Below are 55,719 nucleotides of genomic sequence, written 5' to 3'. Positions count from 1 at the left end.
ATAATCACAAGATCATCACCTTTGGCAATCCAAGCCCCGCCTATTTGGGCGATGTGAATTATCTTGAGACCATCGGCCGACCAGAGAACAACCCGCGCATTCCTGCGCTTCGCGTCAACGCGATTTATGGCATGATGCAGGCCTGCCGCGAAGGCATTGGCATTGCGATGCTGCCCGACTACATCACCGAAGATGAAAGCTCACTTGTGCGCATTCTCGATACGGTTGAAATGCCGGAATTCGAAACCTATTTCGTCTACCCACCAGCGTTGAAGAATTCAAAGCGCGTCGGCGTTTTTCGAGACTTCTTGGTGTCCAAAGCCCGCGGCTGGGAATTCTAGTCGTTGGGTTTCTTAGTCGGCACTATCCGGCGGGTAATGTCTGCCAATATCTCAGTTTCGAAATCTTTTGCCCCCATTATTTCGCCATACCCATCCCATTGCCGCTCGATATTTAGATGCGCAAACCCATGCACCACGCTCCAATAAAGCGTGATGTCTGAATACAACTCTTTGGGCAGTTTGCCTTCACGAAACTCTGCCAAAGTGCCAGCTTCTTCGCCACGCACCGCATGAACGATGTTCACAAATGTTGTGTAGGCTCGCTCTTCTGCGTCGCACAAACCTTGATCGTCAATGTCGAGCAGGTCACGGCGAAACATCAATCGAAATCGCTCAGGTTTGTTTTTTGCAAAGCTTGAGTAAGCCACAGCAAAGTCGCGCAACAGAATTGCCGCATTGCCATCATTTTGCGCGAACACTTTTTCAGCCAACGCCGCGATCATATGAAAGCTTTCCGCAGCAATTGCCGTGCGCAAACCGGTCAAACCTTTGAAATGGTGTGCCGGAGCAGCGTGTGACACCCCCGCCTTTCGCGCACAAGCGCGCAACGTCAGACCTTGAAGTCCATCTTCCGCCAATATCGCGGCCGCAGCATCCAACATCGCTTGGCGTAGATTCCCGTGATGATAATTGTCGGCCTTCTTCGTCAATTCTAAAATCCAAGCTGACTTTTGAGATATCCAGATGTTTACATTGTCTAGACTTGTGTCGCAAGCAGAACACCTCGCGCCCTAATCCGCTTAAAATTTCCTGAACCACCGGCGCAAATACTGCGAATTCGCAACATTTCCATCGTCATCTGCCTAAATCACGGCCAACAATATGCACATAATCAAATATTTTTTCTGGCGTTCCTTTTTGGCTAACGCACTGGAATACATGCAAAATGCAACAGCCATGCGACAAACGCATACCCGGCATGCGCTCAGCATGGTTGTCAAAAAGTAAAACACCCATCATATACGCCGCAAGAAAAACGAGACGAGTTGTTCCTCCTCCCTCAACTCATTCGTTGTTCCCTCCTTGTTAGAGTTTTCCTCTAATTTTTTCTGGCTCTATCCTTTTGGGTAGAGCCTTTTTTTTGCCCATCGCACACCATGCATTCTGTGCATGGCTAGTATGCGGTTTCGCCGCTTGTGGTTCGGCAGTTGAGAAGGCATATAAGTCACATAACGAGTTGATGACGTATCCTCCTCCCTCGAAGTCAACTCGTAGTACGGCAGACACCGTCCCTCCTCCCTCGATGTCTGCCACACTTATTCAAAGGCTCCGTCCCCCTCGACGGAGCCTTTATTTGTTTCAGCATTACGCATCGATCTTGCAAACATTGCAGCATGTTCAATTAGGGCCCGCGCCTGTCTTGGCATATGCCGGCGACCATTGTGGGCAAGATACAAACCAACCTCTGGAAATCGCCAGTCTTCCAACACTTCAACTAACGTACCTGATCGTATCTTTTCGGCAGCAACAATGTATGGAAGATAACCGCGCAGGTGGCAAAATCGTCGTGACAACTTGAAGGACATACCAATAAAGACGAGCTATGCAGTTTTTCAAAATCTAGCGCCCTATCCGCCACAAAACTGGGCATCCAACTACACGCCATGCACAAAACGCATACCATATATGCAAAGGCTGCGCTTGTTAAACCGCCTCGGGTGCCCCATATACATCACATAACGAGTTGACGACGTATCCTCCTCCCTCGAAGTTAACTCGTATTACGGCAGACACCGTCCCTCCTCCCTCGATGTCTGCCCACTTATTCAAAGGTCCTGCCACACAAGCTGGCGGGACCTTTTTTTTGCGCGCTTGAAATCTCGCGTTTTGCCAAACGTCAACACAGAAGCCTCGCGACACAATTTGCGTCCGAGTTGATGATTGTTAGGATGCGGGCACGAGGCGATTATGGTCTCGATGCTTATTTTTTGTGTGTTGAGGCCACAACCTGCCCCGTGCAACAAAGTTTTTTCGCAAATGAAATTCATGCTCCCGGAGTGCTCACCCTTCTATCTCCTTGCCTGCACCCCATCACATCTGAATTTGCCTATTGCTAGACATGTAATGGCCGCTTCAAAAAGCGATGACGGATCAGACCCATCAAGTGGCTTATGGCTGCCTTCGGTGTCGGACTGGACCATAAATCAAATGCGTATCGACGGGCGTCCCCCATCGACCTTCATCTCTTCAAAAGGTTTGCTGCCCAACACACGCACATTGCGCAAATAGCGCGAATTGAGTTTACCAACAAACCAGCTCCACCAATCGTCATTGGCCGCAGGAGCGAAGATGAAACAATAATAAGGGAAGGCCAAAGGGCGGGGATAACTTTTTTTGCGCGCCCTTTGCTTCCATCATCCATAGGCAAGAAAACAGACGATTTAACTATCCCTGCGGCGCAGGCACTGGGACTGAAAGTAGTTGTTCTGGCAACCGTGCTGAGAGCGTGCGTCGCACCAATTCATCTCTTTGTCACCCTCGTGCTCGACACGAGGGTCCATTATGAGTGAACAATCTGCAATGCAGCAGCAAAAACACATCGGCTTCACCAAGTTGCATTGCTAGATGGATATTCGGGTCAAGCCCGAGTTTGACGAGCGGAATAAAGTTGAGGTGACATCGCCAAGGCGGAGAGACAATAAGTTTGCACATTCGCCACTGCCATCAGCGCTACATGTGCAGCCGACATGACCTTGCTGCTAACACAAACACCGAGTTGGCGACTAGATAGCGAAGAAAACTGCACGTGGCCTTGCCTCGATTGCCTAGCGGCGCGCAAACATCACAATATTGCCCAGCATCGTAAGCGCAATCCCAACAATCGCTGTTGCATGCCATTGGTAACCCTCAAATAGGGTTGAAGCAAAAAGAGCGACGATTGGGAACAAAACAGTAGCATACCCGGCCTTGGCAGACCCCATTCGGGCGACCAGCAACAAATAGGTCGTAAACCCAACGACGGAACCGATCACTGCCAAATAAACGAGCGCGCCAACATATTTCACGTCACTTGAAAAAGTGAGTGGGGTTTTGGTGAGCCAGATCACAATCAACAAAATAAGCGCACCAATGCACATACCCCAAGCATTTGCTGTTATTGGAGTTGTACCCTCCCCAGAATTTCGACGAGAAGCCATATTCCCCAACGAGAATAGCAAAGTGCCTCCTGCCGCCCAAGCGATGCCCATTACGACCTCCCAATTTAGCTCGCCCGCAATGTCTCGCCAAAACAAAAGGATCAAACCCAACGCTCCGATAGCGCCGGCCAGCACGGTTCGGATCTCCACGCGATCGCCAAAAAACAAACGCGCATTGATCGCATTAAAGATCGTCGCGAGCGAGAACACCACCGAAACTAAGCCTGACGGCATAAGCGCCGTCGCATTGTAAAACGCAATGAAATTGAAGCTGAACAAGCAAATAGCTTGTACAAAAACAAAGCGCCATTTTGCCGGGCGTTTCAATTTCCCCAACACCACCAACGCGGCAACAAAAACCACACCAGCGAGCGCGAAGCGATAAAAGACGGACGTGATAAGTGCGACATCACCCATTTGGAACGCAATGGCGATCCAAGTTGTCCCCCAAATTAAAACAGTGGCAGCGAACAGAACAAAGTTGGTCAAGGCACTTCCTTTTTTGCCGACCTCAATAAATGCAGACCGCAAATTGGGATTGCACAATCTTGCTGTTAAATATCAACAGCGCTTGGCCAATGGTGATTGAATACGATATGTAAGCGGCTCAACAGGATGGGCCCATGCCACAAACAGTTCACGCCTTTTTGGACAAATCAGACAAAGCGAAACAGTTGCTCAATATGGATTTTGGCGCAGGTCGTCACATCTCCATTTGGGAAAATGCTTTTGATCGCGTACATTATGATGCGCCTATCGGGCATGCATTCAGCCGCTACTTGGCTGGCGGCCAAGGCACGCGCAGAATCGACATTGAGGAGCGCGTGGGTTGGCCCGGCGCGGTTTGCGTGCTGCCTGAAGGGCACCAATCAAAATGGGAGATTAACGACCCATTTCGCTTCGTTCACCTATATGTGCCTGACGACCAGCTGCGTGGGCATTTTGCGCGAACCCACGACTGCGACAGCCGTCTGCTTGAAGTACATGAGCTGACATTGGAAGACGTGCCGTTGCTTTCAGCACCGCTTGCTGCAATGGCACGAGCCGCGATAAACGACAATATATTGCAAGCCGACACCGCATTTGCCGAACTGATCGCAAAGCTGAAACCCAGCAAACTGTCGGTAAATGGTGGATTAGCGCCTCATCACTTGCGACGCATAGACGAATGGATTGAAGCGCATATAGAAGGCACAATCCGGCTCAAGGAACTAGCTGCTTTGATTGACCTGTCTGAGTTTCATTTTCATCGCATGTTCCGCGCCAGCCGCGGAATATCACCGCATACATGGATTATGGCTCGCCGCATTGCCCGCGCCAAAGACATGCTTCAAGACCATGCCATTGCAAGAATTGCAGCAGCGTGCGGCTTTTCAAGCCAAAGCCATTTCACGCGTGCCTTTAAAGCTGAAACAGGAATGACGCCCGCCGCCTATCGCCAGAAGTTGACATAAAAAAACGCCGGCAGCGGAGCCACCGGCGAGATATTGGAGGGTGGTTAGTATAGTTACGAACCTAACGGTAAAGCAGATCACCTAAATCTTGCTTATCTGCATAAAGTCCGGCCACCTGCTCTTCATATCCGTTGAACAAAAGCGTCGGCACGCGTTCGCCGGTGTGCAGAACCCGTTCCGTGGCTTGGCTCCAACGTGGGTGAGAGACTTCAGGGTTCACATTGGCCCAAAACGCATATTCACGCGATTGCAATTGCTCCCAGAAGCTCACGGGGCGTTGATCGGTAAAAGTAAACTTCACAATAGATTTGATCGATTTAAAGCCATATTTCCAAGGCACAGCCAAGCGAAGTGGCGCGCCCATTTGGTCAGCAACCTGCTTGCCATAAGCGCCGACAACCAAGAAGGCCAAATCATTTTGCGCTTCTTCAATGGTCAAGCCTTCCACATAAGGCCACGGATACCAAGGCTGAGTTTTGATGCCGCGCGCAACGCCGGGATCATTGAAGGTCTCCATGCGGATATATTTCGCACCTGATTGCGGACCTGCCATTTCAACAAGTTTTGAAAAAGCAAAACCAATCCACGGCACGGTCATTGACCATGCTTCAACGCAGCGATGTCGATAAAGCCGCTCTTCGACGCCCACTTTTGATATCAAATCATCAATGTCGATTTTTGTTGGATTATCCACCATGCCATCAATTGTGACTTCCCATGGCCGCGCTTCGAGCGCTTGTGCATCTTCGGCGATCGATTTGTGCGAACCGAATTCATAAAAATTGTTGTATGTGAGATTTACATCTTCAGGCGTGAGGTCACGATCAAGCTGATAAGCTTCATTGCGTACCGCTGACATGGGTGCACCATCATCACCAGGGGCCGCAAGCGCACTGTGGGCTGATCCAAAAACACTGGCCAATCCAACAGCACCCGCACCAGCCATTATTTGACGGCGGTTCAAGTAGACACTTTCCGGCGTCGCTTCGCGCTCCGCAATTTCCCAGCTTTTCTTATGTTTAATCAGCATCGGCTCTCTCTTCTTGCGCACTTATCTTCAATTGCAGCAGACAAAACTTCTCGATCACAGGCAACTGAGCAATTGTCAAATCACCGTGAGTACGTAACAAGATGTGTAACTGTTCAATTTAATTTTTGACCATTTGATAAAATATCTGTAGAAAGCCGAAACTTTTTATCCAGCGCGGGGGCAATCATGGCTGTCATCAACATCGGGTCGATCAATATTGATTATGTGCACCGCGTGCCGCATTTCCCACAAGCTGGCGAAACGCTGCGCAATCTCAGCTATGCCGCCGGGCTTGGTGGCAAAGGTGCAAACCAGTCGATCGCACTCGCGCTTGCCGGTGGGCAAGTCGCCCATGTGGGCCGCGTTGGCGAAGATGGGTTATGGGCAAAAGCCAAACTCGCCGATGCTGGCTTGAACACAGACAATGTGGTCACCGACGAAGGCGCTTCGGGCCATGCCGTTATCTATGTGGATGATGAGGGTGAAAACACAATCGTCATTCACGGTGGGGCCAACGAAACCCTGACCAGCGAGCAAATCACCACAGCACTTGAACTGGCCCAACCCAGCGACTGGCTGCTGTTGCAAAACGAAACAAATATGATTTTGCAGGCCGCGCAATTGGCAAAATCAAAAGGCTTAAAAGTAGCTTATGCTGCCGCGCCGTTTGATGCAGCCATTGCGGCGAAAATGATTCCCCATGTGGATCTGATTGCGGTGAATGAGATTGAAGCCGCACAATTGGCTGACACCATGAATATGCCGGTGAATGACCTACCGGTTGATAAAATCCTGATCACCAAAGGATCAAAAGGCGCAACTTTTACCGATGGCGATCAAAGCTTTGGCATTGAAGCCTTTAAAGTCGACCCCGTTGACACGACGGGCGCGGGCGACACGTTCACAGGCTATTTCCTTGCCCGTTTAGACTTAGGCGACGATCCCGCAACTGCCCTAAAAATCGCAAGCGCTGCTGCAGCCATTCAGGTCACACGCCCGGGCGCAGCAGACGCAATTCCGCACATTTCTGAAGTTTTCGAGTTCTTGGAGAGACATAAATGACCGTGCACAAAATCATCATCGACACCGATCCAGGCATTGACGACGCAATGGCGTTGCACCACGCCTTTGCCGATGAACGACTTGACGTTGTTGGACTTACAACCGTGTTCGGCAACGTGCCGGTGAAAACCGCCACCCGCAACGCCATCCACCTCACCGATCTAGCTGGATTGAAGATCCCGGTAGCCGAAGGCGCAGCAACGCCAATGACCATCACGCCAAACCCACATGCTGATTTTGTGCATGGTGTTGAAGGTTTTGGCGACTATCCGCCACAAGTGCCAAGCCGCGAAAAAGACACACGGTCAGCCGCTGAATTTTTGTGTGAAGTGACCAAAGCCAACCCCGGCGAAATCACCATTTGTGCAGTGGGTCCTTTGACCAACCTTGCGCTTGCGCTCGAGCATGACCCGGAGATCGCTAAGAACGCCAAAAAGGTTGTGATTATGGGCGGCGCGGTGGAAGCACCTGGCAACGTCACGCCTTTTGCTGAAGCCAATATCTGGAACGACCCGCACGCCGCGCAAGTGGTGTTTGACGCAGATTGGGACGTCACCCTTGTGGGTCTTGATGTGACCCACTCCGTGAGCTGCAACATGGACGATTTCCGCGACGTTACCAAACATTCACCAGACATTGGCAAATTCTTGGAGCAAGTGTCAGAATATTACATCAAATTCTACACGGAAAATGTCGGTGTAGATGGTTGTTACTTGCACGATCCAGCAGCTGTGATCGCCATCACCGACCCGGAATTCTTTGAAGTGAAAGAAGCACCGCTTAACACCATTTTGGAAGGCGACGAGGTGGGCAACACCATTGCTGACCCCGCCAAAAATGGTCGCCCGGTAAAAATCTGCCTTGAGGTCAACGACCAAGGCGTGAAGGACACATTCCTCTCAACGCTTAAAAAAGCAGATGCTCGCCGCGACGCCCGCAGCGCATAAGGCATTTGAAACTTGGTGGCCCCGGAATAAGTCCGGGGCGGCTATCAAGACTTTGTCTATTTCACAAACAGACTTGAATAAGCGCCCAGCGCCTGCGCGCCGCCTGTGTGCAAAAACACAACGCTCTCGTCGTTTGTGTATCGCCTTGCTTTGATATCAGCAACAAGCCCAGCAAAGGCTTTGCCGGTATAGACGGGATCGAGCAATATGCCCTCTTGCTCGGCCATCAATTTGATCGCCGCGTTGCCATCATCATTTGGAATGCCATAGGACGGACCGCCAACACCCGTTCGGATGCTCAACATATTCCGGTCAAATTTGGGGGCCAAACCAAGGAGAGCGAGCGTTTCTTCAGCAATCTTCCCGACAGTTTTTCCAATTTGAAATGGCTCACCCTCATTCTCCACGCCGATAATCGGAAATGGCCGGCCTGAAGCAACAGCGCCAGCGATTAGTCCGGCATGGGTACCACCGCTTGAGGTGCAATGATATAGCGCTGAAGGCGAGACATCCATCTCATCCAATTGCGTGAGCATTTCGCCAAACGCAGCCACATAGCCCAATGCGCCGATGGCATTTGAACCACCCAAAGGAATGAAATATGGCGATTTGCCGTCAGCCTTTGCATCGTCAACCATCTGCGCGCAAACCACATCGCGATCCGCCTTGGCATCAAAAACGAAGACCTTTGCACCCAAAACATGATCCAGTGTGACATTGCCTGCGGACCGATATGCTGGCTCCTGCCAGTCCACCTTGTCGATCAAAGCAAGCCGACATTCTAGCCCCAGCCGCGCTGCTGCAGCAGCAGTTTGCCGACAATGGTTAGATTGCATCCCGCCCGTGGTGATCACACAATCAGCGCCCTTGGCGATGGCGTCGGCCATCAAAAACTCCAGCTTGCGAGTTTTGTTGCCGCCACCAGCAAGCCCGGTGCAATCATCGCGTTTGATAAAGATTTTCGGCCCACCAAGAGCGGTGCTGATCCGCTCTAAATGATGCAGCGGCGTTGGAAGATGCGCCAGACTTTTGCACGCAAAAGGCGCAAGCAAGCTTTCAAACTTTGTCATAACGCATCCCCTCTTTCTTATTTCAAGCCAGCGACAAACGCTTCCAAACGATCACAAGCCCGTCCAATATCTTCCAGCGACACGGCATATGAAATGCGGAAATGTGGCGACACACCATATGCGCCGCCATGCACGGTGGCCACATCCTGCTCTTCCAAAAGCGCCATCACCACATCCTCATCATTATTGAGTTTGCGCCCGCCTTTTGTGACCTTGCCAATAAGGTCCGCACAAGATGGATAGACATAGAAAGCACCATCCGGCGTCAAACAGTCTAGTCCCTCAATTTCATTTAGTCGTGACACCAGATAATCCCGGCGTTCAACAAACGCAGCGCGCCAATCATCCAAAAATGTCTGTTCGCCATTTAGCGCTTCGACCGCCGCCCATTGGGCAATCGAACAAGGGTTGGATGTTGACTGGCCTTGCAGCTTTCGCATCGCCTTGATCAACCAATCCGGCCCTGTGCAATAACCAATGCGCCACCCGGTCATCGAATAGGCTTTCGACACACCATTCATGGTCAGCGTGCGATCCGCAAGATCAGGTGCAATCTGCGCCATTGTGAAAAACCTCTGCCCATAAGTCAGATGTTCGTAAATATCATCCATCAGGATGTGAACCTGTGGATGGCCACGCAACACCTCGGCCAGTGCTTCCAGCTCTTCTTTAGAAAAAACCGCGCCAGATGGATTGCCCGGCGAGTTGATCAACAACCATTTGGTGTTGGGCGTAATTGCCGCCGCCAATTCGTCTGCCGTGATCTTGAAGCCGCTGGCGGCACTTGTTTCCATGATCACCGGCGTTGCGCCAGTGAGATTGACCATTTCTGGGTATGAAACCCAAAACGGTGCGGGAATAAGTGCTTCATCGCCCGGGTTCAACGTTGCCACCAGCGCGTTGAAAATGATCTGTTTGCCGCCGGTTGCCACAAAACAACTTGATGGCGCAACGTCCAAATCATTCTCGCGCTTAAACTTGTCAGCAATCGCTTGTTTAAGCTCAGGAATACCATCAACCGCCGTATATTTCGTCTTACCTGCGTCCAGCGCCCGCTTTGCGGCGTCTTTGATATTATCCGGTGTGTCAAAGTCAGGTTCGCCTGCACTCATGGGGATAATGTCGACACCCGCCGCACGCTTTTCCAAAGCGATGGCAGAGATGCTCATGCTGGCAGAAGGTTTCACGCGCTGCAGCGCATCCGAAATCATAGTCATGTTGAAAGTTTCTTTGGTTGGGTCCTATCAGAAGCGATCAAAACAAGTTCGCCACCATTTGGCAAGCCGCAATTGGCATTAATCCTTTGCCACAAACTTGCCGCACAATTGAACGCAAATCTCCTAAGTTTGATCCAACTCTGACCGCAACTACGTATCATCTTGGCAACAACAAAAATGACGTGAAAAAGCAAGGATGAAGCAATGAATCGGTTCAAAAAGCAAAATGCACGCTTAGCCAAAATCACAGGGGCACTCGCTGCTCTGTTTGCTCTTCTGCTTGTCGTCAGCCCAGCCTTCGCAGCCAACGCACATCAATCCAACACATTGGCATTTGGCGTAATTTTGCCAGCGCTCGGCCTTTGCTCTGCCATCATCTTTGGCGTATGGCGCCAAATGGCGCAGACCAAACGCCAAGCGGTACCAGTGCGAAACTCAAAGCGTTCGCGCTAACAATATTCAATACGACCTCCATTCGCCCCCCGCTTTCTAAGCGAAGTCCATAGCGACAAATTGGAAAGCACCCCCCAAAAACTAAACTTGACCGATGCCTTACCCGCATCGGTCTTTTTTTTGTGTCGATTTTCAATCCTTTCCAACCTTACGGTTTTTTCATTCCGCGGAAAACTTCACGCAATGCTGGGTGCCCTATCTTCAATCTCGATCAGACGCCAAACATCAAGCGCCCACAACAGAACCGGGCAAAGGAAGAAGACAAAATGAAGAAGCTCTCAACACTCGCACTTGCAGCAACGCTAGTTGGTACAATGTCAATCAGCGCGTTCGCCCCGGCAGCTTTTGCGCAAGACAATTCAAACCAGTCGCCAAAAGCTGAACAAAAGCAAGAGCGCAAAGGCAAAGGTCAATTCCGCGCTGTTCGCGGCGGCCACGGTTTCCTTGGTGCCATTTGCTCAGAGGAAGGCGCTGATCGCCTAGACAAAATGCTCGAAATCATGGCGATCCGCATCGATCTAACTGACGAGCAACGCCCAGCATTTGACGATTTGAAAACTGCCGCACTTACAGCACAAACTGAGTTCGCTGAAAGCTGCGCCCCGCTGAAAGAAGACAAGCCTGAAGGCGCGGCTGAAAAACTGGCTCATCGCACGGCTATGATGGAGTTGCAGCTTGAAAGCATGAACACCGTGCTACCAGCATTTGAGACGTTTTACGAAACGCTAAGCGACGAACAAAAGAGCCAAATAAACAAAGCCGGTGGCAAAAAAGGACCACGTGGCGAACACGGCAAGGGCAAGCAAGGTAAAGGTCCACGCGGCCAACAAAACCAAGGTACGCCCGCCCCTTCAAATGGCTAGATTCAACTAGCCACAAGGTTTGGCGGCATGCCCTCGCTGCCAAACCTTTTCCCTTTCAAGTTTGTTCCCCCAAAGAAGCACCAATTGGCCTCCCAACCAATTGGTGTTTTTTGACTTGCCGATCAAACAATCCCGCGCTACCAATGTTGGTACAACCAATTTCTGGGAACATTCGATCATGACATTGCCACTAGATACCGAGGCGGTTCGCGCCAACTTTCCTGCGTTCAAACAAGCCAACCTTCAGGGCTGGGGATTCTTTGAAAATGCTGGCGGCGCCTACATGGCAAAGCAAGTCATCGAGCACTATAATCACTATTACACCTCCCATAAGCTGCAGCCCTATGGTGCCTACCCTGCTTCTCAAGAAGCTGGCAAGGAGATGGATTTAGCGCATGAACGTTTGGCCAAAGCGCTAAATTGTTCAGTGGACGCCATCCACATTGGCCCTTCAACCACGGCCAACACCTACACACTTGGCAAAGCTTTAGAGGAAATGCTCTCAGCAGGTGATGCAATTATCGTCACCAACCAGTGTCACGAAGCAAATACAGGTGCGTTCCGCAAGCTTGCAAAAATCGGCGTGGAAGTGCGCGAATGGCAGGTCAACACCCAAACGGCTGAACTCGACTTGGATGAGTTGGCCAACTTGCTAGATGACAAAGTGAAACTGGTGGCTTTTCCACATTGCTCCAACATTGTCGGGCACATCAATCCAGTGAAGAAGATCTGCGAAATCGCGCATTCCGTGGGCGCGATCACAGTTGTCGACGGGGTTGCATATGCGCCGCACTCCTTGCCTGACATCACCGATTTAGGTGTCGATATCTATTTGTTCTCAACCTACAAAACATATGGCCCACACCAAGGGGTGATGGTGGTTGACCCAGACCTAGCGTGGAAATTGCCAAACCAAGGACACTTCTTCAATAAAGACATTTTGCGAAAGCGTTTGGTCCCTGCAGGGCCAGACCATGCGCAAATCGCGGCTTGCAACGGCATTGTCGACTATTTCGATGAGTTGGCCAAAATTGCAGGTACGCAGGGTGCGTCCGACCCTTATCGGGCCACCTCCCTAATTATGCGCGAGCAAGAAACCGCGCTTATCGAGCCATTGCTTGCATATCTTCGTGGCCGCAACGATGTCCGCATCATTGGCCCGTCAACGGCTGAAGATCGTGTACCAACCATTGCCATCCATTGCCAAAAGCCTGGCCAGGAATTGGCGGAAGAATTGGCAAAACACAAGATCATGGCAGCGGGCGGGCATTTCTATGCTTACCGCCTAATCGACGCCCTTGATCTTGGTATTGACCATGGCGTTTTGCGCATGTCATTTGTGCATTACACCAGCCAAAGTGAAATCGAGCAGTTGATCAACGCCCTCGATAAGGTCCTATAGTATTTATCTGGCATCGCCTCATTTGGGCGAAATGCCCATTTGATGTGAAAGTTGTCGCTTATGACACGCGCCACCGCCACTGCCCTATTGATCGTTGCCACCATTATTTGGGGCTCGGCCTTCATCGCCCAAAAATCGGCCATGGGGGCAATGGAGCCGTTCACGTTCCTCGCCGCGCGCTATCTACTTGGTGGACTATTGATCTTGCCGCTCGCGATTTGGGAAAGCCGTCGGGTCAATAAACCAATCAGCAAAAAGGGCTGGACCTATATTGGCGTTTTGGTATTCGCGTTCTTTTTCGGATCGTGGTTGCAGCAAATTGGTTTGCTGACCGCATCGGTCACCAACACCGGATTCTTAACCGGTTTCTACGTGTTCTTTGTGCCTGTGTTCATGGTTCTGTTCGCAAAAGCAAAACTGCACAATCTAATTTGGGTTGCTGCCGCTCTCGCGTTTTCCGGCCTATTCCTTCTAAGCGGCGGCAAAATCGAAAACTTTGTTGAAGGCGACTACTACGTTTTAGGCAGTTCGTTCTTCTGGGCGCTATATGTGTTCTTTTTGGGCACCACTGCCAAAGAAACCCAGCGCCCGATTACCGTTTCAGCCTGCATCTTTTTGATCGGCGGCAGCATTTGCGCAGCTGGCGCGTTTGGCACCGAATCCGTAACTGTTTCAGCACTGCAAGTTGGATGGGTTGAAATTCTCTATACTGGCGTTCTATCAACGGCCATTGGCTTCACCCTGCACACCATCAGCCAGCAACATGTGCCAACAGCAAATGCGGCGCTTATTCTTTCAATGGAAAGCTTATTCGCCGCCATTGGCGCGGCCCTCATTCTGGGCGAACGCCTAACGCTAAACGGCTATTTGGGGATTGTGCTGATCTTTTCAGCCATTGTGTTGGCAGAAGCGGGCCCTGTGTTCTTTGAAAAGGCCCGTCGCCGAAAATCAATGGTGGGCTAAGCTATTTGCTGGCCACGCGATCAAGCATCACTTCTTCGCACAAAAACAACAAACAAGCTTTCACTGAAAGTTTGTTGCCGCCCAATTGTTTGACGGTGCCGTTGACCTTGTGACCTTGGAAGTGAATAGTGCCGCGCCACTTATTCAGGCCGCGCATTGGAATTTCTTCGAACAAATAGGTGCCCAACAATTTCTTGTTGTCATTATTGACGAATTTTGGATCAATCCACGCGACTTTGGCGCACAAATCGGTGCCTTTTTTGCCGCAATAGCTGATCTCATAGCGCGATTCTTTGTTGCCCGGGGTCCACATACCCTCAGGGTTCAACATCTCGGCCATAGCCGGTGCGCTCATTGACAACATTAGTGCAACTGCACCACCAATTTTGGCAAACTTGTTCATTTTATCTCCAAACAAAACAATTGCCGCCCGCATCTATCTGCTAACCACACAGTGTGGCGTCAATGTGAACATGAGCGCAATCAAACCCATTATTATACCCAAACGTGATCCACCAAATACCTATTTAATGGCGACATTTTTTCACAAATGCCAACTATCAGATTGGCAGCATCATCAAGGTTTTCAAGTGCCTTGGGGTAAGGAGCATTACCGCTTTTCACGACAAGCGCCTTTTGCCTCAACCAATCAGCATAATCAGCATCTTTATCATAGCCACGGGGCACGCGCGCTAAAGCAGGCGGATCAAGTTTGACACCGTGCTGGCAAACCGCCTCTACAGCCCCTGAAACGGCATTACCCTCATCAGACACAATTTGCTGCCGCATGCGATCAAGTTGCTCCTTATCGAGCGCCCAATGTCCCGCGCCATATCCATAACTATCTGCGTTAAATACGATGTGCGTCGCCGGTGACTTGTTCGGGTGGCCGCCAGTCCAAAATATCAGATGTACATGGGTGTGATAGGGCGTTTTGTCTTTGGAGAAACGCGTATCGCGATAAATGCGCCTGAGCGATCCATTTATCTTCGGCTCCGCCCGCAATGGCGGATTAAGCTGAGAAACGGCACCGTCCACAGTCCCGATAAGCTCCAAGCAAGGTCTAACCACTTCATTCTGAAAGCGCGGCTTGTTGGCTTCGAACCATGCGCGATCATTGTTTTCATTGAGTTCGCGTAAAAACGCGCGAAATTCTTCACCGATCATTTTGCTCTCCTTGCGCCCAAGTGCAATCAGTTTGCACTTTCTTATTTGCATGTCGATTGGCAACTCACGCGTTCGACAGCTAAACCTAGTATGCACATAACTAAAGATTTCATCTCACCGACATCAAACTGTCAAAAAACCAAATTAGGTTTGTAACTGTTCAAAACGCATGCCCCGCGAATTGGACGAAGCAGCATGCATAGCTGCGCACTACTGACGTGTCCCCCACCCCAACGAGACACGCGATGGCCGCTACGTCAGCGGCCATTTTTTTGTGCCCTTAAGCCACGATTATCGAACGAAACTGGGGGAATTTGTTCAATTCGACGCCGCACCGCTTCAATTTGCGTCGAGTTCACGCCTACAATGCACGCCAAGCTAATCGATTCCACAAAGGGCCCGGGCAATGGCAAAGCTTTATTTCTCCTATGCAGCGATGAATGCGGGCAAATCGACAATTCTTTTGCAGGCCGCCCACAACTACCAAGAACGCGGCATGCATGTGCGGCTCTACACATCATCCCTTTATGTGGAAGATGGCGTTGGCAAAATCACGTCGCGCATTGGACTGGACGTTGAAGCCAACCTCTATGACCGCGAACTGGACCTGTTGGCCGATGTCGAAGTTGCCAACAAAGAAAAGCGCATCAATTGTATTTTTGTGGATGAAGCACAGTTTTTGACAAGCGCTCAGGTTTGGCAATTGGCGCGCGTCGCGGATCGTTTGGGCATTCCGGTAATGTGCTTCGGCCTACGAACAGATTTTCAAGGCAAACTGTTTGAAGGCTCGGCTGAACTGCTGGCCATTGCCGATATTCTGCGCGAGATCCGCACCATCTGTGAGTGTGGATCCAAGGCCTCAATGGTTGTTCGCCTGGACGAGAATGGCGACGTCATCCGCGAAGGCGAACAGGTTAGCATTGGCAAAGAGGTCTATGTTTCCCTTTGCCGGCGCCATTGGGAAGAGCGCATGAATCCAACCAGCGTTGTGAATATTGAACGCCAAACATCGCTCGATCTGGGCGATGATGATGAAGATGATCACCCAACTATTTCGGCAATAGGATAAGCAAATGAGCGAAGACGCACCCAAAGGCGAACTGACTATCCGCACTATCGCAATGCCTGGTGATACGAACCCATCAGGCGATATTTTTGGCGGCTGGGTGCTCAGTCAAATGGATATTGCAGGCGGCATCGCAGCAGCAGAACGTTCAAAATCTCGCGTTGTCACCGTCGCGGTGGAAGCCATGACCTTTATTGCCCCAGTTAAAGTGGGAGACGTGCTGTGCGTTTACACAACGATTGAGCGCGTGGGCAACACATCAATTGCCGTGTTTATGGAAGCCTGGGCGCGCCGAAACCGCTTGGATGAGCGGGAAAAAGTGACCGATGGCCGCTTTGTTTATGTGGCGCTTGATGAGACGGGCAAGGCAAAACCGGTCCAAAAATAGGCCATTCCGCACCGCCAAAATACATCTAAACATTTGTTTTTAATGAATAAGTCTCCCAGTTCATGAACATGAACTGAAACTGAACATTACCATTCAGTAACCATTCAGCAAGGTTTTGGTTAAGTGGCATCACAGAATTCGTGAAGCTCAAAACTGGGAGATCTGAAATGGACTTTCGCAAAATCACCAAAACCGTCGCATTGGCCACAATCGGCGTCATCATCACCGGCACCTCAGCATTTGCATTTGCCGCTAAGGCTCAATCAGCACTGAATGTACGCTCTGGCCCGGGCACGGGCTACAACATTGTTGACGCCTTGTATAAAGGCGAAACAGTAAATGTGAACAAATGTACCCCATCCAAAAAGTGGTGCTATGTTACTCACAAAGGCCCTGACGGCTGGGTTGCTGCCAAATATTTGAAAAAAATCGGCCACAAACCAAAGCCAAAACCAACACCAACGCCAACATATGAAGATCCAAAAGTTACATTTGGCTTCCAGTTTGGCTCAGGCGGCTCATCTTTCACCTTCGGTTTTTCAACAGATGATGGCTACACATATCCGCACAAGCCACGCAAAGCCAAAGTCTGTTTCTATAGCCAGAAGAACTATCGCGGCAGAAAAGCATGTGTGAATGCAGGTAAGTCAAACAACTTGCTACCGCCAAAATGGAATGATCGGATTTCATCAATCCAAATCATCGGCGACGCAGCGGTGAAAGTGTGTAAGCACAAGAACTTCAAAGGCATCTGCCGCACTATCGATCATGACGTTCCGCGTCTCGGCTGGCGCCTAAACAATGAAATTTCGTCTTATAAGTCATACCGCTACTAGGACGATCCTGACCTTACAGCATTGATGCTGTCCTCCAACTGCCCCGGCCAAAAGCTGGGGCAGATTTTTATTGGATGCGTTTGGTGCATCGACCGATCAACACTCACGCAACACGTTTTGCTTGCACCTTGTTCAATGTTGCGTCCACAAACAATCTCCCAGAACCCGTGCGGCCAAGCTCGGTTGATACGCCATATGCATCATCAATATCTGAGCTGCCAAGCACCAACTCTGGCGAGCCATCCGCTCTGATTTGACCATCTTTGATCAGCACCAAACGGTCGCAAAATTGAGCTGCCAAATTGAGATCATGCAGGGCTGCAAGTCCCACCAGCCCATTTGATGTGATCGCTTTTCGGATCTGGCTCATAATTTGCAATTGATGGCGAAGGTCGAGCGCGCTTGTAGGTTCATCAAACAAAATTATGTCAGGTTCGCGCACCAAGGTTTGCGCCACCGCAACCATTTGCGCCTGACCGCCGCTTAGAAACGCGATATTGCGCCCCGCAATATGTTCCAAACCGAGGGTGTGCAAAATGCTCGCCACTCGATCCAACTGTGCTTGGTTTACGCGCCAACCACCACTTTGCTTCAGTGCGAGCAACACCGATTCAAAAACCGTTAAAACCGCATTGCAGCCATAAGCTTGGGGCATATAGGCCACATGTTTCGCCCGCTGAGCGCGCGACATATTGAACGTTGACTTACCATTGATCAAAATGTCTCCGCTCATGGGCTTTATGACCCCAGCGATAGATTTGAACAAGGTGGACTTTCCCGCCGCATTAGGACCAATCACCCCAACAAGTTCACCTGATTGCAAATTCTCAATCGTCACATCGGTCAAGATTTTTGTACCGGAATAGCCGGCATGTAATCCGTCAATTAGCAAACTCATCTTAGTCGCTCCTTACGTGTGTTGAGAATGAGAATGATGAAAATTGGCACGCCGATTAGCGCGGTGATGATGCCAATTGGGTAAATCACGCCAGGCGTGATCATTTTTGAGACCACCGAGGTTAGCGACATCACCAACGCGCCAACCAATGCTGAAAGTGGAAAGAAATAGCGTTGATCTTCTCCCACAATCATCCGTGCAATATGTGGCCCCACAAGACCGACAAATCCAACCGTGCCAACAAAGGCCACGGCCGTCGCGGCGAGCAACGAAATGATGATGAGCATTTCAATACGAATGCGCTCCACATCAACACCAAAGCTAATCGCTGCTTCCTCACCCATCCGCAAGGCGGTGAGCTGCCAGCTGCGCCAAAAGCAGATGGGCAAAATCACCACAAGCAATAAGCCACCCAATCCAATCTTTTCCCAGCTCGCGCGCGACAAAGACCCCATCATCCAAAACACAATGCGGGCCAACTCATCTTCTGAGGCCATATATTGCATGATCGCCAGCGCCGCATTGAACGTGAAAAAGATCGCGATGCCGAACAGGATCATCGTTTCCGCACCAATGCCTTTAAGGCGCGACGCAAAAAGCACCAACCCACAGGTCGCTAAAGCAAAAACAAACGCATTCATGGTGACAAGCAAATGCCCGACACCGGGCACCAGGCTCCAGCCTGTAACAATCGCGAGCGCGGCACCAAAACTGGCAGCTGATGAAACGCCTAGGGTAAATGGTTCGGCCAAAGGGTTATTCAAAATTGTTTGCATTTGAGCCCCAGCAATCGCCAAAATTGCACCAACAAGAATGGCGGTAACCGCAACGGGCAAACGAAAATCCCAAACAATCACTTCTAGCTTGATGCCATGAGCATTTTTATCAAGCAGTGTTTCAAATACTGTTGATAATGGAAAATTCCCCGGCCCATTCGACACGTCGATAATAAAGCTCAAAAGCAGCAAAAGCCCCACGATAGACAGGCCAAGCCAACGCTTCCTAACGTCCCGCACATAATCATCCATGGGCGCCGAATTCTGCGCTATATCCATTGATCTATTCCTTAAAGAAAAGGCCGCCCATCTTTACGATGGACGGCGATTGGAACTATTTGAGCGTTGCCCAGAACAAACCTGAATTGTCGATAGGCAAGAACCGGTCATGCAACTCATCAAACGTCGCATGAGGGTCCAAATCCGCGAACAAATCTGGATGCATCCACTTTGCAAAAGCCTGCATGGCAACAAAGTGATAAGGGCTATTGTAGAACTGATGATAGATTGAGTGGAAGCGGCCATTCTTTACCGCTGACAATGCACCCCAGCCTTTGCGGCCCGCCAAATTTGCCAGCCGTTGTTGGGTTTCCGCCTCGCCGGCTTCATATCCAAATAGAACCGCTGCGGTATCTGGCTTTGCCTCTGACCAATTGGCACCTGTGCCAATAATTACGTCTGGATCATCAACAAAAATCGATTCTGGATTTACCTTGCCGCCAAACCCAGGGAACTTGCGTGTGCCCCAGTTGATGCCACCAGCCAGGTCCACCAAGCGCCCCAAATTTGCACTACCAAATGTGCCGCAACATTTGTCTGGATTGTATCCAGCCGCCCGTTCAATAAACACAACCGGCTTGTCTTCGTCTTTTAATGTTTCGGTGCGCGCGTAGATCAACGACATGTTTTTCACATAGAAATCGACAAACTCATCAGCGCGATCTCGCTTGTCAAAAATCCGGCCCAACATTTGCAGGCTTGGCACTGTATTCTGGGTTGGTCTTTGCCTGAAATCGACAAACACCACGGGTATTCCGGCTTTTTCCAGCTTGGCAATGATGCCGCTTTCCTGCGCCTTCATCAGATTGCCCAAATTCAAAATGAGCAATTGCGTATCAAGCCCAATTACCGTTTCAAGGCTATATTCGCCTGAATACGGACTGCCAAGATTTTGGATGTCGTAAGCTTTTGGAAACTTCTGCGCATATTTACGAAACGCGTCCGGGTCATATTTGATCAGATCGTCTTTCCAACCAACAACGCGTTCAAACGGATTCTCCTTGTCTAAAAGCGCAAGTGAGTAGATCATCCGCCCCTCACCCAAAACGATCCGCTTGGGGTCTTTTTCAACCTGAACCGAACGGCCCGCAATATCAGTTACCGTTATTGTTTCAGCGATCGAGGGAACGGCAGACACAAACAAACAAGCCGCCGAAGCGACCGCGCCAAGCACTAGTGATTTAATGGACATTTTTATTCTTTCTGCAAATTAGAATGTGTTTTCAGATTTGCGACCAACGGCATGTAAGTTAATATGATTATAAAAGTCAAGTTATCAAATTGCTCAGATCGAATTTCCACAGGTGAATGAACATCGCCCTATTTCCGCCGCCTTAATGGTCTTTGCTTCGCACATACTTGATCAAGATTGTTGAGGCGCTGGCCATGAACCCACTCTCCATTATCTCTGCCGCCATTATTGCATTGGGCATGACCGCTGGCGGTTGGTTGCTTGGCCAATCGCTTGAGAACAGCCGCAAACCAATCCGCACCGTCACGGTAAAAGGCTTGGCCGAGCAAAATGTGAAAGCTGATTTGGGGTTCTGGCCGATCCGCTTTATTGCCACCGGACCAACATTGGAGGCTGCACGTTCCAACCTTGAGATTTCGGAGAACGCCGTGCGCAAATTCTTGGCGGAGCGCGGGTTCAAGAACACCGAAATCGAAGTGCAAAACTTACGCGTTGAAGATCGCTATGCAGGCTACAACGGTGGCAATTATCCAGCCGATGTACGCTTCAATTTGAACGAAGATATGCTCGTGACAACTGACCAAGTTGACGCCCTCGCCGCCGCCTCGCGCGATATCGGCGAATTGCTAAAAGCAGGCGTTGTGTTTTCATCAGACAGTTGGTCTGGCGGCCCAAGCTTTGTCTTTACTGGGATTGCGGATTTGAAATCTGAAATGCTGACCGAAGCCACGGGCCGCGCCCGAGAAGCGGCGCAGCAGTTTGCGGAGCAATCCCAATCAAAAGTGGGCAACATCCAAACCGCCAACCAAGGCGTGTTCCAAATCTTGCCCGCTGTGGACATTCCAAATGATCGTCCGGACAAGCAGATCGATAAAAAGGTGCGCGTTGTGTCCACCATCACCTACTTTTTGGTCGACTAGGAAAAGCCCCAAAGCCTATTCTGCGCTTATATAATCGCGCCAACTATGCTGCGGAGCGAAACCCAATAGCTTCTTTGCTTTGGCATTCGAATAAAAGGTCTCGTGCGTCCCCATTTGCGCTTTTTGCGGCACGCCTTGATAAAACTCATCAATCAATTCTTGCGTGGTGGGCGCAACCGAATGATCGTCGTTTGAGACATTAAAAAGCTCAAAACCCAAGCCATCCGTTTGCAAGCAGCGTTCGACCATTTGCCCCAAATCGCGCGCATCAATATAAGCAAAAATGTTGCGTCGCCGGATGGACGCGTCTGCCAAATAGGCTGGGAAGTTTTCTTCATATTCATGCGGCTCGATCACATTGTTGATCCGCAAGCCATAAATGTCGGCGCCACTGCGCCGCTGAAAGCTTCGGGCGGTGACTTCATTCGCAACTTTTGACATCGCATAGCTATCTTCTGGGACAACCGGATGATCTTCGTCCACCGGAATGTATTCAGGCTTGCGTTCGCCATCGGCAAAGCAAACGCCATAAGTTGTTTCGGAAGAAGCGAAAATGACCTTGCGCACACCTGCTTTAAGAGCTGCATCAATCACATTGTAAGTGCCGATTGTATTGACCCGGTAGCACTCATTATCAGAGGTCAAAAGCAGGCGCGGTACCGCTGCAAAATGCACAACTGCATCGAATTTCGGCACACCTGTGCCGGGTTCCAACTCGTCAAACCCTGCATAAGAGAACATGACATCATAGACTTGCCCCGCATCTGTTATGTCCGCAATCCGATTGTCGACCCCCGGCATATCAAGCGGCACTCGATCGACATTGAGCACACGGTGCCCCCTATCTAACAAATAGGCCACCGCGTGTTTTCCCGCCTTACCTGATCCGCCAGTGAACAAAATCCGCATCGAAGTCTCTCCATTTGCTGTGAGTTAAATGGTATTTTATTTGCCCCACAAAATAAACAACTCTTCATGACTTATCCTCGCCTGACCAACTCCAACCCCTTGTGGACAACGACGCAATCAAACCGCATTATCTTTCTCAATCAGCTTATCTAACGAACAAAACAGGATGGCGAACATGAGCAATGTCCAAGGCGGTTGCCTTTGCGGTGATGTGCGGTTTGAGACAACCAGCAGTCCAGATAGTGTGGGCATTTGCCATTGCTTAGATTGCCGAAAGCATCATGGCGCTCTGTTCTATGCGGCTGCCATTTTCAAACATGACGATGTCAAAATCACAGGCGAAACAAATCACTATAAGGGCCGACATTTTTGCCCCAATTGCGGATCGTCGGTTTTTGCAAAAACGGGCGACGAAACTGAGGTTCACTTGGGCGCATTCGACCAGCCCAACCAATTCGTTCCAACATACGAGCTGTGGTGCGCACGGCGCGAAGAATGGCTACCGCCCTTTGTAACAACAAAACAATTCGAAAAAGAACCCAAAGACAAAGGTTAACAAAAACTTGCCAAAATGTCGCACCCATGCAAGATTTTGCATGGCTGTATTGGGGCGACAGCGAGTTTGAGGAGAAACGCCCTTTTTCGAGTGGGGAACAAAATGGAAGAAATTACTGCAAATGTAAGCTGGTTGGCAATTATTGTCGGCACAGTGCTGGCGTTCATCTTGGGATGGCTATGGTATTCGGAACGTATGTTCGGCGTAAAATGGGCGCAAGGTATAGGCGCAGAACTTGGAAGCGCGTCGTCGATGCCGATGGGAGCGATGGCAACCCAATTCCTTGGATTATTTGGACTAGCTTGGATCGTTGCAATTACCGCGCGGACGAACAGTCTTTTGACCATGATTCTGATCACCGTTGCTTTTGTGCTGCTGCAATATGCGGGCAATTCATTTGCGAGCAAATCCATGTACGCAAAAATCACGGAAGGCGGATACGTGGTCGCAAGCGTGGTGATTATGATCGCTGTGCAAATGGTGCTTTAAGCACGTTGCGAATTAGCGGAGAGACGGGGCCCTGTCGCACAGCGCGGCAGGGCTTTTTTGTGGCAAATCAATCCATTTGTTCTCTTTACGTTCACAGCAATAGTGCCTATATTGATCGCCAATGCTCCTTAAAGACTTAGACGCGCAGGATTCCCCATCATGAGTGGCGACAAAAAACAACCTGAACGCCCCGGCAAAGCAGACTTCTCGATAGATGATTTCATCACCGAGATTGAAAAGGCTGAGGACATTGAAGCGTCTAAACCGCTGCCCCAACAACGCTTGCGCAATGCGCGCGCGTTAGACCGCGCAGAAGCAGCCGAAGCCAAGCGCAGGACCACCAAAACATCAAACCCCGACACTGTCACCGGCATGTCAAAGAAGTCGCCGAAATCAAAAGCAAACGCGGTTGAGCGCCCCGAAAACCTGGATGGTTTCGCTGAAGCACCACAAGCCGGATTCATGGCGCCGGGCAAGCCAATCGAGGCGAAGTCGGGCGTTTCAGAAACAGTAAAAGCGCTTGAAAACCTCATTCAATATGGCCGCGAAGAAGTTGAGGGCGTTGAAGCGTGGAAACCGCACCGCCCTTCTCGCCCGCCAAAACTTGAAGGCGGCATCAAATTTGAATTAGCGACAGATTTTGAACCCCAGGGCGATCAGCCAACCGCCATTGCCGAATTGCAAGAAGGCATTGAAAACGGTGAAACCGACCAAGTGCTGCTGGGCGTAACTGGTTCAGGCAAAACGTTTACCGTTGCCTCGCTGATTAACAACACGCAGCGCCCCGCACTCATTCTGGCCCCAAACAAGACATTGGCGGCCCAGCTTTATGGCGAGTTCAAAAGCTTCTTCCCTAACAATGCGGTAGAATACTTCGTATCGTTTTACGACTATTACCAGCCCGAAGCCTATGTGCCGCGCACCGATACGTTCATTGAAAAAGAATCTACGATCAATGATCAAATTGACCGCATGCGCCACTCCGCAACTCGCGCCGTGCTCGAGCGCGACGATGTGATCATCGTGGCTTCTGTCTCGTGCATTTATGGTATCGGGTCGGTGGAAGGCTACACCTCAATGATCGTGGACCTGAAAGAAGGTCAAAAGATCGATCAGCGCGAATTGCTCGCGCAACTGGTGGCACTGCAATATAAACGCAACGAAGCAAGCTTTGTGCGTGGCACCTTCCGCGTGCGTGGCGACACAATCGAAATATTCCCCGCTCACTATGACAGCGCAGCTTGGCGCGTTTCCCTGTGGGGCGATGAAATCGAATCTATCGTTGAATTTGATCCACTAACCGGCCACAAAGCGGCGAACTTAAAATACATTCGGCTCTATGCGAATTCACACTATGTGACCCCGCGCCCGACACTCAACCAAGCGATGAAATACATCAAAAACGAGCTGCAAGGTCGCCTGCAAGAACTTAACGGCATGGGCAGGTTCTTAGAAGCGCAGCGCCTGGAACAGCGCACCTTGTTCGATTTGGAAATGATGGAGGCGACGGGTTCTTGTGCCGGTATTGAAAACTATTCGCGCTATCTCACAGGCCGACAGCCGGGTGAACCGCCCCCAACACTATTCGAATATCTGCCAGATGATGCTTTGGTTTTTGTCGATGAAAGCCACGTCACCATCGGCCAACTTGGTGCCATGTATCGCGGCGACTTTAGACGCAAAGCAACACTTGCCGAATATGGTTTCCGCTTGCCTTCCGCCATGGACAACCGTCCGTTGCGATTTGAAGAGTGGAACGCGATGCGCCCTCAATCTGTATATGTGTCAGCGACCCCCGGGCAGTGGGAAATGGACCAAACCGGCGGCGTATTTGCAGAGCAAATCATCCGCCCAACTGGCTTGATTGACCCACCTGTGGAAATTCGCCCGGCAACAAACCAAGTTGACGACGTCATCGACGAGATCAAGCAAGTTGCCATAACCGGCTACCGCACATTGGTCACCACTTTGACCAAAAAAATGGCCGAAGATCTAACCGAGTACATGCACGAACAGGGCATCAAAGTGCGCTACATGCACTCGGATACCGACACGATTGAGCGGATCGAAATCATCCGCGATTTGCGGCTTGGCGCATTTGACGTGCTTGTGGGCATCAACTTGCTGCGTGAAGGTTTGGACATCCCCGAATGTGGATTGGTCGCAATTTTGGATGCGGACAAAGAGGGCTTTTTGCGCTCTGAAACCTCTCTTATCCAAACCATTGGCCGCGCCGCGCGGAATGCTGAGGGTCGCGTGATCCTCTATGCCGACAAAGTGACAGGCTCGATGGAGCGCGCGATTGGCGAAACAAACCGACGCCGCGAGAAACAAGAGCAGTACAACCTTGAGCACGGCATCACCCCGCAATCGATCAAATCCGATATCAAAAACATCATGGATTCGGTTTACGAAGGTGATCGCGTCACCGTTGGAACCGGCGGCAAGTTCGCTAAAGGCGATGTGCATGTAGGCGACAACCTCGCCGCGACCATCAAAGACCTGGAGGCCAAAATGCGTGACGCTGCCACCAACCTCGAGTTTGAGGAAGCGGCGCGTCTAAGGGACGAAGTGAAACGGCTCAAGGATATGGAACTGGATATTATTGATTAGCGGCGTGCGCATTAAAACCAGCCACCCAAAAGCTTCAGTTCCTCAGATCATGATGGCAAAAAATGTATGACCCGAAGGGCAACAGCAAGGACAAATCAGTCCAAGCTGTTCAGTTTGTTGAGGCGGAGCCGCCCGAACATCTGCGCGGAATCGTACATCGCTTTTTGGCGCTAAAGACCAATGGTTCTTTGCCTGAGGACTATAGGTTTCACGCCCTGCCCGACGCCTGCGCCTATTTGGTTTTTGACCAACTGTCACCCACCATCGCTGGGGCGACAAAACTGCGCGCTGAATCTGAAGAGTTCAACCTTGGCAAAGAGTTTCATTTTGTAAACATTCGCTTCATGCCGGGCGTCTGGCAAGAAGATCGCGAACCGCTGAGATATGGATTGCTCAACCAACCTTATAAAGGTGCATTGCCAATTAACGATACGGCACAGAAGCTGGTCGGCTGTCCCTTTGAAAAGCAACAATCCACTCTAATTAGCTTTGTCCAAACTCTGGTTGAAGACAACATTGTTGCGCCCAACCCGACCACCGAAAAAATCTTCCAGAACCTGGACGAGATCACGTCAGTTGCTGATATGGCAGAGGCAACCAACATTTCTGCGCGTCAACTACAACGCATTCTAAAAAAATCGACAGGCTTCACGCCCCATGACTTTTTGAAAATCTTGCGCCTACAACAATCACTAAATGGCGCCGATACTTGGTCTTACGCTGACCAATCTCATTTCATCCACTCTTTTCGCAAAGCAACAGGTTATACGCCGGGAAAATTTGCCAAAAAGTTTGATGTCTGAAATCTACAATACGCTCATCATTTCGCTTGCTAGTTCTTGGTCATAAATTCAATTGTTGGAGACAATTATGACCAAAATGAACGCTGTAGGCTGGTTCGACATCTATGTAAATAACCTCGATCGTGCGACTGCTTTTTACGAGACCGTCTTCGCCACCAAACTGGATCCAATGGGCGACCCTACTGGCGAAACTCAAATGATGGCGTTCACCGCCGACATGTCCGCCTATGGCGCAGCGGGAGCACTAACGAAATCTGACCATGCCAAACCGGGCGTTGGGGGTACAACTATTTATTTCATGTCAAAAGACTGCGCCATCGAACAGGCGCGTGTTGAAGAAGCAGGCGGTCAAATCATCCGCCCCAAATTCTCCATCGGCGAATTTGGATGGGTCACCCTTTGCCAAGATACCGAAGGCAATGTTTTTGGGCTGAACTCAATGGAATAAAGCCCCAATCATTTGGCGGCGCACTTGAACTCCTCGTGCGTCGTCAAACTCGCAATTTCCAAAGCACCAAGCGAAATACTTTCGAAACCCTGTTACCAAAGAAGCTCCGCCACACAGAATTCACACTGTTCAGTGGCAAAAAAATCGTGTGTATTACGCCCAAAAAGTGAGGAAAATTCATGCGTAAAGTAATTGCAGTCCCTTTTTTGGCTCTTGCCCTAACATCGCCCGCAGCGGCACAACAATTTGGCAGCGGCGACTGGGCTGCAAGCAGAATCGGCCAGACGTGTTATGTGTTCACTGTCCGGTCAGCACGCGACACCAGCGGTGCTCTGGTGTTCAGTTTTGAACAACAAGGGTTTAATGCGAACTTCAGCTACGAATATGCACCATGGCCGGGCGAAACGGGCGCCCCTTGGGGGCAAGACGACTATGTGGTTCTTGAAGTCGATGGCGAGGAAACCTGGCTTGGTGACGAGATGTTCCCAGTTGAAACGTCAAGCGGATACGGTGCATCTATGACCTCAGGGTTCGTGGTGGAAATGATTGGCGAAATCAGCGGCGCTTCAAATTCTGTTGGCTATTCAATGAACCTGCAAGCGCAGGGCGAAACAGTTCTATTCGGTCTGTTTTCTGTTGCCGGTTTTGAACAAAGCATGGCGCAGGCCGGTCAATGGTGCCAGTTCGATCCTAAGGCACTTCCTGAAAGCTGATTGATCGCCCAATCCAACAACATAGTGTGCGGACGCGTGCTTTAATCTGCCATCGAAAGCACCAATTCATGCGTTCGCGCCCACCAAATGTTGCAAATGTAACTACATCACAATTGATTTATATCAATTCTCAGAATCGTATCTTCTGCGCATAGTAGTCTCAAGTTGAAGAGATTGATCGCAGTTGACCTACCGATTTCCTGACTGCGGTCCTTCAATCAGCACCACCTATGGGGTGCTGTGCAATAACCTTGGCGGGCGTGCAATCATCTCATGCCTCGCAAAGCCCGTCCAAGGTTTATTGCCAACAAGTGTTCGGACAGGTGTGGGCATGTTCTCGCGATCATCCCCTATCTGATCTCTCCGCGTATGTCGCGCCTGTCCGATCCTTCTTTCCCTTATCGAATAGGTACTTGTTTCAGCGCGCTGCGTTTTGCTTCGCGTTCCTTTTGGCGTTCGCGCCACCACACAAACAACCCAGCACCCACGGTAAGCGTGGCTCCAAAAAGACTAATCATATCAATCCAGTGACCAAAGAAGATCACCGTCATAATAATCGCAGCGGGCAAAATCAGGAAGTTAAACGGCTGCAGGGCGCTGGCTGGTGCTTCTCGATAAGCCATGGTGAAAAGCGTATGTGCAACGTTGGCGGTGACAATTACCAGCGCCATCAAAAGCCAGCCATTGAGAGTCATCGGCACCATATTGAATATGCCCACAGCCGTTGAAAGAACAACGCCGACCGCCGCCATGTAGACGACAGATGTCGTGGTGCTGTCGTGACGCGAAACAAGCCTAGTCAGCACAGTGTAAAGGGCAAATGTCGTAACCGCCCCTAACTGGAACCAAACCCCAATATTCACTTCTTGAAAGCCCGGGCGAATGATGATCATTGCGCCCAAAAAACCAACGCCAATCGCCGACCAGCGGAAAATACCCACTTTTTCACCCAACAATGGCACCGCAAATAGCGTCGTAACGATAGGGAACAGCATGAAAATCGCCTGCAAATCACTGAGTGGCATAAATTGCAGTGCAGCGCTAAAGCACCAAATGTCGAGCACCAGCAAAACGCCGCGGGATATCTGCAAAAAAGGCTTCTTAGTACGGAAAGCATTGCGAATTGGCCCTTCGCGCATCACCCAAACAAGAGTAAAAACCGCAACGCCCCAAAACCGGATCATCACCACCTGAGTTGGTGGATAATCAGTCACCAACATCTTCACCGCCACATCTTGAACGGCAAAAATCATGATGGAGATTAGCGTAAGGGCGATACCCTTTGAGATATTATTCCCAGAGTTGGGCGGCGTAATGGACATGATGGAACCTGAAGGAAAAGCCCAGTGGAGAACCCAAAAGGCAAAAACGATTGGCCTCAACCGTAGCATTCAAAAACCAACTTGCCTATAAGAATTCAATGCCACCTGCCACATCATAAAAGGCTACATTTATGCCCCATATTATTGTTGAATATGCCGCCCCGCTTGCAGACCAATATGACTTTGACGCCTTGTGCAAAGAACTGGTCGCCGCCGCAATGAGCACCAGCGCGTTTGAAACACCTGAAGACATCAAAGTGCGCATGTTGCCAGCAACTCATTGGTACCAAGAAGTCGAAAATGCAACATTCGCGCACCTCACTGTGCGTCTTCTGACAGGGCGCACATTGGCGCAAAAACAAGAAGTGACAAACGCAATATTGCGCGCAACATCAGCGCGACTAACGGATGTGGGCAGCATCAGCGTTGATATTAAAGAGATCGAGCGCGACACCTATGTCAAAAGGGTGATCTGATACAAAAACCCCGGCACGATGGTCGCGCCGGGGCAAACTTTTCGTATTCGCTAATCTATTCGTCCGCGTTGTTGGACATCATGTTTTTAACAACACCAGCAACTGCCGTCAGCACACCCCCGCCGACAAGTCCGGCAATGCCGTCACCAGCAAGACCCATTCCGGCAAGAGCATCAAGACCAGGCACAGCACCGGTTAGCGCAGCGCCGCCAAGACCGCCCACAGCACCGGCAATTGTATTGCCCATCGTGCCAAGATTTGCATTTTTCAAAGCTTGTGCCACGCCGTTACCGCCAATACCGCCAGCAACGACCTGAATGAGTAGTGGAAGAATTGCTTCCATGTTTCCCCTCCTAATTTTTGTTGGACGGATCCCTCAATCCGTCGCGCAAAGCTTAGCCCGCCCGCGCACAAAACTAAAGGCAATCAAGAAAATTGTCTGACAATATATTCATTCAACAGAATAGGTGTAATACTGCTCGAACTGCGCTAATCTGTTCGCAACAGGGAGAGATTTACCATGCGCTTTATCATGTGGCTTTTGTTAGCTTTTTTGACCGCAGCACCTGCAAACGCAGAAAATTTTGGCGAAAAACGTGAATATTTCAAAGATTGGCTCGCCGCATGTCGCCCCACAACCGGCTATTGTTCTGCAATTACCTATATTAACCCAAATCCAGGTAACGGCGCTGTAGCCGACCATTGGCTGCGCATTGGGCGACACAAAGATGGCGCCAAATGGGAAATCTCGTTCACCCCAATTACGGTCGCGCCAAATAACAGCACTACCTTTTATTATTGGATCGGTGAAGACAGCTTCTGGTTCACAAAAGGTAGCGGCGCTCTAGCCTATGGTGCCATCAACGATATTTTCTTGATCGGCGAAGATGCCACGAAAATGCTGACCGCCATGCTGGCTGGCAACAAAATGACATCCAGTTTTGACGATATGTCGGGCCAACGCATCGACATCGACTTCTCCCTCTCTGGTCTAACCGCATCCCTTTTGTGGATAGATGATCAACAAGGACGCGTAGGCGATCCGCGCATCGCCGGCGACTTACCCATCGGGCTGGACCTAGCGGAACCAAAGCTGCCCATCCCGACAGAATTGCCCGCCGAAATTTTGGAAAAGCATGCAGCGAACGAAAACTGCGAAGCCCTTTCTGAACTCGTGCACGGCAGCGACTGGCAAATACATCAGGTCAATAACACAACCCTGCTCTATATGATCCCCTGCACCGCCGGTGCCTACAATTTCCTATATGCCTTTTACACCCAGTCAACTGAGTACGATAGCATCTCCAAACTACTGTTTGCCGACTACTGGGATAGCGTTGGTTGGACTGGAACCGATTTACTGGTCAATCCACATTTCGATCCGGCGACCCGCACGCTCACAAGCTTCTACAAAGGTCGTGGCCTAGGGGATTGCGGCACATCAGGTGAATGGCAATGGCAAGAATATGGGTTCAAGATGCTCAAATTCTACGCTAAGTCTGAGTGCGGTGGATATGCCGACGACATGGATTTAGAGTTCCCTCAAATTTATCCCTAAGCTGAACCGAGCAACAAATTGATAAAGACCTTAGCCCTCACCGCTTTGGCGATGATCGCCTTTGCCGCCAATTCTGTATTCACGCGCATTGCGTTGGTGGAAACAGATATCGATCCGGTAATGTTCACCTGCATTCGGTTGCTCACGGGTGCGCTGATGCTGCTTGCCATTGTCGCCTTTCACCAAAAGTCTCTAGCCTACCCAAAAGGCAGCGGTTCATTTCACGGATCTTTCGCGCTATTCGGCTACGCAATTTTCTTCTCGTTTGCCTATCTCAGCTTGGGCGCCGGCTTGGGTGCCCTGATATTGTTCGCATCCGTTCAAATCACCATGATTGTGTGGGCAATATATAAAGGCGAACGCCCTGGCCCAATTGAGGTTTTTGGCATTTTGCTGGCTTTTGGCGCATTCATCTACTTGGTTTCACCCGGCCTAGTCGCACCTGACCCATTAGGCACCGCGCTCATGATCCTTTCCGGCATTAGTTGGGGTGTTTATTCTCTTCTCGGGCGCGGCTCAAAAAATCCACTGCAAGACACTATGGGCAACTTTGTCCGCTCAGCACCGCTGATTATTGGGGCAGCTATTGGCTTGGTTCTCGTCGCCGATATGTGGCCGATTGATCCGAAAGGCATTTTATTCGCCACTTTATCGGGCGCACTTGCTTCGGGCATCGGCTATGCAATTTGGTATGCCGTGCTGCCCAAACTGGCCCGCACCAGCGCAGGCGTTGTGCAACTCACTGTTCCAGCCATTGCAACAGCTGGCGGCATTTTGTTTTTGGGCGAACAATTAAGCCTTCGGTTTGTTGTTGCCAGTGTGCTGATATTAGCCGGTGTCGCAATCGCAACAATATTCAAACGCGCACGCTAGCTCACAAAACCACGCAGCAAAAATGCGATGGCGGCAATATAGGGCAACGCCAACAAAGTGGTGCCAATTCGCGGCCACCAATGGCCAAATCGACGCCATAAAATGGTGGCCATTATCAGCCCACCGATCACTTCAAATGCGCTGACCCAATTGCCCCAATATTGCGATTGCCAATAGGAAACTGGCGAGTGAAAACGTGCATCTGTAAGTGGCCAAAAATGCACATGCGCATCGTCTGCATGTACTGGAAAATCAAACAAAACATGCAACAAACATGCCGCAAAAAACAACGCACTCCCCAACCACAATGCCCTGTGTTTTTGCGCGCGCCGCACCAAAAACATAAACAAAAGCAATAGGGCAACATACAAGGGAATGGAGTTCGAAAGAGCGGAAAAGAACTGCCAAGGTTCTTGCCAATACATACCGTCTGGCTTGCGCCACAAATTGGTAATGGTTGAGCCCGGCATGCGACCAACAGCGGCCATAATAAATACGGATAAGTCTGGAACCACCCCGCCCGCAATAATCGCCAAATTCTGTTTGGTCGTGAACCGTTGCCGCGTCAAAGCCGTAGCCGCAACAAGTATGTGCGTGTTGGTCAGCATATATTGTCCCTATCTATCGAAAGCATAAGAGGAAATTTTTCACCTGACCAGCACATCACATTAGTTGTGATCTCTTTACATATTAAACCGAAACCCCATATCAGACACTCTTGTGTTTTGTGTCGATCTTTGCCACTACCTAGCGCACGCGTTTTATAGAAAAAGGTTCCAATGCCATATTTGCTGCTCATTTTGGGCCTCGCCACGTTGGTTGTAACAGGTGATTTGTTGGTTCGTGGCGCTGTTGGTCTTTCCAACCGCATGGGCATCCCCCCTTTGGTCATTGGACTAACCGTTGTTGCCTTCGGCACATCCGCACCAGAATTGGTGGTTTCGCTGTCAGCGGCCGCAGAAGGTGCACCCGGTCTTTCAATCGGCAATGTGGTCGGATCAAACATCACCAACATCTTGTTTGTGTTGGGTGTGCCTGCCCTATTCTTCTCGATTGATTGCAAGCAAACTGGCCTTCGGCGTTCAACGGCCTTTATGGTGTTTGTCAGCATATTGCTGATCTTCCTCAGCCTTGACCAAACCATCAGCTTCACTGATGGGCTTATCCTGATCATATTGCTTGCAGGCTATTTGGTTTATAACGGCGTCGAAGCCAATCGCATGCGCAAGAAAGGCCAAGCGATTGAAGAGATCGTTGAAGAGATTGACGATGCACCAGACGATACCCGCAAGATCACCATCTATTTGCTTATCGGCATTGTGGGGCTTCCACTTGGCGGCAAACTAACCACCGATAGCGCGCTCGACATCGCCAAGATCATGGGTGTCGCAGAAAGCGCTGTTGGCCTTTCCATCGTTGCCCTTGGCACATCACTCCCAGAATTCGCAGCCGGAATGGCCGCTGCTCTGCGCAGACAGTCCGCTGTTGCTATCGGCAACGCGGTCGGCTCCAACATCTTCAACATTCTCTCGATCATTGGTGTGACATCAATGATTATCCCGCTGCACGTGGATTCAAACTTCCTGCAGTTCGACTATTGGGTCATGCTGCTCATCTCAGTTGGCTTGTTGCCAATTGTGTTTATGCATCGCAGTATTGGTAAATTCGAAGGGCTGATCATGGCCGCGTTTTATGTGATCTATCTGTACTTCGTGTTTACAGTCGGACACAGCGTGGTTGAAGGGAGCATTTAGGCAAGGCAATGGCAAAAGGCGTTGCACTCATCACTGGCGCGGCAGATCGCATCGGCGCAGCAATGGCCAAGGCTTTGGCTGCAGATGGTTATCAAACCATCATCCACTTCAATTCATCTGGCGAAAAAGCGCAAAACCTTGCCTCCGAAATCATCAAGAACGGCGGCAGCGCAAGGGTTATTGGCGCAGACCTTTTGAACAGCGATGCGCGCAATAGTTTGATTTCAAATGCGACTGACTTGTTTGGCCCGCTCGATGTGTTGATCAACAATGCCTCGATTTTCCAGCCTGACAGCATTGACGCTTTGTCAGCAGAGCTTTGGCAAAAGCATTTTTCCATCCACGCTGAAACGCCCGTATTTTTGGCCAGTGCATTCGCACAGCAATTGCCAAAGGATAAAACCGGCAATGTGATCAATATGATTGATCAGCGCGTGTGGGCACTCAAGCCGACTTTCTTTTCTTACACCTTATCCAAATCTGCTTTATGGACCGCCACGCAAACCATGGCGCAATCTCTAGCGCCACATATTCGCGTCAATGCAATTGGCCCCGGTCCGACCATTAAAAACATCCACCAAAACCAAGAAGATTTTGAAAAAGAGATCGAGGCGCTGCCGCTCAAGCTCGGTCCGCAACTCGACGAGATTTGCAATGCTGTCCGTTTCATTCTCAATGCATCATCAATGACCGGGCAAATGGTGGCACTTGATGGCGGCGAGCACTTGAAGTGGACGCACAAAGGTGAAAACATCGCCCCTAAATGAGCGACGCAAACACCTCCCCCGGCCCGGACATAATCAAAAAGTTTGTTAAGACCCTGCCATCTGGTCCGGGCGTTTATCGCATGTTCGATGAACAGGGCAATGTGATCTATGTGGGCAAAGCGCGAAACCTCAAAGCGCGGGTAACAAACTACACACGCTATGAGGGCAATTCGGTGCGGATCGGGCGGATGATTTCCTCCACGCGCACCATGGAGTTTGTCACCACAAACACCGAATCTGAAGCCTTGTTGCTCGAGGCGAACATGATCAAGCGGCTCAAGCCGCGATACAATGTTCTGCTGCGCGACGACAAAAGTTTCCCCTACATTTTGCTCGCAACAGAACATGATGCGCCAGAGCTGACAAAGCACCGTGGCGTCCGGCGCAAAAAGGGTCATTATTTCGGCCCCTTTGCCTCGGCCACAGCGGTAAATCGCACAATTGCCGCTTTGCAAAAAGCGTTTCTGCTGCGCAATTGCACGGATAGCTATTATGAGGGACGCACCCGCCCCTGCTTACAACATCAAATCAAACGCTGCGCTGCGCCTTGCACCGGCGAGATTTCGATCAAGGACTATCAGGGTCTGGCGGACGATGCGGTTAAGTTCTTGTCGGGCAAATCCAAGTCGGTGCAGGCTGATCTATCAAAGGAAATGCAAACAGCGTCTGAAGAACTAGACTTTGAACGCGCTGCACTGTTGCGCGACCGAATTGCCGCTCTGTCCCTAATCCAAGGCCAAGGCGATATGAGCGCACAAACCGTGTCGGACGCGGACATATTTGCCATTCACCAAGAAGCGGGCAAATTCTGCATCCAGGTGTTCTTTTTCCGCGCCCACCAAAACTGGGGCAACCGCGCGTACTACCCACGTGCCGACAAAAGCTTTGATGAAAAGGAAGTACTCACCGCCTTCATCGCGCAGTTCTATGAATCGCGCACGCCACCAAAACTCGTATTGCTGTCACACCCCGCCGACGAGCCAAAACTGTTGGCGGAAGCACTCGCCATTCGTGCCGACCGCAAGGTTGAAGTCTTGGTGCCGCAAAGGGGCGAAAAACGTTCACTCGTAGAACATGCGCTCAACAATGCCCGCCAAGCACTTGGCCGACAATTGTCAGAGAGCGCATCGCAAATCCAATTGCTCGAAGGCATGGCGAAAACCTTTGATTTAGACGCACCACCGCGCCGCATTGAAACCTACGACAACTCGCACATCCAAGGCACGAACGCGGTTGGCGCAATGGTTGTAGCGGGCCGCGACGGCTTGTCGAAAAAGCACTACCGAACCTTCAACATCAAATCCACTGACATCACCCCCGGCGATGATTTTGGCATGATGCGTGAAGTTCTCACGCGCCGCTTCACCCGGTTGGTCAATGAATATCAACCTGCGGATGAAAGCGCGGACGCGGACAAAGATGCCATGCCCGATTGGCCGGACGTGCTGCTGATCGATGGCGGCAAGGGCCAAATGAGCGCGGTGCGCGAAACATTAAAGCAATTCGATCTGCCACAAAAAGTCACGCTAATCGGCATCGCCAAAGGCGAAGAACGCAATGCAGGGCGCGAAACCTTTATTCTTGAAGGCCGCGAGCCCTTTATGCTGCCGGCACGCGATCCTGTGCTCTACTATGTGCAGCGCTTGCGGGACGAGGCACACCGATTTGCCATTGGCACCCATCGCGCAAAGCGCTCCAAACAGATCGTGAAAAATCCACTCGACGAAATCGAAGGCATTGGCCCAACCCGCAAGAAAGCATTGCTGACCCATTTCGGCTCAGCCAAGGCAGTGAGCGGCGCAACGCTGAAAGATCTGCAATCGATTCCCGGCATTTCAAAACAAATGGCGCAAAACATCTACGATCACTTCAATCGCTCTTGACCTTGATGCCCGCATCAGATTGCTTGGGAACGAAAATATTGGGGGAAGCCAAGTGAATTTGCCAAACATACTCACCATGTCGCGCATCGCGGTTATACCGGTCATCGTCACCCTGGTTATGATGAATAACATCACCGCCCAATGGATTGCATTTGTCCTGTATGTGCTTGCCGCCCTAACCGATTTTCTTGATGGCTATCTTGCGCGCAAAATGAATGTTGTTTCTCCGCTTGGCCGGATGCTCGACCCTATTGCTGATAAGCTAATTGTCGGCGCTCTGTTGATCACCTTCGCCTATGAGGGCAGTTTTTCCGCATCCCTCACCTTTGCTGCAGTGTTTATCATGATGCGCGAAATTGCTGTATCAGGTCTGCGCGAGTTCTTAGGGCCGCTCAACATCGTCATCCCCGTGTCCGGCATTGCCAAATATAAAACCACATCGCAATTGATTGCACTTGGTCTTGTGATGGCTGTGCCGATTGTACCCGGGCTAAACTTGGCCGCGACAGCAACCCTTTGGCTTGCCACCGGTTTGACGCTATATACAGGCTACGAGTATTTCGTTGGCGCATGGCCACATCTAACAAAAGAAGAAGCATGAAAATTCTCTATTTCGCATGGTTGCGCGAGCGCATGAACAAGGGCAGCGAAGATGTTTCGCCACCTACTGATGTTGCGACAATTGATCAGCTCATTGATTGGAAATCGGCCTCGGACGAGAGCTTTGCGCTCGCTTTTCAAGACCGTGAGATTATTCGCGCTTCAATTGATGATGAGTTGGTTGAATCTGACGCCAAAATTGAAGGCGCGCGTGAAATCGCATTCTTCCCGCCAATGACTGGCGGCTAATATGTGGGTCCGTATCCAACAAGAACCGTTTGATCCCGGCGCTGAGAGCAACGCGTTTTTCTTAACGGATGGTGCAGCGGGCGCCACGGTTACATTCACCGGACTAGTACGCTCAACGCCCGACAATCCAATTGATGCCCTGATCCTTGAGCACCACCCGACCATGGCCAAAAAACAAATTGAGCGCTTTGCCAATGAAGCGATGGAAAAATTTGAACTGGTCGACATAGCCGTGATTCACCGATTTGGCGAAATGAAAGTGGGCGAAGTTATTGTTCAGGTGATGGCCGCATCGCCGCATCGCCAAGCAGCATTTGACGGTGCAAACTATGTGATGGACTGGCTCAAAACCGACGCACCTTTTTGGAAACAAGAAGTGACATCTGACGGGGCAAAATGGGTGCAACATCGCAAGAGCGATGATCAAGCGCGCGAAAAATGGCAAACAAAAACGCCGCCTAAACAAAGCTAGACGGCGTTTCAGAATTCTCAAACGTGGCGTGCCTTACTCAGCAGCAGCTTTCTTTGGCTGCACTTCGGCTTGATATGCTTCCATCATTGCGCTGCAAATCTCACGCCCAGGGAACACAACGCCCTCAATTTCAGCAACCGGTACGACCTCAGCCGCAGAACCAGTGAGGAAACACTCGTCAAATTCTGACATTTCCTCAGGCATAATCACGCGCTCAGTCACTTTGATTCCAGCATCACGTGCAAGGCCAATCACCGTACGGCGAGTAATACCGTCCAAGAAACAGTCTGGCGTTGGTGTGTGGATTTCGCCGTCTTTAACAAAGAACACGTTCGCGCCAGTGGCTTCCGCAATCTGTCCACGATAATCAAGCATCATCGCGTCAGCAAATCCACGTGCTTCCGCTGCGTGCTTTGACAAGGTGCAAATCATGTAAAGGCCAGCAGCTTTAGACGCAAACGGCGCAGATGTTGGCGCAGGGCGACGCCACTCAGACAACGCCAACCGCGTACCCTTAAGCTTGTCCTCAAGCAAGAAGCTTGGCCATTCCCAAGCCGCAATGGCCAAGTGAACAGGGTTGTTGTGCGCCCCAAGACCGAGTTCAGCTGAACCGCGAAACGCAACTGGACGCATATAAGCGTCGACCAAGTTGTTTTTAACAAGAACATCACGACAAGCCTGATCAATTTCATCCGCGCTATATGGCACTTCAAAATCCAACAGCTCCGCTGATTTGCGCAAGCGCTCGGAGTGCTCATGCAACTTGTAAATCTCGCCATTATAGGCGCGCTGACCTTCAAATACGCTCGATGCATAATGCAGAGCGTGGGTGAGCACATGTACCTTAGTGTCTTTCCAAGGTATCATTTCACCATCAAACCAAATCCAACCGTCTCGTTGGTCCAAAGGCACGCCGGCCATGTCTATTCTCCCTTAAATCAGCGCGTCCCAAACGCGCCAAATAAACTGCTTTTCCCCAATAAACACCTACGCCCTTGGCAAATCAACTCAAGCTTGTGATAAGTAAAGGAAAAGCGATGATGAAGGGCAGCATGCCAGCCACAAAAATAAATGTCAATAAGACTGACATAAATTTATCGGTCGTCAACGAGCCTGCCGAATCCAGCGCGGAAATGCCCTTGGATTTGATGGGCTTATTGTTCTTCGCCTACCGTGATTTTGTGCGTGATGCCGACGCTCTCCTGTCCAAACAAGGCTTTGGCCGCGCACATCACCGTGTTTTGTATTTTGTCAATTTACGCCCGGGCATGACGGTCGCTGATTTGCTCGACATCCTCAAAATCACAAAACAAAGCCTTGCACGCGTTCTGCGCCAACTTGTGGATAGCGGCTATATTGAACAACGCCCAGGCCCTGTTGATCGGCGCCAGCGCTTGCTGTTCCCAACGATTACAGGCGCTGAGTTTTTTGAAACGCTTTCAACTTCTCAAGCCCAACGGATTGCCCGCGCGCTTGAGCCCATGCCAAAGGAAACGCGTGCGTTGGTCACTCAGTTTCTTGCATCAATGATTGACCCAGAAGACCAAGCAACGCTTGAAAATCTCAATTTGGTTGAACACGACTAGCTTGCGTCACGCATGGGCTGGTGCTGCCCTGTCGCAAAGTCGTAAACCCTGTAGGTACCGCGCCCTGCCTGCTTTGCCGCATAAAGCGCAATGTCCGACTGGGTAAGCAAATCGTGTCGCGAAATCTGGCCATCTACCGAATAAGCGACACCAATGCTTGCGCGACAGATACACATATTGCCTTTGAATTGCATGGTGCGATCTAGTTCGTCACACAGTCGACGTGCAGTGCGATTGATCTGCGAAACATGGGTATTTTCACTTCCAATCATAATGAACTCGTCACCGCCCATCCGCGCAACGAAATCGTGCTCGCCCGCAATTCTTTTTATCGTCGTAGCAGCCCACAACAACACATCGTCACCCACATCGTGGCCGTAAGTGTCGTTGATCATTTTGAATTTGTCCAAATCGATTGTGTAAAGCGCAATTGGCTTTTTTTCCAACTGCGAAACGATCAATCTGTCTGTAAACTCTCGTTCAAAATATCGTCGATTTGGAACGCCAGTCATCACGTCGTGCAATGATTCATGTGCAAGCCGCTTTTCAAGCATCCGAAACTCGGTCACATCTTCATGTGTTCCAATCCACCCGCCCTCAGGCGTTGGAGAATGAACCGACTTGATAAACCGACCAGAACCCAATTCTGTTTCCGCAAAATGCTCTTCGCCGCGAGAAACGCGTGCCAATATAGTGTTTTGCAAGTCTACCGGATCGCCATCAAAGTCGCCGTTATTACGCTGCAACTCCAGCAGAGACGTAAATGATACGCCTTTTTCGACATCCGTCTCATTCATGCCAAAACACTTCAGATATTTGTCGTTCCACAGCACCAATCTGTGATTTTTGTCAAAAACAGATACACCTTGGTTCATGTTGGTTAGCGTGGTGTCCAACACCTTTTTACGTGCTTCTAGGTTTTCCTGACTGGTTTCAAAGTTCGCAATAGCAAGCGCGATCAAAAAGCTCGGAAACGTACAGAACAAAGCCAACGTTTGCTGCTGGAAAACAGCATCGCGCAACACCAGTTCAGCGGCCAAACTGGGCCAAAAGCCCATAACAACTGCTGCCGATGTGCCGAGTGAAAGCACCGAACTCGCCATAGCCACTTCAAACACTCGCCCCTTTAATGCCAACCACAATGTTGGGAAAACCAACACGATTGCGGGTGGCAAATGCAGGGCCAACAGAACTAAAAATCCAAATGCAAAACTTGCAACCAGAAGGCAACATTCAATGATGACTGGACGGGACAATAGAACAGACAGCTTCTGCAGCGCCGCGCTGCGGCGATATGCAAAAACGGGCAAATAGACGATCATTGAACTCACAATGTCGCCGGCCCACCAATGCGTGAACGTGTCAGTGAACGGCGCACCGAACACAGTTGTAACTGTTGCAGCCCCCATAGCGGCTGCGGGGATGGCCGCGAGCGCGACAATGGCTAGCAGCAACAAGCCGCGCTGTGGTGTGGTTGTTCCGTTGTTTTGAAAACCGGCAAATTGAAATCCGATATATACCGCTAGGATCTCAAATGAATTGGCTAGTGGAAAGCCCACCGCCAGTTGCCAATTGTCGCCATAAACAAACTGCGTCGACACATTCGCGGCAAAGGCGGACAATAGCAATATTGGAAACTCGCGACGTCCAAAAGAAAGCGCCATTGCGACCAACACGGCGTTGGCCGGCCAAAAAACGGCGACATCGTGCGAAACGCGAGCCAAAAATACACTTGCGACTGCTAGGCCAAAATAGACAACAAACCCCAGAGAGAAGATACTCGCAACATTCGAAATACGCACAGTCACAGCAACAAAGAACCTTTCTCCATGGTCCCAAAACAAACGCGCGCCAACGCGTCTCACGCGCGAAACATATGCAAAATGACTGGAAGAATGGTTAACCAGAGACAAAAATAATACAAACAATGTCGTTCACAAATTTGGAACAATGCCGAATTGACCAACGAAACTAATACTTTAGTTCTCAGGTAACATTTATTCGCTTTTGTGGGGCTCTCTAGATCAGGCGTTTGCCATTCGGCACGGCGCGCTCGGTTGCAGCAAGCACAATGTCCCCGTTTTCATCCTCAAAACCAAGCGTTAAAACTTCTGAACGCAACGGACCGATTTGCCGTGGCGGAAAATTGACCACAGCCATGACTTGGCGACCAACAAGCGCATCTGCATCGTAATGTGTCGTAATTTGCGCAGATGACTTTTTGACCCCGATTTCGCTGCCAAAATCGATCAGCAGAATATGTGCAGGCTTGCGCGCCTCAGGGAATGGCCGCACTTCAACAATTGTCCCGGTGCGAATGTCCACTTTCAAAAAGTCATCAAAGCTAATCTCGTCACTCACGAGCCTAGCTCCTCGCTTCGCTTTCGGGCCGCGGTTACAGCTTTCACCATCAAATCGGTCAAGCCTTCTTCGCCCATCAAAATCTGCAGAGCAGCGAAAGTTGTTCCGTTCGGAGAAGTCACATTTTCCCGCAACGTGCTTGGCGGCGTATTTGGCTCCGCCTCCAAAAGCATGGCTGATCCAACAACGGTTTGCCGCGCAAGGTCCATCGCCAGAGCGGCTGGCAAGCCTTGCGCTTCACCAGCGGCAGCCAATGCTTCGACCATGTTAAAAATATAGGCCGGGCCAGAACCAGAAACGCCTGTGACTGCGTTGATATGATCTTCTTTTTCAACCCAAAAAGTGCGGCCAGATGCATCAAGCAAGTTGTCAACAACCACCTGATCTTCATACTCAACACCGGTTCCTGCAAAAGCGCCAATGGCACCGCGTCCAATTTTGGCAGGGGTATTCGGGATTGTTCGTACAATCCTTTTGGTGCCCAACGCTTCGCTCATTTGTGCAATTGATATGCCTGCCATAACCGAAACAACTAGTGTGTTTTCATCAACGCATGCCTTGGCAGCAGGCAAAACGTCGGGCGCAACTTGCGGCTTAACCGCCAAAACCAAAACTTGCGCGGGTTTTGCCGGTGGCTGCGCCAAAGTCGTAATGGAAATCTCAGATGCTTTGTGCCGCACCGCCGGAGCTGGGTTTGGATCAACCAAAATCAACTGATCAGGCGACAGGCCAGCTTCCAACCAGCCTACGGCCATAGCCATACCCATTTGCCCAGCGCCTACAAGAACAACTGGCCCAACATCAAATAATGGCATTTTTTAAAGTCCTAAGCTTCACCAACAGTTTCAAACATAACATGTGATAAAGCTTCGTCGGCTGGTTTTCCAGCCCAGACAACAAATTGGAACGCTTGATAATATTGGTCGCAGCTTTCGACCGCAGAATGCAAAAGCGCTTCGCATTGCTGCGGCGTCACTTCCGCACCACCGCTGAGCAAGTGCGAATTACGGAACAGAACCATGTTCTCTTTGTTCCAAATGTCGAAATGGCCAATCCAAAGCTGTTCGTTGACCTTAGAGATCAGTTGTTTGACCTCGACACGGCGCGCTTCTGGTATCTTTAGATCAAACGCGCACGCGATGTGCAGCGATTCTAGATCTTCCATCCAAGAGAAGGAGACATGATAATCGCTCCAGCCGCCACGAATAGAGATTGAAATCTCATCCGCATCGGCCCGCTCAAACGACCAATCATTAATGCCTGCAATGTGCTCGATGATATCCACCGGGTGCATTGCCCGTTCAATTTCCATCTCGATCAGCGACATAATTTGCGCCTTTTCAAAGCTCGTGTTCTTAGCAGAAACGGGAATATGCGAGAGGGAGAAATCCAGCAAATCCCATATGTGATACGCAACTTCAAGATTTGAAAAGCCGGTACGCTGACCTTTGGATTGGGTCAGCGTTCGTTGCGAATCTATTCTGCGTTAACGAACTTTAACCCGACCATCCGTTGTGGGAATTGTAAAAGAACGATTCCCACCAAATCTCTTGTGGATGATCAGGCCGCGATGGTTAACAGCTTGTTAATATCAAGGGTTATTCACAACCCTTTGATGTATTGAAATGAAACAGTTTAGGGTCTGGACCCTAGCTTGATTTTTTCTTTGAGCGTAGCGCATCCAGCTCTTTGCGCAATTCAGCAATTTCTTCGCCTTGGATTTGCACGAGCTCACGTAACGCGTCGAACTCTTCACGCTTGGCCAAGTCCATATCATTGACCAAACGCTCCATCTGCGCCTTTACAGCAGTTTCCGCTTCGCGCCGCACGCCGTCAGCAACACCAGCAGCGTCGTTCATCAATTTGCCCAAATCGTCAAAGATTTTGTTTCCGTCAGCCATGGCAATGCCCCTTTAAAGGTCGGAGAAAATGATCATATTCAAATCAGTTATGTAAGCATCAATTGCTTCCTTGACCAGTGCTATGGTGAAATGCATGGTGCGATAAATTACCCCAATCCAAAGTGAGACAAGCTTTGCCCTTTCCCAACATCGATCCCATCGCCCTGTCGCTTGGGCCCATCGTAATCCGCTGGTACGCCCTTGCTTACCTTGCAGGCATCTTGTTTGCATGGGGTTATGGTCGTCATCTTGTGTTGCAAAAACCGTTGTGGGGCAAGGTTCAGCCACCCCTCACCCCAAATCAACTTATCGACTTTGTGTTTTGGGCTGTTATCGGCGTAATAATTGGCGGTCGACTGGGCTATGTGCTGTTCTACGACATACTCCTAAGCGCCGGGCTAAACGCTAAAGACGGGTTTAGCGCCATTTATGCAGGCAGCTATTATCTGCAAAACCCAATGGATATCCCGCAAATTTGGCAAGGAGGCATGTCCTTCCACGGCGGCCTGTTTGGCCTTGTGGCCGCCATGTGGTTCTACGCCCGGCATATCAAGTCGAATTTCCTCTCCGCAATTGATCTATTGGCCCTCACCACACCGTTTGGATTGTTGTTCGGTCGTATCGCCAACTTCATCAATGGCGAGCTTTATGGCCGCGTCACCGATATGCCGTGGGGGGTGATATTCCCAACAGGCGGCCCGGAACCACGGCACCCGAGCCAACTATATGAGGGCCTACTGGAAGGCTTATTGCTCTTCGTTATCTTGCGCGTCGTCAGCCACAATCTTGCAGGCTTGCGCAAACCTGGACTTGCTGCAGGCATTTTTGGCGCCGGCTATGGGCTTAGCCGCATCTTAGTGGAAACCGTGCGCGAGCCAGATGCGCATATCGGCGTCCTTCCCTACAATTTGACCATGGGCATGATCTTGTCCGCGCCAATTGCGCTTGCGGGCGTCCTGTTGATCTGGAACGCACTTCGCAAACACCCAACGGCGCGCGCAATATGAGTGACCACGATCTTTCATTGAGCGAACTCATCAATGTGCAATTGATGGCGCAGGGACCAATGTCCTTATCGACTTATATGAGTATTGCGCTAACCCACCCAACGCTAGGCTATTACAAAAAGGCTGATCCGCTCGGCCAAGCGGGCGACTTCATCACCGCGCCAGAAATCAGCCAAATGTTTGGCGAAATGATTGGAATATGGATTGCGCAAACTTGGCAACAGCTGGGCAGTCCCTCCCAGTTCAGCCTTGTGGAGCTCGGGCCCGGTCGTGGCACATTGATGGCCGATTGCATTCGGGTGCTGCAACAGGTTCCCGGCATTTTGGATGCCGCCAGCATCAATTTGATCGAAACCAATCCGGTGCTGATTGAAAAGCAACGCGCCAACCTGGCCGGACAAAATGTGGTCTGGCGTTCCGAAATTGACCAGCTTGCTGTCGAAAGCGGCCCGCTACTGATCATCGCCAACGAGTTTTTCGATGCGCTACCAATCAAACAATTCCAGTTTAGCGAAGGCAAATGGCATGAACGGTTGGTCGGCCTAAAAGGCAATGACCGCCAGTGGGGCTTATCGCCTACCCCGCTCCCGCAGGAAGCCTTCCCGCAAGACCTAAACCCTGAGGAAAACGCCATCTGGGAGACCAACTTCATCGCGCAACAGGTCACCAAAGATATTGCAGACCTAATCGGCAAACGCGGCGGGGCATTGCTGGCGATTGATTATGGCTACCCAGAGAGCCAAACCGGCGAAACCTTGCAGGCACTAAAGGCCCACAAACCTGTAGATCCACTTGATGAGCCCGGTGAAGCGGACTTAACCGCCCATGTGGATTTTGGCGCGCTCACCGATGTCGCCGAGAAAGCAGGCATGAATGTTTGCAGTCTTATGACGCAAGCTCAATTCTTAAAAGCGATGGGCATCGAACCGCGCGCACACAATTTTGCCTCCGCTTCGCCCGAAGCTGCTCCCAAAATCGTCGCCGACCTCGCGCGCCTTGTTGAAGATGGCCAAATGGGCACATTGTTCAAAGCATGGTGCATGCACAACGCGCCAACGCCCCCCTACCCTTTTGAGGCAAAATGATGCCAGAAGCAGTGACCACAGAGAAACTCAAACAACAAGCCATTGCACATGGCTTTTTCGGACGCACCGGCGGTCATTCAAACTCACCCTTTGACAGCCTCAACATCTCCTTTGCGGTGGGTGATGACCCAAAGGCGGTTAATCAAAACCTTGACGACATCGCCACCCAAATCGGCGTCAGCCCAGCAAATCTGTGCCTTGTCAAACAAACGCACTCGACAATGGTCATATCTGTCACCGCCGCGTCGCCGCGCAATGACCGCATTGAGGCGGATGGCATGGTCACCGCCACCAAAGGCTTAGCGCTAGGCATCCAAACTGCAGATTGCGGGCCCGTGCTATTTGCCGACCCGAAAAATCAAATCATAGGCGGCTGCCATGCGGGCTGGAAAGGTGCAGTTGGCGGCATTGTGGGCAACACAATTGAGGCAATGGTCCAGCTGGGCGCTGAACGCCAACACATCATCGCAATACTTGGCCCTTCGATCAGGGTCGAAAGCTACGAAGTTGGTGAAAAATTCAAGGCTGATGTGCGCGCACAACATGCGCACACCGCGCCATATTTCAAACTGCCCAGCAATGCAAAAGCACCGCACTTTGACTTGCCCCATTGCATCATGGATCAGCTCGAATCGGCCAATATTGCTGACATAAGTGATCTTGAACTTTGCACATATCAAAACAGCGATAAGTTCTTTTCTCACCGCAAGGCCACACATTTGGCCGAGAAAACCGGTCGTCAATTGTCGGTGATTTCACTTTTGTGATGGATTCAGCACTAGAATCTGCGAATTGGACTTTTGAATCGGTTGAACCAACTGCAACCCCAGTATAACAAGCTCATGACAGACGGGACGTATCGCTAGACTACCCACATCTTTCTGCTTTCAAAGGGCGCGCTTCAACATGAAACTGGTGACTGGTAACTCCAACCCACAATTGGCCAAAGCTGTATCCAAATACCTGAACAACCCACTTACAGATTCTTCGGTTACAAAATTCGCGGACAAAGAGATCTTTGTTGAGATCAAAGAAAACGTTCGTGGCGAGGACGTGTTTGTTCTCCAATCAACTTCTTACCCTGCCAATGATAACCTAATGGAACTGCTGATCATCATCGACGCGCTGCGTCGCGCATCAGCCCGACGCATTACAGCTGTCATTCCATATTTCGGTTACGCCCGACAGGACAGAAAATCAGCTTCACGATCACCAATCTCCGCCAAATTGGTGGCCAATCTGATCACCGAAGCCGGCGCCAACCGCATTTTGACCCTGGATTTGCATGCACAGCAAATTCAGGGCTTTTTCGATCTACCAACAGACAACTTGCCATCTGCCCCGGTAATGGTGCGCGATATCAACGCCCACTACGACCCAAAGAATGTCATGATTGTTTCACCTGACGTTGGCGGCGTATTGCGTGCCCGCAATGTGGCTCGCCGTATTGGTGCGAACTTGGCCATCGTTGATAAACGTCGTCCAAAAGCGGGCGTTTCTGAAGTGATGAACATCATTGGTGATGTTGAAGGCCAGTCTTGCATCCTCATCGATGATATCGTGGATAGTGGCGGCACCTTGTGCAACGCGGCAGAGGCTCTGCTCGATCAAGGCGCAAAAGAAGTTTCAGCCTACATCACGCATGGCGTTTTGTCTGGCTCAGCTTGCGAGCGCATCGGCAACTCCAAGCTGAAAGAACTTGTGGTTTCAGACAGCATTTTTGAAACTGACGAAGAAAAAGCGACAGCGAATATCCGTCGCTTCTCAATTGCGCCACTTATCGGTGAAGCGATTGCACGCACAGCCGCTGAGCAATCAGTTTCGTCTCTGTTCGACTAAACCGCGTCATCAGCATCTACAAATTTCAAACGGTCGCATTCTGTGTGGCCGTTTTTGTTTTAGATCACTGGCGTTGACAGCCAAATAACAATACAAATTGCCCTCCATTTTCCCCATTGTCATATCCAATATAAAGCTATATACACCGGGGCTTGAAGCGCTGCGTGCACCCCTGGAGGACGTTAGCGCGCGATAAGGCGATAGGCGCCTTTTCGCATCAACAACTTGGAGAATATCCATGAGCGCTGAGCTTAAGGCTTCGGTGCGGGATCGGGTTGGCAAGGGGGCTGCTCGAGCACTGCGTCGTGAAGGTCTAGTTCCTGCCGTCATTTATGGCGACAACAAATCCCCACTATCTATCACAGTGACCTACAAAGATGCGATGAAACGCATCCAACAAGGTGGCTTCCTTTCACAAGTGATCAACGTTGAAGTTGATGGCGAAGAGCACCGCGTAATCCCTCGTGATTATCAGCTTGAGCCTGTACGTGACTTCCTTGTGCACGTTGATTTCTTGCGCGTTTCAAAAACATCTGTTTTGACTGTTGAAGTTCCTGTTCACTTTGTGAACGAAGAAGCCTCACCTGGTTTGAAGCGCGGTGGCGTGTTGAACGTTGTTCGTCACACTGTTGAAGTGAACGCAACTGAAGCCAACCTTCCAGAGTTCTTGGAAGTTGACCTTTCAGGTGTTGAAACTGGCGATTCAATCCACATCTCAACTGTTAAGTTGCCTGATGGTGTTACACCAACGATTACTGATCGTGACTTCACCATTGCAACCATTGCAGCTCCATCAGCTCTTAAGTCTGAAGACAATGCGGACGACGGTGAAGCTGAAGAAGTTTCTGTTGAAGTTGAAACAACAAAACAAGGCAGCGAAGAGTAACATCTTTGTGCACTTTGGGCGCGACCATACAGGCCGCGCCATTTCGGTATAGAGCGATATTGGCGGCGTGAAACAATTCGGAGGTGCCGGGGAAGCAGGTTCATCTTGCGACGGCGGCACGGTAAACGATGCACCTTCTTGTTGGCCTGGGCAATCCAGGTAAAAAATATCAAGCTCACCGACACAATGTTGGGTTTATGGCGGTGGACGCAATTGCGAACCGCCATAACCTGTCTCCCTATCGATCCAAATTCAATGCAGAAATGTCCGAAGGCGCGATAGATGGCGAGCGCGTCATCTTGCTCAAACCGCAAACCTTCATGAATGATTCTGGCACCAGCGTTGCAGCAGCTGCAAAGTTCTTCAAATTGTCCCCTGCCGACATCACCGTTCTCTATGACGAACTGGATCTTGCACCCGGCAAATTGCGGGTGAAAACTGGTGGTGGCAATGGCGGCCACAACGGCATCCGCTCAATGGAAGCGCACTTAGGCAAGGACTTTCACCGCGTGCGTATTGGCATCGGCCACCCGGGTCACAAAGACCGTGTGCATAGTCACGTGCTAGGCGACTTCGCCAAAGCCGATCAACAATGGCTAGACGACTTGCTCGATGCGATTGCAGACAATGCGGGTCTTTTAGCGGCGGGAAACGGTGCAAATTTTATGAACAAAATCGCCTTGGCGACCCAAGGCGACAAGTCAGACAATCATAGCGCGAAAAAGCAAGCGGCAAACAAAACTGCGCCCAAGGCGCAAAGCCACATCCATCAAGCGCGGCAATCAAACAAAAAAATGCCCGACAAGGGGCCAATGGCTGACATGCTAAATAAGCTGTTTGGCAAAGGAGAATAATCCGTGGGATTTAAATGCGGTATCGTTGGCCTACCCAACGTTGGTAAATCGACACTTTTTAACGCACTAACACGCACAGCAGCTGCACAAGCGGCAAACTTTCCGTTCTGTACCATTGAACCGAATGTGGGCGAAGTGAGTGTGCCAGACGAACGTTTGGACAAAATTGCTGCCATCGGCAAATCAGCAGAAATCATCCCGACACGCTTGAGTTTTGTGGATATCGCCGGTCTCGTTAAGGGTGCGGCCCAGGGCGAAGGTTTGGGCAACCAGTTTCTGGCCAACATCCGAGAAGTCGATGCCATCGCTTATGTGCTTCGTTGCTTTGAAAATGATGACATTGTGCACGTCTCCAACAAAATCGATCCAATCGCCGATGCCGAAGTGGTCGAAACTGAATTGATGTTGGCTGACATGGAAAGCCTTGAGAAGCGTATTGGCGGCTTGGAAAAGCGCCTACGTGGCCAAGACAAAGAGGCCAAAATCACCCTTGAATTGGTGCAACGTGCGTTAGCGGTGTTGCAGGACGGCAAACCTGCCCGCAATGTTGAAATCGCTGATGACGAGAAAAAAGCGTTCAAAGAACTGAACCTTCTCACATCAAAACCAGCACTCTATATCTGCAATGTGGATGAGGATTCCGCTGCTGACGGCAACGAAATGACTAAGCGGGTCGCAGAATATGCGGCAGAGCAAAACGCGCGCTCGGTTATCATCTCAGCAGAAATCGAAAGCGAGTTGAGCCAGCTCGAAGACGATGAACAAAAAGAATTTCTTGAAACGCTAGGACTTGAAGAGCCAGGTCTGAACCGTATCATCCGTGAAGGCTACAAGCTCTTGAACTTGCAGACCTACTTCACGGTCGGACCAAAAGAAGCCCGCGCGTGGACGGTCCCCGTTGGCACCAAAGCCCCGCAAGCCGCTGGTGTCATCCACACCGACTTCGAACGCGGCTTCATCCGCGCCCAAACCATCGCCTATGATGACTTTGTTGAGCTAGGTGGCGAAGCCGCCGCCAAAGAAGCCGGCAAGGCACGCGACGAAGGAAAAGAATATGTGGTGAAGGACGGCGACATTATGCTGTTCAAGTTCAACACATAGTTTCTGCGAGTAGACATACAATAAACGAAGGCAAAGCGTGTAAATCACTCTTTGCCTTTAAAAATCCGTTTCGTACCCCACCATGCCAAGTCGCTGAGCCGCCAAACGACGCCCCACGCAAGACCAAGAGAACACCAAAACAACATCCCTTGGATGTGCCCTTTAGATCCACTTAAAACTTGTTCAAACATGAATGCTCCGCCAATTATGGCGAAAACAATAACTGGAATGATCGCTCCGGCGACCGGAACCGCTAAATTCTTCCACCCGCCAAGAGCATTTGCATCTAGCAGCGCTTCAATCGGAGCGAAAAGAAAAAGTGCCCCAGCGGTTGCAGGTATCACCGCAATAAACGGCAAGAACCATATAATCATGGCGTCACGCGAATTCGAACCCAAATATATTATCAGAATTGGCGTGCAAGATATCGTGACCGACACAACAACTCGAAAAACAAACGAAATCATATTAATCTCAGTAGTAAAGTGTTTTTCATGTGCTACCGGTTGCTCGTCAATAAACCGCTAATGATCATAAATTGCTGGGACGTGTCACCCAAACATTTGATTCCCTAACTTTTCCAAAGGAAACAACCTTCTTGCGCAGAAATTTTCGGGTTGCCGTTAACGTCAATTTGTGTACGATAACGGCATTTAAGAATTCTGTGACGAGGCATCACGTTTCATGAGCAATCCGATCACCAAAGACCGCCGACATTTTGAAGACTTGCGAGTCGGCGAAGTCATTCAGTTGGGAGAACGTAAACTCTCCAAGGATGACATCATCTCATTTGCCAAAGAATTTGACCCACTTCCTTTCCATTTGGATGAAGAAGTTGCCAAAAAGTCTTTGCTTGGTGGCCTTGCATCAAGTGGATGGCAAACAGCAGGGTTTAGCCTGCGCATGCTGGTAGACGAATTCCTATCCAAAGTGGCGGGCATGGGCGGATTGGGGTTCGATAACCTCAAGTGGAAACGGCCGTTGATGAAGAACGATACGCTCACTGGCACCATCACAGTCTCCTCCTTGCGCCGCTCCCAATCCAATCCTGAAATGGGCATTGTGGTGCTCGACTTCGATATGCGAAACCAAAAAGACCAACAGGTTATGACCCTTAGCCTCACCAATCTGGTCGAGGTCCGCGACCCATCAGCCCCGATTAAGGGAGATGCCGCATGACCCTTTGGTTTGAAGATATCGACGATGTTACAGTTTGGCCCTTGGGGGATTACACCTTTACCGAAGAGGAGATTATCCGCTTCGCCAAGCGCTATGACCCACAATATTTCCACATTGACCCGGAAGCCGCAAAACACAGTCACTTCGGCGGGCTAATTGCCTCTGGTTGGCACACTGTTTCTGTAGGCCACAAAATTATGGTCGACTTCATGTATGCCCATGATGCTGAGCAGCGCGCAAAGGGCGAAGAGCCTGGCGTTTCCGGCCCCTCCCCGGGTGTAAACAAGATGGAGTTCAAAGCCCCAGTACGCCCAGGCGACACCATCCGCTTTGATCTCACCGTCAAGAACAAGCGCAAGTCAAATTCATTGCCCGGCTGGGGACTATTGACCAGTATCATCAGCGCCTACAACCAAGACGACGAACTTGTGTACCGCTCAGAGATCGCCAGTTTTTCCAAACTCCGCGACTACAAGCCGAAGCTGAAAGAACGCGTACTGCTCGCAATGGCTGCCATGCCGGTGTTCCGCAAGCTGTTGCGCAAATAGCACGCGGCGCATTTCGCTTCTTACCCTTATTGACAGGTCGCGCCATTTGCGCGACCTTTGCCGCGTTCCAATCAAGAGGTGACGCCTAAAATGATCAGCTAGAACCTATCGACGTGACTTATTTGCTTTGCGAAATGCGTGCACCTGTGCGCATGCGAGCATATGGGACGAGATAGATTTGATAGCGATCATGCGACGACTTTGTTTCGTCCCCCGCGTCTAATTTCCTTTCATTTTAATACTTTCAATGCGCCTATTTTGGCGCGCTCAATCCTCATGGAGAGCATCATGGATCAGAGTCCGACACCCATCAAACCCACAAATTTCGAATATGGCGCCAACATCGCATTGCGCCGCCTGATGGAAGGAACTCCTTATGAAAGCCCCATTCACACACGTAAATCCAAAGGCAAACAAAGGCTTTAAGCAACCTAACCTTGGAAAACAAAGCCAGCCTCAATTTACCAACAAACTGCCGAAGAAGGCGCAGCCCAAACTGCCAACGCAGCAAAGCCTGGCTGAATTCTTGAAGAAGAACTAGCTCGTGCTTTTAGGGCTCGGCAATCGCCGGGCCCTACCCCTGAATAATTAACTTTAACCCTGCTGCGCCAAATATGGCGGCAAACACGCCTTGCACCCAACGGCGAACTTTGAAGTAGGCCTTGATCATCCGATCCGTTGAGAAAAACAAGGCATATGAGAAGTTGATCAGAAGCGATAAGCAATAGGCGCCGCCGAACACCACAAAGCTCATCCACCACGGTGCACCGGGCTGCAAACCAAGCGTGATCACCGCCGCCCATGCAAACAGTGCTTTTGGGTTGGTGGTGTGCAACACAAAGCCACCCGCATATTGCTTCCAAAGCGATTTACCACCAATGTCCCCCTGCTCCGGGTCATCGACGGCCGCAGCATTTTTTCCGGCCTTATAGGCCATCCAAAGCAGATAGATGCCGCCCAAGATTTTTAGCCAATAAAGCACGCCGGCAAACGATGATATAAACGCCACCATGCCAAACACGGCAAACATGCCCCACAAGAATGATCCGGAAACGATGCCAGCTGCCTTTGCGATGCCCTGAGGCCGCCCCAATGACATCGAGGCCCCCGCAATAGCAAGCGTCGCGGGGCCCGGGCTCGCGACAGCTAGGAAGAAAACGAAATAGGCCAGCGCTAGGTTAGGCAGATGCGCGATGATGATATCCATTGGCAGATAGTCCGTTCCCGTAGTTATTCCTCGCGATGGTATTCACGGTTTGAAGTTGGCACAGCATCAATTTGTGAAATCAATACATGGTACTGCGGTAGTCTTGCTCCAGCTCATCATCAAGCTTTTTCTGCTCGTCATGTCCGCGAGGTGCGTCGCCGGTTTGATCGAGGATCATTTTCACCAGTGATGGCATGTCCTGTCTGTCTTGATGCTGTTTCTCATCCCAAAGTTTTGATCTCCGGAATGCCTTTGCGCAGTGCAAAAACACGGTGTCAATCTCAACAACAACCGCAATTTTTGGCACTTTGCCATTGACTGACATTTGGGCCAGCAGGTCCGCGTCAGTCACCAGTTTCGCACGCCCATTGACCCTAAGAGTGTCGTCAAATCCCGGAATAATGAAAATCAGGCCGACTGCCGCGTTGGAAATAATGTTGTTTAAACTATCGAGCCGATTGTTGCCGGGGCGATCGGGCAACGCAATGGTACGGCTATCGAGTATTTTGACAAAACCTGCGGCATCACCTCGTGGCGAAACGTCCGCCTTGCCACTAATATTTTGAGTACCCAAGCACAAAAATGGTGATCGTGCGATTAACTCTTGCGCGTAATGATCTAACTCCGTTTGCACTTTTTTCTGCGCCAGATCGTGTGTTTTTCCGAACAGTTTCCGTAACTCACCCTCTGAGTTGACGATCAATGTCTGGTCATTATCCCAGCGTTTTTCCATTTCTTTCCTCGCGGGCTGCCATGCGCAGCCAACCCGCCAAACACGTTCCTGCGGAATACAAACATTATTTAATTCATGAGTCAAATTAAATAATGTTATTTGCAATTTGCCAGGTTGTGTTCAGGGGTACCGAGGTTCATTTTCGACAATGGGAGCGCCGACTAACAGTAATCAATCGCCTTCAAACTCAACCAAGAAATGCGTCTCAACGTCCTGCGCGCGGATCTTCTCAGCGCCGCCCAAATCCGGCAAATCGATCACAAACGCTGAATGGTTCAATGTTGCGCCAGTTCGACGGATCAGCGAGATCGCAGCAATGGCCGTGCCCCCTGTTGCCACAAGGTCATCGACAAGTAAAACATGGTCGCCGGCTTTCACCGCGCCTGCATGCATCTCAATGGTATCCACGCCATATTCAAGCGCGTAATTTTGGCCGATGGTTTCACCTGGAAGTTTTCCCGCTTTGCGGATCGGGATAAATCCTACGCCCAACTCAATTGCCAACCCAGCACCAAAAATAAAGCCGCGCGCCTCGATACCTGCCACATGGGTTATGCCTTGGTCCCGAAACGGGTCAGCAAGCTTTTGCACGCTTTCTTTAAAGCCCTCAGGATGCTCAATCAGCGACGTGATATCGCGGAACATAACCCCAGCTTTTGGGTAATCAGGAATGGTACGGATAAGTGATTTTAGATCCATGGTTCGCGCCCTTGGCGTTGGCTGCTCGGACGTCTGAAACCACCTCGGTCGCGCCCGCCATCCCTACGATTACCAAGCTTTGCGCACAACTGACAGCACCTAATTGCCGATTTACCCATATTGTTGATCATCTGGTCAGTTTCCGATTCGACTGCATCGAGGCTTTTTTCCGTAACCGTTACTTCTTCCCACGATTGTTGACCTCCTTTGCATTCTGAAATCGACCATCCACACGCCCTCATCCTGAGCTTGTGGAAGGATCGAAGGCTTGTTGATCTTCCGCCTCGCCCTTCGACAAGCTCAGGGTGAGGCTTCTTTCACGCTGCTGTCGCCTATGGTGCTTCTCCGGCCACACCCTCTCCCGTCATCCCCGCGTAGGCGGGGATCCAGGCAGGAATGTCAAAAGTACCAAAGCGCTTCATTTCAACCGACAGTCAGACCTAGATTCCCGCCTTCGCGGGAATGACAGCAGTACGTTATAGATGCGTTATCCTTTCCGGTTGCCTTTCTTCAACAACCAACATCTCCGCCATGTTTCCATGCAGAGCTTCAACAAATGCGGCAGCGCGAGACAATGAATGGCTCTGTAGTTGCGCAAAAAGTAAGTAGAGACAAACAATGTCTCGCGCTCAGCCAAATGCTGCTTAGCTTCAAACTGCCCCGAGGTGCTCACCCATTTATCCTCTCAGCAACATCATGACCCGTTGATCGGTCATTGGAATATCTTTTTGAGCCGCCGTCGCGGTCTTGCGACCGCTTCCCCGGCACCCCCGCCAATTGCTGCCCG

The 55,719-nt window shown here is 50.5% G+C and carries 63 protein-coding genes (1 of these 63 only partly in view); 39 read left to right on the top strand and 24 right to left on the bottom strand.

Annotation, left to right across the window (positions count from 1 at the left end; translation table 11 throughout):
• Positions 1-341, top strand: the 3' portion of a protein-coding gene (locus tag QQL65_RS01680) for a LysR family transcriptional regulator (RefSeq protein ID WP_284361418.1). Its footprint begins 556 nt before the window's first position; the window shows 341 of its 897 coding nt (coding positions 557-897); its start codon lies off the left edge, out of view; it ends in the stop codon at positions 339-341.
• On the opposite strand, the gene QQL65_RS01675 is transcribed toward QQL65_RS01680, so the two are convergent.
• Entirely contained in the window at positions 338-991 is a 654-nt protein-coding gene (locus QQL65_RS01675; RefSeq protein WP_284361416.1) for a TetR/AcrR family transcriptional regulator, read from the bottom strand. The genes QQL65_RS01680 and QQL65_RS01675 overlap by 4 nt on opposite strands.
• A gap of 1,414 nt (positions 992-2,405) precedes the next feature.
• Here QQL65_RS01675 and QQL65_RS01670 point away from each other — a divergent pair.
• Positions 2,406-2,570: a hypothetical protein gene (locus tag QQL65_RS01670; RefSeq protein ID WP_284361414.1), complete on the top strand. Its 165-nt coding sequence runs from the start codon at positions 2,406-2,408 to the stop codon at positions 2,568-2,570.
• A 536-nt stretch (positions 2,571-3,106) separates the two neighbouring features.
• On the opposite strand, the gene QQL65_RS01665 is transcribed toward QQL65_RS01670, so the two are convergent.
• Complete coding sequence (locus QQL65_RS01665; RefSeq protein WP_284361412.1) at positions 3,107-3,967, bottom strand: DMT family transporter; 861 nt, start codon at positions 3,965-3,967, stop codon at positions 3,107-3,109.
• A gap of 134 nt (positions 3,968-4,101) precedes the next feature.
• Between QQL65_RS01665 and QQL65_RS01660 the strand changes: the two genes are divergently transcribed.
• Entirely contained in the window at positions 4,102-4,932 is an 831-nt protein-coding gene (locus QQL65_RS01660) for an AraC family transcriptional regulator (RefSeq protein ID WP_284361410.1), read from the top strand.
• 61 nt (positions 4,933-4,993) lie between these two features.
• On the opposite strand, the gene msrP is transcribed toward QQL65_RS01660, so the two are convergent.
• A complete protein-coding gene (gene msrP, locus QQL65_RS01655) occupies positions 4,994-5,962 on the bottom strand; it encodes a protein-methionine-sulfoxide reductase catalytic subunit MsrP (protein ID WP_284361408.1) in 969 nt (322 codons plus the stop codon).
• Between the two features lie 186 nt (positions 5,963-6,148).
• On the opposite strand from msrP, the gene QQL65_RS01650 reads away from it, so the two are divergent.
• Positions 6,149-7,024 (top strand): ribokinase, encoded by an 876-nt coding sequence (locus QQL65_RS01650; protein WP_284361406.1) that lies wholly within the window; start codon positions 6,149-6,151, stop codon positions 7,022-7,024.
• Positions 7,021-7,971 (top strand): nucleoside hydrolase, encoded by a 951-nt coding sequence (locus tag QQL65_RS01645; RefSeq protein ID WP_284361404.1) that lies wholly within the window; start codon positions 7,021-7,023, stop codon positions 7,969-7,971. Before QQL65_RS01650 ends, QQL65_RS01645 begins: the two co-directional genes overlap by 4 nt.
• Positions 7,972-8,027: 56 nt before the next feature.
• Here QQL65_RS01645 and QQL65_RS01640 read toward each other — a convergent pair whose 3' ends face one another.
• Entirely contained in the window at positions 8,028-9,041 is a 1,014-nt protein-coding gene (locus QQL65_RS01640) for a D-cysteine desulfhydrase family protein (RefSeq protein ID WP_284361402.1), read from the bottom strand.
• 17 nt (positions 9,042-9,058) lie between these two features.
• Entirely contained in the window at positions 9,059-10,258 is a 1,200-nt protein-coding gene (locus QQL65_RS01635) for a pyridoxal phosphate-dependent aminotransferase (RefSeq protein WP_284361400.1), read from the bottom strand.
• 204 nt (positions 10,259-10,462) lie between these two features.
• On the opposite strand from QQL65_RS01635, the gene QQL65_RS01630 reads away from it, so the two are divergent.
• From QQL65_RS01630 to QQL65_RS01615, 4 genes are all read left to right on the top strand, one after another.
• Entirely contained in the window at positions 10,463-10,711 is a 249-nt protein-coding gene (locus QQL65_RS01630) for a hypothetical protein (RefSeq protein WP_284361398.1), read from the top strand.
• Positions 10,712-10,977: 266 nt separating this feature from the next.
• The gene (locus QQL65_RS01625) at positions 10,978-11,574 is read left to right on the top strand and encodes a Spy/CpxP family protein refolding chaperone (protein ID WP_284361395.1); all 597 of its coding nucleotides are present in this window, start codon (positions 10,978-10,980) and stop codon (positions 11,572-11,574) included.
• Between the two features lie 178 nt (positions 11,575-11,752).
• Positions 11,753-12,976 (top strand): aminotransferase class V-fold PLP-dependent enzyme, encoded by a 1,224-nt coding sequence (locus QQL65_RS01620; RefSeq protein WP_284361392.1) that lies wholly within the window; start codon positions 11,753-11,755, stop codon positions 12,974-12,976.
• 60 nt (positions 12,977-13,036) lie between these two features.
• Positions 13,037-13,939 (top strand): DMT family transporter, encoded by a 903-nt coding sequence (locus QQL65_RS01615; RefSeq protein WP_284361390.1) that lies wholly within the window; start codon positions 13,037-13,039, stop codon positions 13,937-13,939.
• A 1-nt stretch (position 13,940) separates the two neighbouring features.
• Here the strand turns inward: QQL65_RS01615 and QQL65_RS01610 are convergent, their stop codons facing one another.
• Both QQL65_RS01610 and QQL65_RS01605 read right to left on the bottom strand, forming a co-directional pair.
• On the bottom strand, positions 13,941-14,342 hold the full coding sequence (locus tag QQL65_RS01610) for a DUF2147 domain-containing protein (RefSeq protein ID WP_284361387.1): 402 nt from the start codon (positions 14,340-14,342) through the stop codon (positions 13,941-13,943).
• Positions 14,343-14,434: 92 nt separating this feature from the next.
• Entirely contained in the window at positions 14,435-15,106 is a 672-nt protein-coding gene (locus QQL65_RS01605; RefSeq protein ID WP_284361386.1) for a DUF2461 domain-containing protein, read from the bottom strand.
• A gap of 406 nt (positions 15,107-15,512) precedes the next feature.
• Between QQL65_RS01605 and QQL65_RS01600 the strand changes: the two genes are divergently transcribed.
• The 3 genes from QQL65_RS01600 to QQL65_RS01590 all read left to right on the top strand — a co-directional run bounded on the left by QQL65_RS01600 (position 15,513) and on the right by QQL65_RS01590 (position 17,396).
• A complete protein-coding gene (locus tag QQL65_RS01600) occupies positions 15,513-16,175 on the top strand; it encodes a thymidine kinase (protein WP_284361383.1) in 663 nt (220 codons plus the stop codon).
• 4 nt (positions 16,176-16,179) lie between these two features.
• Positions 16,180-16,560 (top strand): acyl-CoA thioesterase, encoded by a 381-nt coding sequence (locus QQL65_RS01595; protein ID WP_284361381.1) that lies wholly within the window; start codon positions 16,180-16,182, stop codon positions 16,558-16,560.
• A 167-nt stretch (positions 16,561-16,727) separates the two neighbouring features.
• Positions 16,728-17,396: an SH3 domain-containing protein gene (locus QQL65_RS01590; protein WP_284361378.1), complete on the top strand. Its 669-nt coding sequence runs from the start codon at positions 16,728-16,730 to the stop codon at positions 17,394-17,396.
• 103 nt (positions 17,397-17,499) lie between these two features.
• Here the strand turns inward: QQL65_RS01590 and QQL65_RS01585 are convergent, their stop codons facing one another.
• From QQL65_RS01585 to QQL65_RS01575, 3 genes are read right to left on the bottom strand one after another with little or no spacing between them, the layout of a single operon-like run.
• Positions 17,500-18,294, bottom strand: coding sequence for an ABC transporter ATP-binding protein (locus QQL65_RS01585; RefSeq protein WP_284361376.1), 795 nt, complete (start codon positions 18,292-18,294; stop codon positions 17,500-17,502).
• On the bottom strand, positions 18,291-19,349 hold the full coding sequence (locus QQL65_RS01580) for a FecCD family ABC transporter permease (RefSeq protein ID WP_284361374.1): 1,059 nt from the start codon (positions 19,347-19,349) through the stop codon (positions 18,291-18,293). The genes QQL65_RS01585 and QQL65_RS01580 overlap by 4 nt, the downstream gene beginning before the upstream one ends.
• A 55-nt stretch (positions 19,350-19,404) precedes the next feature.
• Complete coding sequence (locus QQL65_RS01575; protein WP_284361372.1) at positions 19,405-20,541, bottom strand: ABC transporter substrate-binding protein; 1,137 nt, start codon at positions 20,539-20,541, stop codon at positions 19,405-19,407.
• Positions 20,542-20,735: 194 nt separating this feature from the next.
• On the opposite strand from QQL65_RS01575, the gene QQL65_RS01570 reads away from it, so the two are divergent.
• Positions 20,736-21,461, top strand: coding sequence for an SIMPL domain-containing protein (locus QQL65_RS01570; RefSeq protein ID WP_284361370.1), 726 nt, complete (start codon positions 20,736-20,738; stop codon positions 21,459-21,461).
• A gap of 15 nt (positions 21,462-21,476) precedes the next feature.
• On the opposite strand, the gene QQL65_RS01565 is transcribed toward QQL65_RS01570, so the two are convergent.
• Entirely contained in the window at positions 21,477-22,370 is an 894-nt protein-coding gene (locus QQL65_RS01565; RefSeq protein WP_284361369.1) for an NAD-dependent epimerase/dehydratase family protein, read from the bottom strand.
• Between the two features lie 175 nt (positions 22,371-22,545).
• Here QQL65_RS01565 and QQL65_RS01560 point away from each other — a divergent pair, with 175 nt between their 5' ends.
• The 6 genes from QQL65_RS01560 (at position 22,546) to QQL65_RS01535 (ending at position 27,992) form a co-directional block, all read left to right on the top strand.
• The gene (locus tag QQL65_RS01560) at positions 22,546-22,926 is read left to right on the top strand and encodes a GFA family protein (protein ID WP_284361365.1); all 381 of its coding nucleotides are present in this window, start codon (positions 22,546-22,548) and stop codon (positions 22,924-22,926) included.
• 102 nt (positions 22,927-23,028) lie between these two features.
• Positions 23,029-23,415: a DUF1761 family protein gene (locus tag QQL65_RS01555; protein ID WP_284361363.1), complete on the top strand. Its 387-nt coding sequence runs from the start codon at positions 23,029-23,031 to the stop codon at positions 23,413-23,415.
• A gap of 159 nt (positions 23,416-23,574) precedes the next feature.
• The gene (gene uvrB, locus QQL65_RS01550) at positions 23,575-26,028 is read left to right on the top strand and encodes an excinuclease ABC subunit UvrB (protein WP_284361360.1); all 2,454 of its coding nucleotides are present in this window, start codon (positions 23,575-23,577) and stop codon (positions 26,026-26,028) included.
• A 62-nt stretch (positions 26,029-26,090) separates the two neighbouring features.
• Positions 26,091-26,831: a helix-turn-helix domain-containing protein gene (locus tag QQL65_RS01545; RefSeq protein ID WP_284361358.1), complete on the top strand. Its 741-nt coding sequence runs from the start codon at positions 26,091-26,093 to the stop codon at positions 26,829-26,831.
• A 67-nt stretch (positions 26,832-26,898) separates the two neighbouring features.
• Entirely contained in the window at positions 26,899-27,279 is a 381-nt protein-coding gene (locus QQL65_RS01540; RefSeq protein WP_284361355.1) for a VOC family protein, read from the top strand.
• A 179-nt stretch (positions 27,280-27,458) separates the two neighbouring features.
• Positions 27,459-27,992: a hypothetical protein gene (locus QQL65_RS01535; RefSeq protein ID WP_284361353.1), complete on the top strand. Its 534-nt coding sequence runs from the start codon at positions 27,459-27,461 to the stop codon at positions 27,990-27,992.
• Between the two features lie 398 nt (positions 27,993-28,390).
• Here QQL65_RS01535 and QQL65_RS01530 read toward each other — a convergent pair whose 3' ends face one another.
• Positions 28,391-29,314, bottom strand: coding sequence for a DMT family transporter (locus QQL65_RS01530; protein WP_284361349.1), 924 nt, complete (start codon positions 29,312-29,314; stop codon positions 28,391-28,393).
• Between the two features lie 131 nt (positions 29,315-29,445).
• Here QQL65_RS01530 and QQL65_RS01525 point away from each other — a divergent pair, with 131 nt between their 5' ends.
• On the top strand, positions 29,446-29,790 hold the full coding sequence (locus QQL65_RS01525; RefSeq protein ID WP_284361346.1) for a 5-carboxymethyl-2-hydroxymuconate Delta-isomerase: 345 nt from the start codon (positions 29,446-29,448) through the stop codon (positions 29,788-29,790).
• 55 nt (positions 29,791-29,845) lie between these two features.
• Here the strand turns inward: QQL65_RS01525 and QQL65_RS01520 are convergent, their stop codons facing one another.
• The gene (locus QQL65_RS01520; RefSeq protein ID WP_284361344.1) at positions 29,846-30,133 is read right to left on the bottom strand and encodes a hypothetical protein; all 288 of its coding nucleotides are present in this window, start codon (positions 30,131-30,133) and stop codon (positions 29,846-29,848) included.
• Positions 30,134-30,310: 177 nt separating this feature from the next.
• Here QQL65_RS01520 and QQL65_RS01515 point away from each other — a divergent pair, with 177 nt between their 5' ends.
• The gene (locus tag QQL65_RS01515; RefSeq protein WP_284361343.1) at positions 30,311-31,348 is read left to right on the top strand and encodes a DUF1176 domain-containing protein; all 1,038 of its coding nucleotides are present in this window, start codon (positions 30,311-30,313) and stop codon (positions 31,346-31,348) included.
• Positions 31,349-31,366: 18 nt separating this feature from the next.
• Positions 31,367-32,221 carry a DMT family transporter gene (locus tag QQL65_RS01510; protein ID WP_284361342.1) on the top strand — a complete coding sequence of 285 codons (855 nt, stop codon included), beginning with the start codon at positions 31,367-31,369 and terminating at the stop codon, positions 32,219-32,221.
• On the opposite strand, the gene QQL65_RS01505 is transcribed toward QQL65_RS01510, so the two are convergent.
• A complete protein-coding gene (locus QQL65_RS01505; RefSeq protein ID WP_284361340.1) occupies positions 32,218-32,829 on the bottom strand; it encodes a hypothetical protein in 612 nt (203 codons plus the stop codon). The genes QQL65_RS01510 and QQL65_RS01505 overlap by 4 nt on opposite strands.
• 171 nt (positions 32,830-33,000) lie before the next feature.
• Here QQL65_RS01505 and QQL65_RS01500 point away from each other — a divergent pair, with 171 nt between their 5' ends.
• From QQL65_RS01500 to QQL65_RS01475, 6 genes are read left to right on the top strand one after another with little or no spacing between them, the layout of a single operon-like run.
• Positions 33,001-33,975, top strand: coding sequence for a calcium/sodium antiporter (locus QQL65_RS01500; protein WP_284361336.1), 975 nt, complete (start codon positions 33,001-33,003; stop codon positions 33,973-33,975).
• Between the two features lie 8 nt (positions 33,976-33,983).
• Positions 33,984-34,742: an SDR family oxidoreductase gene (locus QQL65_RS01495; RefSeq protein ID WP_284361334.1), complete on the top strand. Its 759-nt coding sequence runs from the start codon at positions 33,984-33,986 to the stop codon at positions 34,740-34,742.
• The gene (gene uvrC, locus QQL65_RS01490) at positions 34,739-36,625 is read left to right on the top strand and encodes an excinuclease ABC subunit UvrC (protein ID WP_284361331.1); all 1,887 of its coding nucleotides are present in this window, start codon (positions 34,739-34,741) and stop codon (positions 36,623-36,625) included. Before QQL65_RS01495 ends, uvrC begins: the two co-directional genes overlap by 4 nt.
• A gap of 52 nt (positions 36,626-36,677) precedes the next feature.
• Positions 36,678-37,226, top strand: coding sequence for a CDP-diacylglycerol--glycerol-3-phosphate 3-phosphatidyltransferase (gene pgsA / locus QQL65_RS01485; protein ID WP_284361329.1), 549 nt, complete (start codon positions 36,678-36,680; stop codon positions 37,224-37,226).
• Complete coding sequence (locus QQL65_RS01480; RefSeq protein WP_284361326.1) at positions 37,223-37,474, top strand: MoaD/ThiS family protein; 252 nt, start codon at positions 37,223-37,225, stop codon at positions 37,472-37,474. The genes pgsA and QQL65_RS01480 overlap by 4 nt, the downstream gene beginning before the upstream one ends.
• Positions 37,464-37,946 carry a molybdenum cofactor biosynthesis protein MoaE gene (locus tag QQL65_RS01475; RefSeq protein ID WP_284362057.1) on the top strand — a complete coding sequence of 161 codons (483 nt, stop codon included), beginning with the start codon at positions 37,464-37,466 and terminating at the stop codon, positions 37,944-37,946. Before QQL65_RS01480 ends, QQL65_RS01475 begins: the two co-directional genes overlap by 11 nt.
• Positions 37,947-37,979: 33 nt before the next feature.
• On the opposite strand, the gene QQL65_RS01470 is transcribed toward QQL65_RS01475, so the two are convergent.
• A complete protein-coding gene (locus QQL65_RS01470) occupies positions 37,980-38,867 on the bottom strand; it encodes a branched-chain amino acid aminotransferase (RefSeq protein ID WP_284361325.1) in 888 nt (295 codons plus the stop codon).
• 131 nt (positions 38,868-38,998) lie between these two features.
• Here QQL65_RS01470 and QQL65_RS01465 point away from each other — a divergent pair, with 131 nt between their 5' ends.
• A complete protein-coding gene (locus QQL65_RS01465; RefSeq protein ID WP_284361323.1) occupies positions 38,999-39,532 on the top strand; it encodes a MarR family winged helix-turn-helix transcriptional regulator in 534 nt (177 codons plus the stop codon).
• Here QQL65_RS01465 and QQL65_RS01460 read toward each other — a convergent pair.
• The 5 genes from QQL65_RS01460 to QQL65_RS01440 form a co-directional block, all read right to left on the bottom strand.
• Positions 39,529-41,334: a diguanylate cyclase domain-containing protein gene (locus QQL65_RS01460; RefSeq protein ID WP_284362056.1), complete on the bottom strand. Its 1,806-nt coding sequence runs from the start codon at positions 41,332-41,334 to the stop codon at positions 39,529-39,531. The genes QQL65_RS01465 and QQL65_RS01460 overlap by 4 nt on opposite strands.
• 217 nt (positions 41,335-41,551) lie before the next feature.
• Positions 41,552-41,893, bottom strand: coding sequence for a tRNA-binding protein (locus QQL65_RS01455; RefSeq protein ID WP_284361321.1), 342 nt, complete (start codon positions 41,891-41,893; stop codon positions 41,552-41,554).
• Positions 41,890-42,708 (bottom strand): pyrroline-5-carboxylate reductase, encoded by an 819-nt coding sequence (gene proC, locus QQL65_RS01450; RefSeq protein ID WP_284361318.1) that lies wholly within the window; start codon positions 42,706-42,708, stop codon positions 41,890-41,892. The genes QQL65_RS01455 and proC overlap by 4 nt, the downstream gene beginning before the upstream one ends.
• An 11-nt stretch (positions 42,709-42,719) precedes the next feature.
• Positions 42,720-43,220: a type III secretion system chaperone family protein gene (locus QQL65_RS01445; protein ID WP_284361315.1), complete on the bottom strand. Its 501-nt coding sequence runs from the start codon at positions 43,218-43,220 to the stop codon at positions 42,720-42,722.
• Between the two features lie 322 nt (positions 43,221-43,542).
• Positions 43,543-43,794 (bottom strand): accessory factor UbiK family protein, encoded by a 252-nt coding sequence (locus tag QQL65_RS01440; protein ID WP_284361313.1) that lies wholly within the window; start codon positions 43,792-43,794, stop codon positions 43,543-43,545.
• A 134-nt stretch (positions 43,795-43,928) separates the two neighbouring features.
• On the opposite strand from QQL65_RS01440, the gene lgt reads away from it, so the two are divergent.
• From lgt to ychF, 7 genes are all read left to right on the top strand, one after another.
• Positions 43,929-44,801, top strand: a complete 873-nt coding sequence (gene lgt, locus QQL65_RS01435) for a prolipoprotein diacylglyceryl transferase (RefSeq protein ID WP_431357046.1) — start codon at positions 43,929-43,931, stop codon at positions 44,799-44,801.
• Positions 44,798-45,886: a class I SAM-dependent methyltransferase gene (locus QQL65_RS01430; RefSeq protein ID WP_284361309.1), complete on the top strand. Its 1,089-nt coding sequence runs from the start codon at positions 44,798-44,800 to the stop codon at positions 45,884-45,886. Before lgt ends, QQL65_RS01430 begins: the two co-directional genes overlap by 4 nt.
• Complete coding sequence (gene pgeF, locus QQL65_RS01425; RefSeq protein ID WP_284361307.1) at positions 45,883-46,653, top strand: peptidoglycan editing factor PgeF; 771 nt, start codon at positions 45,883-45,885, stop codon at positions 46,651-46,653. The genes QQL65_RS01430 and pgeF overlap by 4 nt, the downstream gene beginning before the upstream one ends.
• 139 nt (positions 46,654-46,792) lie before the next feature.
• Positions 46,793-47,725, top strand: a complete 933-nt coding sequence (locus QQL65_RS01420) for a ribose-phosphate pyrophosphokinase (RefSeq protein WP_284361306.1) — start codon at positions 46,793-46,795, stop codon at positions 47,723-47,725.
• Between the two features lie 238 nt (positions 47,726-47,963).
• Positions 47,964-48,611: a 50S ribosomal protein L25/general stress protein Ctc gene (locus tag QQL65_RS01415; protein WP_284361304.1), complete on the top strand. Its 648-nt coding sequence runs from the start codon at positions 47,964-47,966 to the stop codon at positions 48,609-48,611.
• A gap of 128 nt (positions 48,612-48,739) precedes the next feature.
• Complete coding sequence (pth, locus tag QQL65_RS01410; protein ID WP_284361302.1) at positions 48,740-49,465, top strand: aminoacyl-tRNA hydrolase; 726 nt, start codon at positions 48,740-48,742, stop codon at positions 49,463-49,465.
• 3 nt (positions 49,466-49,468) lie between these two features.
• Positions 49,469-50,566 carry a redox-regulated ATPase YchF gene (ychF, locus tag QQL65_RS01405; protein WP_284361300.1) on the top strand — a complete coding sequence of 366 codons (1,098 nt, stop codon included), beginning with the start codon at positions 49,469-49,471 and terminating at the stop codon, positions 50,564-50,566.
• 44 nt (positions 50,567-50,610) lie between these two features.
• Here the strand turns inward: ychF and QQL65_RS01400 are convergent, their stop codons facing one another.
• On the bottom strand, positions 50,611-50,940 hold the full coding sequence (locus QQL65_RS01400; protein ID WP_284361297.1) for a hypothetical protein: 330 nt from the start codon (positions 50,938-50,940) through the stop codon (positions 50,611-50,613).
• Between the two features lie 310 nt (positions 50,941-51,250).
• Here QQL65_RS01400 and QQL65_RS01395 point away from each other — a divergent pair, with 310 nt between their 5' ends.
• From QQL65_RS01395 to QQL65_RS01385, 3 genes are all read left to right on the top strand, one after another.
• Positions 51,251-51,745 (top strand): MaoC family dehydratase, encoded by a 495-nt coding sequence (locus QQL65_RS01395; protein ID WP_284361295.1) that lies wholly within the window; start codon positions 51,251-51,253, stop codon positions 51,743-51,745.
• Positions 51,742-52,293: a MaoC family dehydratase gene (locus QQL65_RS01390; protein WP_284361292.1), complete on the top strand. Its 552-nt coding sequence runs from the start codon at positions 51,742-51,744 to the stop codon at positions 52,291-52,293. The genes QQL65_RS01395 and QQL65_RS01390 overlap by 4 nt, the downstream gene beginning before the upstream one ends.
• A 288-nt stretch (positions 52,294-52,581) precedes the next feature.
• Entirely contained in the window at positions 52,582-52,719 is a 138-nt protein-coding gene (locus QQL65_RS01385) for a hypothetical protein (protein ID WP_284361290.1), read from the top strand.
• Between the two features lie 148 nt (positions 52,720-52,867).
• Here the strand turns inward: QQL65_RS01385 and QQL65_RS01380 are convergent, their stop codons facing one another.
• The 3 genes from QQL65_RS01380 to QQL65_RS01370 all read right to left on the bottom strand — a co-directional run bounded on the left by QQL65_RS01380 (position 52,868) and on the right by QQL65_RS01370 (position 54,932).
• Positions 52,868-53,500 (bottom strand): LysE family translocator, encoded by a 633-nt coding sequence (locus QQL65_RS01380; protein ID WP_284361287.1) that lies wholly within the window; start codon positions 53,498-53,500, stop codon positions 52,868-52,870.
• 79 nt (positions 53,501-53,579) lie between these two features.
• On the bottom strand, positions 53,580-54,233 hold the full coding sequence (locus QQL65_RS01375; RefSeq protein WP_284361284.1) for a pyridoxamine 5'-phosphate oxidase family protein: 654 nt from the start codon (positions 54,231-54,233) through the stop codon (positions 53,580-53,582).
• Positions 54,234-54,404: 171 nt separating this feature from the next.
• Positions 54,405-54,932 carry an adenine phosphoribosyltransferase gene (locus QQL65_RS01370; RefSeq protein WP_284361282.1) on the bottom strand — a complete coding sequence of 176 codons (528 nt, stop codon included), beginning with the start codon at positions 54,930-54,932 and terminating at the stop codon, positions 54,405-54,407.
• Positions 54,933-55,719: the final 787 nt, after the last annotated feature.

It is taken from the genome of Maritalea porphyrae, assembly GCF_030159895.1.
GTDB lineage: Bacteria > Pseudomonadota > Alphaproteobacteria > Rhizobiales > Devosiaceae > Maritalea > Maritalea porphyrae.
The sequence above is the reverse complement of the archived record's forward strand: the minus strand, read 5'-3'. Positions and strand labels throughout refer to the sequence as shown.

Excerpts from the sequence above, each read along its gene's own strand:
- QQL65_RS01670 (WP_284361414.1), top strand. The coding sequence starts at position 2,406 with ATGGCCGCTTCAAAAAGCGATGACGGATCAGACCCATCAAGTGGCTTA.
- QQL65_RS01660 (WP_284361410.1), top strand. The coding sequence starts at position 4,102 with ATGCCACAAACAGTTCACGCCTTTTTGGACAAATCAGACAAAGCGAAA.
- msrP (WP_284361408.1), bottom strand. The coding sequence starts at position 5,962 with ATGCTGATTAAACATAAGAAAAGCTGGGAAATTGCGGAGCGCGAAGCG.
- QQL65_RS01650 (WP_284361406.1), top strand. The coding sequence starts at position 6,149 with ATGGCTGTCATCAACATCGGGTCGATCAATATTGATTATGTGCACCGC.
- QQL65_RS01645 (WP_284361404.1), top strand. The coding sequence starts at position 7,021 with ATGACCGTGCACAAAATCATCATCGACACCGATCCAGGCATTGACGAC.
- QQL65_RS01640 (WP_284361402.1), bottom strand. The coding sequence starts at position 9,041 with ATGACAAAGTTTGAAAGCTTGCTTGCGCCTTTTGCGTGCAAAAGTCTG.
- QQL65_RS01635 (WP_284361400.1), bottom strand. The coding sequence starts at position 10,258 with ATGACTATGATTTCGGATGCGCTGCAGCGCGTGAAACCTTCTGCCAGC.
- QQL65_RS01630 (WP_284361398.1), top strand. The coding sequence starts at position 10,463 with ATGAATCGGTTCAAAAAGCAAAATGCACGCTTAGCCAAAATCACAGGG.
- QQL65_RS01625 (WP_284361395.1), top strand. The coding sequence starts at position 10,978 with ATGAAGAAGCTCTCAACACTCGCACTTGCAGCAACGCTAGTTGGTACA.
- QQL65_RS01620 (WP_284361392.1), top strand. The coding sequence starts at position 11,753 with ATGACATTGCCACTAGATACCGAGGCGGTTCGCGCCAACTTTCCTGCG.
- QQL65_RS01615 (WP_284361390.1), top strand. The coding sequence starts at position 13,037 with ATGACACGCGCCACCGCCACTGCCCTATTGATCGTTGCCACCATTATT.
- QQL65_RS01610 (WP_284361387.1), bottom strand. The coding sequence starts at position 14,342 with ATGAACAAGTTTGCCAAAATTGGTGGTGCAGTTGCACTAATGTTGTCA.
- QQL65_RS01605 (WP_284361386.1), bottom strand. The coding sequence starts at position 15,106 with ATGATCGGTGAAGAATTTCGCGCGTTTTTACGCGAACTCAATGAAAAC.
- QQL65_RS01600 (WP_284361383.1), top strand. The coding sequence starts at position 15,513 with ATGGCAAAGCTTTATTTCTCCTATGCAGCGATGAATGCGGGCAAATCG.
- QQL65_RS01595 (WP_284361381.1), top strand. The coding sequence starts at position 16,180 with ATGAGCGAAGACGCACCCAAAGGCGAACTGACTATCCGCACTATCGCA.
- QQL65_RS01590 (WP_284361378.1), top strand. The coding sequence starts at position 16,728 with ATGGACTTTCGCAAAATCACCAAAACCGTCGCATTGGCCACAATCGGC.
- QQL65_RS01585 (WP_284361376.1), bottom strand. The coding sequence starts at position 18,294 with ATGAGTTTGCTAATTGACGGATTACATGCCGGCTATTCCGGTACAAAA.
- QQL65_RS01580 (WP_284361374.1), bottom strand. The coding sequence starts at position 19,349 with ATGGATATAGCGCAGAATTCGGCGCCCATGGATGATTATGTGCGGGAC.
- QQL65_RS01575 (WP_284361372.1), bottom strand. The coding sequence starts at position 20,541 with ATGTCCATTAAATCACTAGTGCTTGGCGCGGTCGCTTCGGCGGCTTGT.
- QQL65_RS01570 (WP_284361370.1), top strand. The coding sequence starts at position 20,736 with ATGAACCCACTCTCCATTATCTCTGCCGCCATTATTGCATTGGGCATG.
- QQL65_RS01565 (WP_284361369.1), bottom strand. The coding sequence starts at position 22,370 with ATGCGGATTTTGTTCACTGGCGGATCAGGTAAGGCGGGAAAACACGCG.
- QQL65_RS01560 (WP_284361365.1), top strand. The coding sequence starts at position 22,546 with ATGAGCAATGTCCAAGGCGGTTGCCTTTGCGGTGATGTGCGGTTTGAG.
- QQL65_RS01555 (WP_284361363.1), top strand. The coding sequence starts at position 23,029 with ATGGAAGAAATTACTGCAAATGTAAGCTGGTTGGCAATTATTGTCGGC.
- uvrB (WP_284361360.1), top strand. The coding sequence starts at position 23,575 with ATGAGTGGCGACAAAAAACAACCTGAACGCCCCGGCAAAGCAGACTTC.
- QQL65_RS01545 (WP_284361358.1), top strand. The coding sequence starts at position 26,091 with ATGTATGACCCGAAGGGCAACAGCAAGGACAAATCAGTCCAAGCTGTT.
- QQL65_RS01540 (WP_284361355.1), top strand. The coding sequence starts at position 26,899 with ATGACCAAAATGAACGCTGTAGGCTGGTTCGACATCTATGTAAATAAC.
- QQL65_RS01535 (WP_284361353.1), top strand. The coding sequence starts at position 27,459 with ATGCGTAAAGTAATTGCAGTCCCTTTTTTGGCTCTTGCCCTAACATCG.
- QQL65_RS01530 (WP_284361349.1), bottom strand. The coding sequence starts at position 29,314 with ATGTCCATTACGCCGCCCAACTCTGGGAATAATATCTCAAAGGGTATC.
- QQL65_RS01525 (WP_284361346.1), top strand. The coding sequence starts at position 29,446 with ATGCCCCATATTATTGTTGAATATGCCGCCCCGCTTGCAGACCAATAT.
- QQL65_RS01520 (WP_284361344.1), bottom strand. The coding sequence starts at position 30,133 with ATGGAAGCAATTCTTCCACTACTCATTCAGGTCGTTGCTGGCGGTATT.
- QQL65_RS01515 (WP_284361343.1), top strand. The coding sequence starts at position 30,311 with ATGCGCTTTATCATGTGGCTTTTGTTAGCTTTTTTGACCGCAGCACCT.
- QQL65_RS01505 (WP_284361340.1), bottom strand. The coding sequence starts at position 32,829 with ATGCTGACCAACACGCACATACTTGTTGCGGCTACGGCTTTGACGCGG.
- QQL65_RS01500 (WP_284361336.1), top strand. The coding sequence starts at position 33,001 with ATGCCATATTTGCTGCTCATTTTGGGCCTCGCCACGTTGGTTGTAACA.
- QQL65_RS01495 (WP_284361334.1), top strand. The coding sequence starts at position 33,984 with ATGGCAAAAGGCGTTGCACTCATCACTGGCGCGGCAGATCGCATCGGC.
- uvrC (WP_284361331.1), top strand. The coding sequence starts at position 34,739 with ATGAGCGACGCAAACACCTCCCCCGGCCCGGACATAATCAAAAAGTTT.
- QQL65_RS01480 (WP_284361326.1), top strand. The coding sequence starts at position 37,223 with ATGAAAATTCTCTATTTCGCATGGTTGCGCGAGCGCATGAACAAGGGC.
- QQL65_RS01470 (WP_284361325.1), bottom strand. The coding sequence starts at position 38,867 with ATGGCCGGCGTGCCTTTGGACCAACGAGACGGTTGGATTTGGTTTGAT.
- QQL65_RS01465 (WP_284361323.1), top strand. The coding sequence starts at position 38,999 with ATGCCAGCCACAAAAATAAATGTCAATAAGACTGACATAAATTTATCG.
- proC (WP_284361318.1), bottom strand. The coding sequence starts at position 42,708 with ATGCCATTATTTGATGTTGGGCCAGTTGTTCTTGTAGGCGCTGGGCAA.
- QQL65_RS01445 (WP_284361315.1), bottom strand. The coding sequence starts at position 43,220 with ATGTCGCTGATCGAGATGGAAATTGAACGGGCAATGCACCCGGTGGAT.
- QQL65_RS01440 (WP_284361313.1), bottom strand. The coding sequence starts at position 43,794 with ATGGCTGACGGAAACAAAATCTTTGACGATTTGGGCAAATTGATGAAC.
- QQL65_RS01430 (WP_284361309.1), top strand. The coding sequence starts at position 44,798 with ATGAGTGACCACGATCTTTCATTGAGCGAACTCATCAATGTGCAATTG.
- pgeF (WP_284361307.1), top strand. The coding sequence starts at position 45,883 with ATGATGCCAGAAGCAGTGACCACAGAGAAACTCAAACAACAAGCCATT.
- QQL65_RS01420 (WP_284361306.1), top strand. The coding sequence starts at position 46,793 with ATGAAACTGGTGACTGGTAACTCCAACCCACAATTGGCCAAAGCTGTA.
- QQL65_RS01415 (WP_284361304.1), top strand. The coding sequence starts at position 47,964 with ATGAGCGCTGAGCTTAAGGCTTCGGTGCGGGATCGGGTTGGCAAGGGG.
- pth (WP_284361302.1), top strand. The coding sequence starts at position 48,740 with ATGCACCTTCTTGTTGGCCTGGGCAATCCAGGTAAAAAATATCAAGCT.
- QQL65_RS01400 (WP_284361297.1), bottom strand. The coding sequence starts at position 50,940 with ATGATTATATGGTTCTTGCCGTTTATTGCGGTGATACCTGCAACCGCT.
- QQL65_RS01395 (WP_284361295.1), top strand. The coding sequence starts at position 51,251 with ATGAGCAATCCGATCACCAAAGACCGCCGACATTTTGAAGACTTGCGA.
- QQL65_RS01390 (WP_284361292.1), top strand. The coding sequence starts at position 51,742 with ATGACCCTTTGGTTTGAAGATATCGACGATGTTACAGTTTGGCCCTTG.
- QQL65_RS01385 (WP_284361290.1), top strand. The coding sequence starts at position 52,582 with ATGGATCAGAGTCCGACACCCATCAAACCCACAAATTTCGAATATGGC.
- QQL65_RS01380 (WP_284361287.1), bottom strand. The coding sequence starts at position 53,500 with ATGGATATCATCATCGCGCATCTGCCTAACCTAGCGCTGGCCTATTTC.
- QQL65_RS01375 (WP_284361284.1), bottom strand. The coding sequence starts at position 54,233 with ATGGAAAAACGCTGGGATAATGACCAGACATTGATCGTCAACTCAGAG.
- QQL65_RS01370 (WP_284361282.1), bottom strand. The coding sequence starts at position 54,932 with ATGGATCTAAAATCACTTATCCGTACCATTCCTGATTACCCAAAAGCT.